Raw genomic sequence first — 57,671 nt, forward strand, 5'->3', positions numbered from 1 at the left:
GTGGCTGTCGTTATTGAAGCTTCTCATATGTGTATGATGATGCGTGGTGTTCAAAAACAAAACTCTATTACAACAACCTCAGGGTTTAGAGGGCAATTTGAAAAAATCGAAACTAGAAACGAATTTTTAAAGTTGATAGGCAAGTAGTCTTAGTGGCTGGATTTGGTATGCTTCTTGCGTATCTTATTATATTAATATTATTTAATGAACAAATACAAAAAATTAGTTTTTAGCATTGTTTTAGATGCCGTTGGATGCCTCTCATTTTTAATTCCTGGAATTGGTGAATTTTCAGATATTGTTTGGGCCCCTTTATCTGGTTACATTATGACTAGGCTATACAAAGGGAACGCTGGTAAAATTGCTGGAGTTATAGCTTTTACAGAAGAGGCTTTACCCGGTTTAGATGTGGTGCCAACATTTACACTTATGTGGTTATATACCCATGTTTTTAAAAAGAAAGAGGGTATTGATATTAGAGAGGTTTAAAAAGAGGGATTTGTATTGTTAATGTCGTACCGCTTTTAATTTTAGATATAATCATTAGTTTACCTTTAAGTTTCGCTATTCTGGATTCTATATTTAATAAGCCAATACCATTATTTTTATTTTTTTGTTTTGAATTAAAACCAATGCCATCGTCTATAATATCCAAATGCAGATTATTTGAATTTATAGAGAAATTAATAATAATTTTACTTGCCTTAGCATGTTTGATGACATTATGAATGGCTTCCTGAATGACTCGATATAAGTTTACCTTTATATAGTCATTAATATCTTCCCAAAAAACTTCACAGTTTTGAATAATCTCATATTCAAAAACATGTAGGCTACTCTGATTAAGCATATAGTCATTGAGAATGGAAACAAAATCTTTATCAGCATCTAATTGCGTGTTTTTTAATTCATGAGAAAGATCTCTTATCTCTCTTTCAATAGATTGAATTTCATTAATATAAAAACTATATTTTTTTTTGATCTGGTCTTCTTTATCCATGGATAAAAACTCTAAGCCCAATCGAGAGCCTGAGAGCTTATTTAAAATGCCATCATGTAACTCTTCAGAAATACGATGACGTTCCAGAAGTCGTCCTTCCTCAACTTTAGCCTGTTGTCTTAGCATTAAAGTATAAATCTCTTCATTGGCTTTTTGTTGTTCACCTTCAAAAAGTAATATTTTGTTTTTGGTAACTTGTACTCTTATAATAAGAATGAGAACAAAAATTAATATGATAATAAGTCCAATAATAACTATTAAGACATTTTGATTGGTTAAGCGTTTGGTTTCATCAATATAATTGTCTGTTTCGTATTGTATTCTGGCGAATTTGTTTCTAGAGGCACGTTCTACATTAAGAAGGCTATCATTAAGTTTTATATGTTCGTATAGATATTGTTTTCCTATTTCACCTTCCTCTATTTTTGAAAGCATTAATAAAGCTCTGGAAACTTCAGAATAATTTTTAATATCCTTACCAATTTTATACGACTTTTTAGAAAGTATAAGAGCCGAATCTTTTTTATTAATAACATGGTAAAACTCAGCCATATCATTGCCGCCAGCAGCGATTTCATATAAAGCATTTAAGCTGTCATTAATTTTATAAGCTTCGCTAAAAAGAGATTCAATATATCTTATATTGTTATTTTTGGCTAGAAATAGAGTGTATGCTTTATTATTAATTATTGCAGCATATGCTAACGGGTCTTTTTTTAATAAATTTTTGTCTTTGAGTAATTCCTCGTGAATTGATAAAGCTTTTTTATAATCCTTTTTTTTACTATATACTTCTGCCAAATTAATTTTAGCATATAAATAGTTTTCTTCCTTTTTAATATATCCATTAATTTCATAATCATCAGATAATTTATTATTAATCAATAAAGCTTTATCATAGTATTCAATTGATTTGTCATATGATTTTTGATTTTTAGAGTTGAGACCAATTATATTATATAAACTAGCTAAATGGTAATATTTTTTATTATTATCTGGAAGTGATTTTGATAGATTGATAGCTTTAATTAATGTTTTTTCACTACTTGTATAATCGCGTATATCGCTTTGAAGACAAGCTATATTATTTAGTTCCCAAATGGCACTACCCGTTTTATTTAACTTTTTGTATTGACTAAATGATTTATTATAATAATAAAAAGCACTATCTTTTTGCTTGCCTATTAGAGAATAGCAGTATGCCAGTTGAGAAGATGTATAAGCTATACTTACTGAATCATTTATTTTATGAGCAAGTTTTAAATTTTCACGATTTAGTTTTATAGAAATACCATAATTATTTTTCAATAAATTAACAAATGCTATTCTTTCGTTTGATAAAAGAATGGTTGAGTCTATCTTAGTTTTATAAGATAGGTCACTTGCCAGTTTTGCATATCTAAGCCTATTATCAAGTTCTATGGATTCATTTTTAGACAATTTTCGTAACCTTTGAATACTATCTAACATCACATCAAAATCATCGTTTTGTGCTCTTATACTAAACGTAGCGAGAAGACATGCTATAAAAAGGTAATATTTATTCAATATGAATATGTTTGTTAAAAAACATGCAAAGATAAGATTTTTTCTACATTGTAAAGTAACTTAGCTTCAAACTAATATTTCTTTCTATATTAAATATACCTTAGTTGAAAGGTTTTGCCAAGATTTGATATCATTACCACATTTGTCTTAATGTATTTATATACCATTTATGTTAGCAAAGTGGCAATAATAATAAACGCCCCGATTTTATTAAAATCGAGGCGTTTATTATTACTTAACCTTTATTATTTATTTAACAATAATAGGGAAGATAGCTTGTACATCTGTTTCTCCGCCTGCATTAGTTATATCACCATCGCTAACACCGCTAGCACTTTTATTAGGTTCATGGCGTAGTGTAATAGTAATCGTTCCCGAACCAGGAGTTGCCGAAGTTGTTAGTGTAAATTCTAACCCTAACGGGTTACTATTACTATCAAAATCAACATAAGTAAAGGTCGCTAGACTATTTGTAGCTTGAAAGAAAAATTGGTGTTCTTCATCCAACTCTTTAATTTCCTCAGTAATATCCTCAGCTGGAGATTCGGTTTCGTTTAATATTTCCATACTTCCATTATATGTAGTATCGGCAAGTAAATCTCCAGATACTGTAAACACAGGAGGATTAGGCCCGTCTTTGCCATCTAAATCTAGGCTTTTAAAAGTTATCGTAGTGCCTCCTCCAACAGGAACTAAGGTTGCTGTTAAAGTTGTGATGACCTCTTCCTGAATGACAACTTCAGGATTATCATCATCTGAACATCCAGTAAGTATAAAAGTTGATAATAAGATTAAAAATGCACTTTTTAAATTATTTTTTAATGTATTCATGTTTTATTTTTTAATAATTAAACTTTACTTGTAACATAATATTTCTTCCTAAATCATCGGCAAAATATCTTAATCGGTTAAGATATTCTCTGTAAGAAGTATTAAAAATGTTAGTAATATTTAAACCTATATTCAGGTTTGTTTGTTTTGATATATTTAGAGTTATATCACTCTGAAAATGCAATAAATGATAGGTTGGTGGCGGCGAACTAATATCCAATAAGACCTCACTATCTATTGTGGGGATATAAACATCAAAGTTGTTATCTGGAAACTCATTTTGTCTTAAAACTAATTCACTTTGTAATTCAGTATGAAGCTGTAACCATTTTTTATTTGAATAACCTAAAATATTAACTGTTTTGAATGATGGCATATCAATCAAAGCTTGTTTTTTTGTTAAATCTCTTCCTTTTATAAAGGAAGATTTATTATTAAACAACCAGTGTTCGTTGATCTTATAATTAGCAGTAACATCCAAACCCAATAACGAGGCATTCGTTTGATTATAACTCCAAACAGGAAATGCACCACGAATGGTTAACTCGGTTCCCGTTGGTTCTATAAAAATATAATCGCTAATATGATTGTAAAATGCTTCAAGGTTTATTGATAATGCATGTCTGTTATATGTATATGTTCCAGAAATTCTGTTTGATGTTTCTTGCTTCATCCGTAGATCACCCAACTCAATCCTAGCGGCAGAATGATGTAAGCCATCACTAAATAACTCTGAAGGATTTGGCGCTCTATTGGATAATCCATAGTTAAACATAAATGAATCATTATCATTAATTTTATAAGCTATTCCAGCTGAAGCTGATATGTTATGATAATCGAACACAGGATTGGTAAGCAATTGAGTTCCTAAATCATCAATAACAATATTACTGAAATCTGTATCATAATTTCGTTCTTCCCAACGACTTGTTAGGTAGAATTTTTTAGCGTCTATACGACTAAAATCATAACGAAGCCCAAAATTTAAATTGGTTTTGTCACTTAATCTAAAATCTGAAATAGCAAACGCCCCAGCATCATATTTATCGTAATCAGGAATCAAGCGCCTAACGCCGGTCTCAGGATTTGCAAAATTGTTTTGATACCCTACATTCAGTCCAAATTTATAAGTTCTATCGCTTTTAGAATCAACTTTTAAATTTGTTCTAATGGTGTGTGTTTTTAAAGTTAAGTCAATTGCAGGTTTATCTCTATCATCCCCAACTCGAATATCATACTCAAAACGTTGATTATTTTGAAAATCATATTGTACTTGTAAACGTCCAAACTTTTTAAACCGTTTATAAAAATCGGCTTTAATAATTTGATGTGTAACATCTTGTCGTGGTGCTTCGATAGTATAGCTAAAATCTTCAACCACTAATGGTTGTTGACTATTAATTGCATTTACCAAATCTTCAATGCTCCCAATATGTGATGATTTTAATATTGCTATATCATTATTCAAATAACTGTAATAGACATTGAAACCTCGTTCAAAGGTTTTATAACCCGATTTAACCGAAAACCCTTTTGAGTTTAATCCAGTATTAGTAAGGTTGTAATCTGGTGCTTCAAAATCACCAAAACGTTTCATAGTTGCCTGCGCACCGATATACCACCCTTTTTTGTAGGTTTTTGTTAATGAGGAATTCAAGCTAAAACCTCTACCATTAGTATGACCACTAATGATTGTTTTTCCGTAAAGCGAATCTTTTAAACTAATATTTGAAGGGTTCAAAATAATAACACCACCAATAGCATCTCCACCGTAAGCCAGAGCATCGGCTCCTTTAATGACATTAACACTTCCTGCAGTGTTTAGATCAATATTTGGAGCGTGTTCAATACCCCACTCTTGATCTTGCAAACGAACACCATTCGTCATCACTATTATTCTACTGCTGTGCAAACCATTAATAACAGGTTTTACAATTGAATTGCCTGTATTTATAGAAGATACACCACTAATTTGTCTTAATGCATCGCCTAAGCTAAAAGCACTAAAACGTTCAATAGCATCCGTTTTTAACAGTGTTTCTTGCGATGTTTTAGTTAATTTAATTGTTTTCCCCTCAACTTTAACTTCGTTGAGTTCTTCTATATGATGTTCTAAATTTATAACATAAAAAGAATCACCACTAATTTGAATGTCTAATCGTTTTGTTTCACAACCCAAATGCGATACTGAGACGATTAATTTTCCATCACAGAGGTTTGCGATAGAAAATTTCCCATCGATATCTGTAGTCGTATATTTGTCTAGTGTTTCAATGTAAATGGTAGCTGCTATAATAGGCGAACCATCATGAAAATCATGAACTTCTCCATAAAATCTGGAGTCACAGTTTTGACTATGAACTATGTTGATGAAACAACAAGCCACAATCAATATATAATATTTCATTATTATAAATATATTTAGTTTAAAGAAATGTACACTTTAAACTAAAACAGGTGGCCCTCGAAGAGAAAAAGATAATTGCCGATGATTATTAAGAAATTTGTATATTAATATTGGAATTTTAAAATAAGATGAAATATTTATAATATCATCATATTCAAATAAATGTAAATATTGGTTACTTAGTTTAAATTTATAAAACTCACAATCTAAATCTATTTCGTGTAAGTGTGTCTTTGCTTCCCCTAAACAAACTTCATGTTCATGGTGGGAGAAAACATGCGCAAATTTAACAACAGTAGGCACTAGAAGGGTAACAACCAACAGAAAGGTTATTATTTTAAATACCGTATGTTGTTTTATTTGATACACTAATCTAAAAAACGTTTTAAACCTATTCTACGAAGCATTTTCTTTTCGAAGTTCCAAAAAAACTTGTATTGTCCAAAAAGCCATCCAAAGAATACCAACATAAATTGGTACATGATGAATAATAAAAGAATTCGGATGGTCCAATATCCAAAACTTCCAAATACTTCAGTTGTAATGTTTAAGAAGCTTAAAATAGGCTTGCCTATATAGGAAGCTGTAGATCCAGTAACCGCAAATACAACCAAAATAATGATGATTTGCCAATTATGTTCAATGCCCCAACGTTCTTTTAATTTTTTCACAGCTAGAATTTAAGTGCAAAAGTAAATAAAAAGACTTTAAATTCTAGGAACAAATCCAGCTAATCGTTGGTTATATGTTAACTGAAAATAAATAAAGTAGTTATAGAGCTTATAATTAACTTCATATCCATAATCTATACCAGATTGATAATCGATCTGTAGTTCATATAGATTGGGATCAAAGCGCTGTGGTTGTAATACTCTTTGATTCCATTCTGTGACATAAATAAAATTTCTGTTTTGAAGATACTGTTGCGAATAAAAACCTTCAGGTCTAGCTGTTGTTAGTAACCAAGTATTAAAACCAGGTTCTATTATGATGATTTCGTATTCTAATTCGTCGTTAGCAATGGTTACAGTATCACTAACAGCCTCAGCAAGTTCTTTTTCGGATTTGTTTTTTTCAGATGCTATTGGTTTTACTGTATTACAGTTAAAAACAAATACAGATACTAATAATACTAATATGTAAATAACTTTTTTCATAGCTTTCAATGGATTTCTATTTATTAGTCAAAAGTGCTATATATTTTTATGCTACAAAAACCAGAATGAGTAAACTGATAGTCTCATTGAGGAACTAGTTCTTTTTAAATGCTTTTTCTCAACTAAATCTACAAAAAAACATGCTTTAAACGGTTGTTTTTGAGTTGTTTTAACAAAAAAAACGCCAAACTGTAATATTTAGCGTTTTGTGTTTTATTATGACTTTGTTATTTATTTCCCTCCAAAAAGCCCTCCTAGTAAGCCACCAAGACCACTTTTCTTTTTGTCTCCACCTAATACCATACCTGCCACATCATCTATAACACTTCCATCGCCATCGGCATCAAGTATAGATTCTAAGAAACTTTGTTCTTGTTTTTGAGAATTACCGCCAAGTAATCCTCCTAATAGGCTTTCAATACCACTGGAGTTGCTTACGTTTTGTTGTCTACTTTGTTTCCCTAAAACGCCCATTAATATTGGTGCAGCTACTTTTAATATTTGCGCTACAGATCCGGCATCCATACCTGATTTCTGACTTAGAGCATTTTCAACATTTTGTTGTTTGCCTCCTAATACGTGACCTAGTATTTTCCCGCCATCATCTAATACATTAGAATCTACGCCACCTCCAAATAAGCCGCCTAGGTTATCTAAAATACTTCCATCGTGTTTATTATTAAGTGCACTAAGCAGGCCTTCAGCTCCTTGAGGTGTAGCAGAATTACGTTTCATTGCCTGCATTAAAACAGGTAAAGCCATCGTTAAGACACTTCCTGTTTTGCTTTCGTCTTGTCCAGTTTGACCAGCCACACCACTAATAATTGTTTTTCCAAGGTCACTGTTTAATAAGTCTAAAATTCCTGCCATAATGTTTATTGTATTTATTTAATTAAGATTAGTTAGTCTAATTGATTGTTCAATGTACAAAAAAAGTCCTAACTATATGTTAGGACTCAATTATATTGTTTAGGTCACAAAATGTTACTAAATTATTTTAATATACCGATAATTTGTTCTGCTAATTCTGTACCAATTCTATCTTGTGCTTCGTTTGTTGCAGCACCGGTATGCGGTGTTAACGATAAAGCAGGATTCATTAGTAATTGCATTTCTGGTTTTGGTTCTTTTTCAAAAACATCTAAAGCAGCTCTTGCAATTTTTCCGCTAGTAATAGCTTCAACTAGGGCCACTTCATCAACCACACCACCACGGGCTGCGTTAACCAGAATAGCGCCATCTTTCATGATTTCTAATTCGGGTTTGCCAATAACGTAATCGTCTTGTGCCGGAACGTGTAATGTTAAGAAATCTGCTTGCTTTAAAACGTCTTCTTTAGAAATAGTTTTAATGTTGAAATTTAGTTTTTGACCATCAAAAAAGTCTAACTCTAAATTAGCTTCGTCCATAAAAGGGTCGAAAGCAATAACTTTCATACCAGCTCCAATAGCAACCTTTGCTGTCGCTTGACCAATACGTCCAAATCCTAAAACACCTAAAGTTTTTCCTTTTAACTCAGTTCCTTTTGCATAAGCTTTCTTTAGACCTTTAAAGTTAGAATCACCTTCTAAAGGCATGTCTCTATTTGAATTATGTAAAAAACGAGCCAGTCCAAACAAGTGACCAAATACTAATTCTGCAACCGAATGAGAAGATGCGGCAGGCGTATTAATAACACTACGACCTTGTTCTCTGGCATATTCCACATCAATATTATCCATACCAACACCACCACGACCAATAACTTTTAAGTTTGGACAGGCATCAATTAAGTCTTTACGTACAGTAGTTGCACTACGCACTAATAAAACAGTGATGTCTTTTTCGTTAATATAATTAATTAATTGTTCTTGTGCTACGGTTGTCGTGATGACTTCAAAACCACCTTTTTCCAATGCATCAATTCCGCTTTGAGAAATACCGTCGTTTGCTAATACTTTCATTTAATATAACTTTTTTCATTTCCGTGAAAACGGAAATCTTTTAATAATTAAGTTTCAATTTATAAGATTCCCACCTTCGTGGGAATGACAAACTATTTTTAAGCTTTACTTTCTAGTTCACTCATAACTTCAACCAATGCTTTTACGCTATCCAAAGGTAAGGCATTGTACATAGAAGCTCTATAACCACCAACACTTCTATGGCCATTTAAACCATTAATTCCAGCGTCTTTGAGCATGGTCTCAAAAGTTTCTTTTAAGTTTTCGTTTTCTAAAGTAAACGTAGCATTCATATCAGAACGATCTTCTTTAGCTGCAAATCCTTTAAATAATGGATTTAAATCAATTTCAGAATACATTAATCGTGCTTTCTTTTCGTTTTCTTTTTCAATGGCTGAAATACCTCCAAGGTTTTTTAACCACTCCAAAGTTAACATAGAAGTATATACTGCAAATACAGGAGGTGTATTAAACATACTACCTTTACTTATATGGGTTTTATAATCCATCATTGATGGAATTTTTCGAGATACTTTTCCAAGGATATCTTCTTTAATAACGACAAGAGTTGTTCCTGCTGGTCCCATATTTTTCTGTGCACCTGCATAGATTAAATCAAACTGAGAAAAATCTAATGAGCGAGAAAAAATATCACTACTCATATCGCAAACTAAAGGAATATCACATTTTGGAAATGTTTTCATTTGAGTTCCGAAAATAGTATTGTTTGATGTACAATGAAAATAATCGTAATCTGTAGGGATTTCGTAACCTTTAGGAATGTAGTTATAGTTAGCATCTTTTGAAGATCCTACTTCGTATATATCATCATAAATTTTTGCTTCTTTAAGGGCTTTATCTGACCAAGTACCAGAGTTTAAATATCCAGCTCTTTTTTCTAAAAGATTTAAAGCAACCATTAAAAATTGCGTGCTGGCACCACCTTGTAAAAACAATGCTTTGTAACCTTTGCCTTCTAACCCAAGTAATTCCAAAGCTAGTGCTCTGGCTTTTTCCATAATATCTACAAAAGCCTTACTTCTGTGTGAGATTTCAATTAAAGATAAACCGCTGTTATCTAAATCAACGACTGCCTCTGAAGCTTTGAGTAATACTTCTTGAGGTAAAATACATGGGCCTGCACTAAAGTTATGTTTTTTCATTTTCCTATCCCTAACCCTTTCCAAAGGAAAGGGAATTTTATGGGCGAATTTTTAGTTAATATTTATTTTTAACTCCAACCTTCCTTCCCTTTGGGAAGGATTGAGGATGGAATGAAATTTAAGATGCAAAGTTGCTAATTAATTGGGTATTTCCCGTTAAAAATTCAATAATTTTTTTATCGAATTGCTAATAAAAATTCAATAGAATCAACACTATCCGCATAATCCCAAAGTTGAGGTTTTTGAGTGGCTCCAAAAGAGATTTCGTTTTCTGTAAATCCATTAGAGACAATGCATTGAATTTGCTGTGTTTCTATATCTAATTTTTCTTTTAATTGTTTAGTTGAATCATAATATTCATAAAAAACGGTAGCGATTGGAGATGCATAACTTTTGTCTTCTTTTATCATTAAAAAACCATTTTCTAACATATCAAATTCGCTCATTAAATATACTGCTTTATTATAATCATAATTATTAGCATATTTTGCTTTATTAATAATAGGATGCCAATGGTACATAGCTTCGAAAAAGGCATCAAAATTGTAATTTTTTGGAACAAATAGCTTAGATACATTCCTACAACCTAAACCATAATATCTAAAAATGTCTTCAGAGAGTGCTTCCAGTTCTTCTTTAGATTCTTTTCCGTTTAGAACAGCTACCGAATTTCGGTTGTTTCTTATAATGGATGGCTTGCCTTTAAAATAATACTCAAAATAACGTGCTGTGTTGTTGCTTCCTGTTGCTATTACGGCATCAAAGCCTTCTATTTTATCCTCGGTAAACGTTATAGTTCCTTTAAATCCAGGCTCAACAAATTCTAAATACTTTGCTAAATAGGGTAATAAATGTTTATCGTTTGATGATTGTTTTACTAAAACATGATGTCCGGAAATTAGCACCGATAAAAAATCATGAAAGCCAACCAATGGTATATTACCAGCCATAATAATGGCGACTTGTTTAGCATTGGTATTGCTAATCTGATACGATTCTAACCATTTGTTTAGATTGTCTGTGGTTAAAGACTCTGTCCAACCTTCAATTGAAAAACAAATGTTTTCTTGAGTAAACCAACCATTGTTTTCTTCGGCTAATTTTAATTGATGCTTAAAACCATCAAAGAATAAATCGTTGTGTTCAACATTATCCTTTTTTAGAATCACTTCATTAGAAAATTGACTTAAAAAATCTCCTAATTTTACAAAAGCGTTAATTCTTTGTTGTAAATTCATTCTGTATTTGGTTATGAATGGTTTTGGCGTTATTTTTGCAACTGCAAATTTAAGCAAACTCAAGAGAAAAAATGCTATGGCTATTATAATAACAGATGAATGTATAAATTGTGGTGCTTGCGAACCTGAGTGCCCAAATACAGCAATATATGAAGGCGCTGATGATTGGCGTTATAAAGATGGTACCAGTTTAGAAGGTACTGTTGTATTAACTAATGGAAATGAAGTAGATGCTGACGAGGCTCAAGAACCAGTAAGTGATGAGATTTATTACATCGTTCCAGATAAATGTACAGAATGTAAAGGATTTCATGATGAACCCCAATGTGCTGCGGTTTGTCCTGTAGACTGTTGTGTGCCTGATGAAGATGTAGTAGAAACAGAAGAGGAGTTGTTAGCTAAACAACGCTTTATGCACCCGGAAGGATAATATAATCTATTTTAAATTATAAAATAAATCCTGAGCTGAAGCTTGGGATTTTTTTGTTGAGATTATATAAAGGATTATTTTTAACTTTAAAATAAAATAAGGATTACCTTGAAAGAAGCAGCGTTTATTGTTGATCATGATTTAGCTCCTTTTGTGAATTGTATTTATACAGATGAAAATTTTGATGTCAATGGACATACCAATATTCCCTTGTATGCTGATGGTTATCCAGGAATTATGTTTCAGCAAACAGAAAATGGCTTCTTTCTGCTTCCAAAAAATAAAAAATTATCAGAACTCTTCCTTTTTGGTCAAACGCTGGAACCAGTTTCTTTGGACATAAAAGGACCTTATAAATTTGTGATTATTCAGTTGTATCCTTTTGCTTCCAAATATTTATTAGATATAGATCCTAAGGTTTTGAATGATGATTGTTACGATTTGTTACAAATAGATTATATAGATGTTGAAAAATATAGGCAATTATTGATGCAAACGAATAGTCTGGATGAGCAAGTGAAGATTATTTCAAATTTAATGCGCGAGTTGATTAGAACTCATAAAGTTTCAGAAAACGATACCATTGAAAAAGCTATTTCTATAATTATTAATAATAGCGGTCAGATAAAAATAAAAGAACTATTAGATAAAATTTACATGACCGAACGCACATTCGAACGTAATTTTTTAGCCTATATAGGCTTAACACCTAAACAGTTTTCTAAAATAATTCAGTTTCAAAGCTCCATAAATAAATTAACACAATCCACTTATAATTCTTTGCTGGATGTTGGTTATGATAGTGGTTTTTCCGATCAGTCACATTTTATAAGAACCTTTAAGAGCTACACTGGGCAAACACCATCGTATTACCTTAATCATTTATCTAATAGGTGATTTTGTCGGTTTTATTCAATTTTTCGACGTCTCTATCAAATAATTTTGCTTCGTAATATTAAATAAAAACATTATGAAAGTAGTAATATTTGGTTCTACAGGAACTATAGGTAAACACCTTATTGAGCAATCTTTAGAAAAAGGACATCAGGTATTGGCTTTTTGTAGACATGCAGAAAAGCTAAACATATTCTCAAATCCAAATTTAAAAATAAAGGAAGGGGATGTGTTCAATATGGATGATGTAGCTTCGGCAGTAAAAAATCAAGATGCTGTTATAATAGCACTTGGTTCAGGGAAAAGCAGGAAAAGTATTGTGAGATCTCAAGGCACAAAAAATATAATTGCGGCTATGGAGAATCATGGTGTGAATCGATTAATCTGCCAAAGTACGTTAGGGACTTATGAAAGTAACGAGAACCTCAATTTCTTTTGGAAGTATATTATGTTTGGATGGTATTTAAAGCAGATTTTTTTAGATCACGAATTACAGGAACGTTATGTAAAGGATAGTGATTTAGATTGGACTATTGTAAGGCCTGGTGCTTTTATTGATGGCGAAAAAACAGAACTTTACCGACATGGTTTTGGGGCTAAAGCAAAATCATTAAAGCTTAAAATTTCCAGAGCAGATGTTGCTGATTTTGTTTTAAAGCAAATAGGAGACCCTCGTTATTTGCATAAAACACCAGGGGTATCTTACTAACAATAAAATAGTGTATAGCAAAAAAATCCTAAGTTTTTTACTTAGGATTTTTTTTAAATATGGCATATTAACGCAACTATTGATTAAAAATGGCATCTATATATTTAGTATGTATAGTTTATGGAAATAAATATATTCTTGTTTAGAGATGTTACTAAACAAAAATAATAGAAACTATGTATCACATAAAAAAATATAGATGAAAAAAAACATAAAGAAGATCGTTTTTCAAAAATTTGTTGTTATGATTTCATTAGGGCTGTTGGTGTCCTCATGCTCAAGCGATGATAATAGAGTTTCCATTGTTCCTGTAGATGACATATTTTACCTTCCAGTGGTCGTTCATGTTATAAATAAAGGAGAACCTGTTGGGGAAAACACAAATCTTTCTACAGAACGTATTAAAAGACAAATTGAAATACTAAATGAGGATTTTCGTAGAAAAGAAGGCACTAGGGGCTATAATGATCATCCTGATGGAGGGGATTCTAAGATAGAGTTTGTTTTAGCAAAACGAGATCCCGACGGAAAACCTTTTGATGGTATAAACAGGATAGATACAACAAAAGTAAGCGTGCCTATTTTGGGGTATAATCCAAATCACTATGCACAATATGCTTATTGGAACCCTAAAGATTATATTAACATTTGGACAACACCCTTACCAGAATCTACAGAATGTCTCGCATTGGGTTTTGCCACAGGGCCAGAAACAGATTTACCAGGAACAGAGCTTTTTTCATTGCCAGAACCTGAAGATGCAGAAGGGATCTTAGTTAATTGGTTGCATTTTGGGGAATCGGAGAGCTCATGTTATGCGCGATTTGGTAGAACCTTGACTCATGAAATGGGGCATTATTTAGGTGTATTGCATACATGGGGCGTTGGGGATTGTGAGAATAACGACTATTGCGATGATACCCCGGCTGTAGACAAACCGGTTTATAATACTGCTTTTATTGGGTGTGAAGGAGTCCCTGCCATGATTAACAATTATATGACTTGGTCTCATGATGAGACTATGAATATGTTTACCAACGATCAGATTGCCCGAATGCATTATGTTTTAGAGCATCACAAGGGACGAAAAGCTTTATTGTCTAGTCATGCACTTAAGCCTTAAATATATGAGTAAAGCGTTTAAAAATAATAGTATTCGTGGGCGTATAAACTCATGGGTTTTTAAAATGCTTTCCAGGTATATGAATATACTTTTCGAGAATTCAAAACGAACACTTTTTAAAAACCATTAGCTAAATTTTGATTTGTGCATAATAAATTTTTAATTTCGCTAGTAGGCGAATTAGAATCATTGAAATAGATTCTTATCCAAATCGTTGTACAATAAAATATTAACCTTTAGACTAAAAATGAAAATAATAGCTCCAATTTTATTAATGTTTTTATACATTAACCATAATCTTCCTTCTGATCCTATAAAAATCACTAATCCAAACCACAAAGATTTTTTAAATCTGAATGGTCATGTGAAATCAATTAAAACCAACATGTATGATATTGAAGAAGGTAAAGAGGAGCTGTATGAAAAAGAAATAATAACATTTAATATAAAAGGGTTTAAAATAGATGAATCTTCATATAATGCGGATGGCAGCATAGATTATACTATAAAATATGCATACGATGACCATAATAATTTAATTGAAAAGCGTCAATATAGTCCTGAGGATAATGATATTGAAACGGAAAAATATCTATACGATAAAAGTAATAATCTTATCGAAGAGAAAAATTACGAAAATGAGAAGCTTGACTCTAAAATAGTATATGAATACGATACTCATGGTAATAGAGTAAAGAAGACAAATTTTGATTCAAAAAACAGAAAAAGGAGTTATGAGTTATATCTGTATGATGCTAATGGGAATAGAGTAGGAGAGCAGCACTACAATTCTGGTAAGTTGAAGACTAAGGCAGTATATAAATTCGACAAGAATAATGATAAAGTTCAACAATTAAGATATAATTCTAAAAATGAACTAGAATTCAAGACATTCTATGCATATGATGATGCACATAAATTAATAGAAGTTAAAAGCTATTATGGAGTTCGTAATAATAATAAATTTGCGAAAAAAAATACATTTGTCTACAATAGTCAAGGAAAAAAATCGGAAGTTTTGAAATATAATGCTGATGATGTCGCTATAGAGCGAACTGATTTTAAATACAACGAAAACCAAGATATTACTTTTATTAACCGTTTTGGTAGTAATGGTTCACTACTAAAAAGTAATGAATCTAGTTATACATTAGACGAAAAAAATAATTGGACCAAATTAACAGATTATTTAAATAGAGAAAAGTACCGTGTTTGGGTTCGTGACATTGAGTACTTTGATGAATAGAAATTGAAGTCATTACAGGTATTCTTTATATTTTAAAGTTAAATACTTAGGCAACTGTTTGCTAAGAAAATGCGTCTTAATTAATAAATAGCAGTATCTATTTATTAACCGAGGTATAAATCATGGATTTAAAACAAAGCATTTCCCAAAAGCAAGCCAATACATCGACTACTATTACAAGACCTCCTAAATGGCGATTACACCTCATGCGAGTGTTGTTTCTTTTAAATGTGATCGGTTTGGCATTTGATAATTGGTCTGCAATTCTTTTCCCTAAAGAACAAATGGACACGCTAACAGGAGTTGCTATAAGCTTTTGGGCAGCCTTCTCTTTACTAAACATATTAGGAGTCAGGTTTCCTCTAAAATTAATCCCGATATTATTACTCCAATTATTATACAAAACCACTTGGATTATTGGAACCTATCTACCAGCCAAAAAGAATGAATTATTGAACGATGATCTGGAAGCGTTTTTATGGGTTTGTATAGCTGGCATTGTTTTAAATTTATTAATCATTCCATGGGGATATGTATATAGGTTCTACTTAAAAGGTTTTTTTGAATTGAAATAATATATTTTCGCTTATCATTAGATATAAAACATTGAAACGATTTCATATCAAGTCGTTGCCAAACATAATGCAATCACTTAAAAATATTATGATAATAAAATATATTTTAATAGTTCCTTTATTTATAACGTCTATTATATTCGGACAAGAAAAAAGACCTCAATTACCCAAGAAACCTTATCCATATCTTTCTGAAGAAATAACTTTCAAAAATTTTGAAGCAAATATATCTTTATCAGGAACCTTAACAATACCTAACTCAAATGAAAACAATAATTTTCCTACCGTTATTTTGATTTCAGGTAGTGGTCCTGACGAAAGAGATGCTGAATTATTTGGACATAAGCCTTTTCTTGTATTATCAGATTATCTTACTCGAAATGGAATTGCTGTCTTAAGATTTGATGAACGTGGAACTGGGGAATCAGAAGGGAATTTTAAAACAGCTACTTCTTTTGATTTTAAAACAGATGTTGAAAGCGCCATAAGCTATTTAAAGACAAGAAATGATATAAATGAAATAGGTTTAATTGGACATAGTGAAGGAGGTTTAATTGCTCCAATGGCTGCTTCTAATAAAGAAATTAAATTTATCATATTGTTGGCTGGTCCAGTATTACCTGCAAAAGAAATCTCTTTATTACAACATGAACTCATGTCTAGAGCTAATAAATTTACTGAAGAAGATATTGTGAAATCTTTAAATAGTCGTGCCGAAATTCTCGATTTAATTATTAACTATAATAATGAACTAGAGCCTTTAGCTCAATTAAAAAATAAAATAAAAAAATTATTAAATTCAGACACTACATTAGAAATACCAAATGGAATGGATAAACAAAAATTCATTAGGATTTTAACGAATCAATCTGTTAGTCCCTGGATGAGGTATATGCTTAAACATGATCCATATGAAACTTTAAAACAAGTTACTTGTCCTGTTTTAGTTTTAAATGGAAGTAAAGATTTACAGGTTCCATCTACACGAAATTTGGATACAGCTGAAAAGGCTTTAAGAGAAGGGTCTAATATTAACTTTACAATTCAAGAATTACCAAATTTGAATCACTTATTTCAAGAATGTACAACAGGATCACCAAATGAATATGCGGAAATTGAACAAACCTTATCCCCTGTCCTACTATCAATAATTAATAGTTGGATTAAAGGACTTAAACTATAGTTAATTTATTTTAAATTCTTAAAAGTTACGTTAGGCAACACTGCATAAAAAAATGCGGGTTTTGTTACTTAATTCAAAGGTTCTTGTTCCTTTATTATGTCCGCTTAAACTTATTTATTACTTTTAATTTGATAAGAAACAAAACTATAAATAAGTATAAGCTAAGTGCATGATTCGAAAATCCCTGATTTCCTAATCCCACACTTTTCTTATGCAAACCCTATAAGCGTAACCAAATCATTCCCCACTTCCAAACCGTTTCATTTCTTGCAAAGGCTCTAAGGTTTGTTCATTTTTCCAAGTCGTAGTATTAAACGCTTTAAGCAGGGTATATGGCACCACTTTTTCTTGTTTTATTGAAGCAAAGCCATCTACAGTAATGTTTCTAGTATCGGTGAAAAGTAATTCCTCTTTATTACGGTTATTACCTTCAATATTAAATTCAAGCCCCACTTTATTTTTAGTTCGGCTATTTTCAATTAGTTTTAAGCCTCGGCTCACATAAAAATAGGCCCCTTTTATTCTTTTAATATACTTGGGCTGATATTTGTTTTCGCTGTTCTTCTCATAGATATAAGTACCTTCACTCACATTTTCTATAAACTTGACGCCTAGAACGAGTTTTAAGTTTACTTTTCTACCATGACGAGAGCCATAATATTTATAATCTACTTTGGTAACCGCATAACTTTCTCCCGAAATAAATAGTTTTCCTGTAAATTTTGCTTTTCCTTTTCGTGGTTTGTAGCTAATAATATAAGTAAGATCTCCATTGTTGTAGCCCACATCTTCGAATGTATGGTCATACAATTTAGGGTTTATAACACCTTTTAAAAATGAGCTATTAGTAAACATGGCATTGTGCAATAAATAGCCCGTCTTACTTTTAAGATCGTACACATTGTATTCATTTTTCATCTTCTCTTTAAAGTCTTTATTTCTTAATGATAATGAATCATCTACTTTAAATAACCCCGATTTAACCTTATAGGTTTTCATGGTGTCTATATATTTTAAAGCCATGGTTTGTGCTTTTTCTTGCACGGATTCAATGGCAAAATCATTCTTATGATCAAAAAGCTTAGTGGCTTTATTAACAACTAGTTTGCAGCTATCTTGATCTAAACTTGATAATTCACCTTTAAAATCTGAAAAATGAATGATGTTACTCGATCTGATATGCCTGGAGAGCGAGTCCAAACTCTTATTCGCCTTTTTTATATTTTTAGATTTTACATGAGATGCTTTTTCAATATCAAAGTCTAAACTTTTAAATTTTGCATAATCTGTTGTTCTATAAAATACGTTGTATGTTTTCAGGTTAATGTCATAATTCTCATTTAGTTTTGCATTAACTTTAGCGATGATAGAATCTACATTAGGGCGTTTGTTGCTAATATAAACCTCATTGAGTTGATTAATAGCAGGTTCTAAAGGAATAATAAAGTTAAGAGCTTCCATGGCTGCAATACTAAGTACTTTATTTTCATATCCTAAACAAGAAATGGTAACAGTCTTATTTTTAACATCTTCAGGACTCAAACTAAAATAACCTTCTTCGTTAGAGATAACCCCACTAAATTCACTTGTTCTAATGTTAGCATAAGGTATAGGAATGTTATTTTTTTTGTCTATTAGTTTGGCTGTGATGTTTTGAGAATTCATACAAAAGCCAACAGATAAAAAAACAATAAGTAAGACTAATTTTTTCATAAGCAATGGTTTCATAAAATCAACGAATATATTAGGGTAATGTTACATTTTGAGTTGTATTATTATTCATAAATCGTTTATAAAAATAAGTATAAAAAATTAGGTTATTATATATTTAACAAATAGAACATTTCTATAAAAAGACAAGAACTACGCAAATTTTATAAGAATCTATAAAGGTATTAAGTGAAGCAAGAATATGAATCACTAAGTTTACACAGGTTTGAAATTTGCCGATAGACAGATATAGTTATAATTTTTATAAAATACTGTTAATTATAATATATCTTTGCACTCGCAAAAAATAGATTCCCGTCTTTGCGGGAAAGAAAAATAAATTTTCAATGAAAGCAGGAATTGTAGGATTGCCAAACGTAGGAAAGTCAACGTTATTTAATTGTTTATCGAATGCTAAAGCGCAAAGTGCAAACTTTCCTTTTTGTACCATAGAACCTAACATTGGTGTGGTTAATGTACCAGATCCAAGATTAGAAAAATTGGAAGCGTTGGTAGTCCCTGAACGTGTGCAACCAGCAACTGTTGAGATTGTAGATATTGCCGGATTGGTAAAAGGAGCTAGTAAGGGAGAAGGTTTAGGAAATCAGTTCTTAGCAAATATTAGAGAAACAGATGCTATTCTACATGTATTACGCTGTTTTGATAATGATAATATTGTACATGTTGATGGTCATGTAGATCCCATAAGAGATAAAGAAACTATCGATATGGAACTACAACTTAAAGATTTAGAGACTGCCGATAAAAAGCTTGATAAAGTAAAGCGTGCTGCTAAAACAGGAAATAAAGAGGCTCAAAAAGAAGAGGCTGTATTATTAACTATAAAGGCAGGTTTAGAGGCTGGGACATCTGTTCGTGCTTTAGAATTTAGTGAAGATGATTATGCTGATTTTGTAGTACCATCTCAATTCATTACAGATAAACCTGTGATGTATGTTTGTAATGTAGACGAAGGAGCTGCAGTTTCTGGTAATGCCTATGTTGAAAAGGTAAGAGAAGCCGTAAAGGATGAAAAAGCTGAGGTATTAGTTTTAGCTGTAGGAACAGAAGCCGATATTAATGAGTTGGATGATTATGAAGAGCGTCAAATGTTTTTACAAGATATAGGATTAGAAGAGCCTGGATCGGCTAAATTAATTCGTTCTGCATACAAGTTGCTAAATCAACAAACTTACTTTACAGCTGGAGTAAAAGAAGTACGTGCTTGGACTATAGATATTGGAGCCAGTGCACCACAAGCTGCGGGTGTTATACATACCGATTTTGAAAAAGGCTTTATTCGTGCCGAAGTTATTGGTTATGATGATTATGTGTCTTTTGGAAGTGAGGCCAAAGTAAAGGAAGCTGGAAAAATGCGTGTGGAAGGTAAAAATTATATTGTTAAAGATGGCGATGTGATGCATTTCTTGTTTAATGTTTAGGGTTTGTTTGGTTTAGAGGGTATAGACTATATACTTATAGTTATAACTATTATTTACTTGTTGTTAAATATTTTATGTAGCTAAGGATTGTTGCTGTTTTTTGAATAGTGTGTATATCTTTTTCCCGCAAAGGCGCAAAGGAAATGTGGATTGCTGTTTACCGAATACTGCAACTGTTTACTGAACACTGAGACTGCCAACTGAACATTGAACACTACTAACTTTATATTAATGATCATCCTTTTTCTCGCAAAGGCGCAAAGACACAAAGAAGATACGGATTGCTGTTTACTGAACATTGAGACTGCCAACTGAACATTGAACACTACTAATTTTATATTAATGATCATCCTTTTTCTCGCAAAGGCGCAAAGACACAAAGAAGATACGGCTTACTGCTAACTGAACACTGAGACTGTCAACTATGACTGCTAACTAGTAATAATCATTATTTACTTATTGTTAAATACCGTGTGTGGCTGTTTCCTGAATACAGTGAACGTTACTAACTTTATATTAATATATATCCTTTACTCGCAAAGGCACTAAGACGCAAAGAAAATAGCCTTACTGCTTACCGAACACTGCTTACTGAATACTGCAACTGTTTACTGAACTCTTAATATCACTTCTGAACATCGTAATTTTTCAGTATCTAAAATAAATACTAAAAAGCAGGCGACTACCTTCGTTCCATGCAAACAACAAGAAATTTTGTTTATGGTGTTTTTTTAGGAATTCTGGGTATTGTATTATTTTCCTCGAAAGCAGTTATGGTCAAACTAGCGTATCAATACAACGTAGATACGATTAGCCTTTTGCTACTTAGAATGCTGTTTTCCTTTCCTTTTTACATCATTATCGCCTTCTTATACCGAAATCAGAAAAAAGAGGTTGTAATAAAGAATAAGGATTATGTCTGGGTGGTCTTTTTTGGGTTTGTTGGGTATTATTTAGCCAGTTATTTTGATTTTGTAGGCCTTACCTATATAAAAGCAAGTTTAGAACGTATCATTTTGTTTTTGTATCCTACCATCGTACTTCTTTTGAACAGATTCATTTTAAAGCAACCAATCACCAAAATTCAAGCAGGTGCTATAGCCTTAACCTATTTAGGCATTGTTATAGCGTTTTGGGACGAGGTTGCCATTTCTGGAAATGACACCTATATAGGCGGTTTTTTTATTTTACTTAGTGCCATAACCTATGCGTGGTATTTAGTAGGGAGTGGCTGGCTAATTCCTAAATTTGGTGTTGTTAAGTTTACTGCATATGCCATGATCGTTTCATGTGCTTGTGTATTTATTCATTATAGCATTGTAAGCCAAGTAGACCTGTTTAGTTTTTCATGGGAAGTTTATTTTCTGGGGTTTTTAATTGCCATTTTTGCGACCGTGATTCCGTCATTTTTAGTATCAGCTTCTATTAAAATAATCAGTTCATCGAACTTTGCAATTGTAGCTGGTATTGGACCAATTTCTACCATTGTTTTGGCTTCAATTTTCTTAAATGAAGTCCTAACGTTATTGCAACTTTTTGGGGCTCTGACCGTTATAATAGGTATTTTGTTAGTGTCTTTAAAGAAACCAAAAATTAAAGAATAAGGTTCTCAACAAAAACAGTTTTATATTGTTAATTACTTTGTGTGACGGAGGTTTTATTTTTTACACCGTTGTCTTATATTAGCATTCTATCATTAAATTTAGCGCAGTTCTATGGCCGAACAATCCAATTATACCGAAGATAATATACGTTCACTCGACTGGAAAGAACATATCCGTATGCGTCCTGGGATGTATATTGGTAAACTTGGAGATGGGTCGTCTCCAGACGATGGTATTTATATCTTGCTAAAAGAGGTTTTGGATAACTCTATTGATGAGTATGTCATGGGTGCTGGAAAAACCATTGAAATATCTATTCAAGGGACAAAAGTTACGGTTCGTGATTATGGACGTGGGATTCCTTTAGGGAAAGTTGTTGATGTGGTTTCTAAAATGAATACAGGTGGTAAGTATGATTCTAAAGCTTTCAAAAAATCTGTAGGATTAAATGGGGTTGGTACTAAAGCAGTAAATGCATTATCATCATTTTTTAGAGTAGAATCTACACGTGATAATAAGTCAGCCTCGGCAGAATTTGAAAAAGGAAATCTGACTAATAAAGAGTTATTAGATACAACGACGCGAAGAAAAGGAACCAAAGTGTCCTTTATTCCGGATGATCTCATTTTCAAAAACTATAAGTATAGAAATGAGTACATTGTTAAGATGCTTAAAAACTATGTCTACCTAAACCCAGGATTGACCATCGTTTTTAATGGCGAAAAATATTATAGCGAAAACGGATTAAAAGATTTGTTAAGCGAAAATATTAACGACTCAGATAGAGCATATCCTATTATTCACTTACGAGGAGATGATATTGAAATAGCGTTAACGCATAGTAAAACACAGTATAGTGAAGAATACCATTCATTTGTAAACGGACAGAATACCACACAAGGAGGAACACACTTAACAGCATTTAGGGAAGCATTGGTAAAAACCATACGTGAATTTTATGGTAAAAATTATGATGCCTCCGATGTTAGAAAATCAGTAGTAAGTGCCATAGCTATTAAAGTTATGGAGCCTGTTTTTGAAAGTCAGACTAAAACAAAATTAGGTTCTACAGATATGGGAGGTGATTTACCTACGGTCAGAACGTATATAAATGATTTTGTAAAAACGAAACTAGATAATTTTTTACATAAAAATCAAGATACGGCAGAAGCCATTCAACGTAAAATATTACAAGCAGAAAGAGAACGTAAGGAGCTTTCTGGTATCCGAAAACTAGCAAAAGATCGTGCTAAAAAAGCAAGTCTTCATAATAAAAAATTAAGGGATTGTAGAGTTCACTTTGGAGATGCTAAAAATGCACGTAATTTAGAAACCACCCTTTTTATTACAGAGGGAGATTCAGCATCCGGAAGTATTACAAAATCTCGTGATGTTAATACCCAAGCCGTTTTTAGTTTAAAGGGAAAACCCTTAAACTGTTATGGATTAAGCAAGAAAATTGTTTATGAAAATGAGGAATTTAATCTGCTACAAGCTGCTTTAAATATAGAAGAATCCTTAGAAGATCTTCGTTATAATAATGTCGTTATTGCTACTGATGCCGATGTCGATGGGATGCATATACGGTTACTGTTAATCACATTTTTTCTTCAATTCTTTCCCGAAGTAATCAAAGAAGGACATTTGTATATATTACAAACTCCTTTATTTCGTGTGAGAAATAAAAAAGAAACCATTTATTGTTATTCAGAAGAAGAACGTATAAATGCTATTGAAAAATTAAAACCAAAACCAGAAATAACCCGATTTAAGGGATTAGGTGAAATTTCACCAGATGAATTTAAACATTTTATTGGTGATGATATTCGATTAGATCCCATCATGTTAGACGAAAATATGTCTGTTGAAGAATTGTTGTCTTTCTATATGGGTAAGAACACCCCAACACGGCAAGAATTTATTATTGATAATCTAAAAGTTGAGTTGGATTTAATTGAAGAAACAAAATAACTATGAATAAACTCGTATTTATTTAATAATATGTGAATTTCTCCTACTAAGAACCAATATAAAGCATGACCGAAGACGAAGACCCTAACGACGATTTAATTAACGAAAAAGAAGAGCCTCAAGAAACCATCACCCGAATTACGGGTATGTATAAAGATTGGTTCCTAGATTATGCATCTTATGTTATTTTAGAACGCGCTGTACCAGCTATAGAAGATGGTTTTAAACCAGTACAACGTCGTATCATGCATTCTATGAAAGATTTAGACGATGGACGTTACAACAAAGTAGCTAACATTGTTGGTCACACGATGCAATACCATCCGCATGGAGATGCGAGTATTGCAGACGCTATGGTGCAAATTGGTCAAAAAGATTTATTAATAGATACACAAGGAAACTGGGGGAATATTTTAACAGGAGACCGTGCTGCTGCATCACGTTATATTGAAGCCCGTATTTCTAAATTCGGACTAGATGTTGTATTTAATCCTAAAATAACCGAATGGCAAGCTAGTTATGATGGTAGGCGTAAAGAGCCAGTTAACTTACCAGTTATGTTTCCTTTACTATTGGCACAAGGCGGTGAAGGTATTGCGGTAGGATTGTCAACAAAAATATTACCACATAACTTTATTGAACTTATTGATGCCTCTATAAAGCATTTACAAGGGAAACGATTTACCATATTACCCGATTTTCCAACAGCAGGAATTGCAGATTTTTCTAATTACAATGATGGATTACGAGGGGGTAAGGCTAGAGTACGAGCAAAAATTTCACAGCTAGATAAAAATACGCTGGTTATCTCAGAAATTCCATATGGAACAACCACATCATCACTTATAGATTCTATTTTAAAAGCGAATGATAAAGGGAAGATAAGAGTTAAAAAAATAGAAGATAATACAGCGGCGGAAGTTGAAATCTTAGTGCATTTGCCTTCGGGATTATCACCAGATAAAACGATTGATGCACTCTATGCGTTTACTAGTTGTGAATCGTCTATTTCGCCATTAGGCTGTGTTATTGAAGACAATAAACCTTTATTTATTGGTGTTTCTGAAATGCTACGTCGCTCAACAGACAATACCGTTCAGCTTCTTAAAAGTGAGCTTGAAATTAAATTAGGAGAGTTTGAAGAACAATGGCATTTTGCAAGTTTAGAACGTATTTTTATTGAAAATAGAATTTATCGTGATATTGAAGAAGAAGAAACTTGGGAAGGTGTTATAAGTGCTATAGATAAGGGGTTACAACCGCATATAAAACATTTAAAGCGTGCTGTTACAGAAGAAGATATTGCCAGATTAACAGAGATTCGAATTAAACGTATCTCAAAATTTGATATTGATAAAGCACAACAAAAAATTGATGCTTTAGAGGATCAAATTGCTGAAGTAAAACATCATTTAGAACATCTTATTGATTACTCTATTGCATATTTTACAAGGCTTAAGAAAGAGTATGGAGAAGGTAGAGAGCGTAAAACAGAGATTCGTGCTTTTGATGATGTAGATGCTACTAAAGTCGTTATAAGAAACACAAAACTTTATGTAAATAGAGCAGAAGGTTTTATAGGGACTTCACTTAGACGTGATGAATATGTGGGTGATTGTAGTGATATAGATGATATTATAGTATTTACCAAAGAGGGTAAAATGATGATTACCAAGGTTGGAACAAAAACCTTTATTGGTAAAGATATTATACATGTTGCCGTCTTTAAAAAGAAGGACAAACGTACTATTTATAATATGATTTATCGTGATGGTAAAAACGGGCCGTCATACATTAAAAGGTTTGCTGTTACTGGTGTAACAAGAGATAAGGATTATGATTTAACCAATGCAAATAAAGGCTCTACAGTCCTTTACTTTTCAGCAAATCCAAATGGAGAGGCTGAGGTTATTACCATATTGTTAAGACAAGCAGGTAGCATTAAGAAATTAAAATGGGATATAGACTTTGCCGATATACTTATAAAAGGTAGAGTTTCCAAAGGTAATGTTGTTACTAAATATTCTATTAAACGTATTGAATTAAAAGAAAAAGGCGTTTCTACATTAAAGCCACGTAAAATATGGTTCGATGACACAGTACGACGTTTAAATGTTGATGGCAGAGGCGAGCTAATAGGGGAGTTTAGAGGTGAGGATAAATTACTTATTATCAATCAATCTGGAATAGTTAAAACGGTGACACCAGAAGTTACGATGCATTTTGATGATAATATGATTGTTATGGAAAAATGGATTCCTAAAAAACCTATATCTGCAATTTATTTTAATGGGGAAAAAGAAATCTATTATGTAAAACGTTTTCTAATTGAAAATGAGGGACGTGAGGAATCATTTATTTCAGAGCATCCTAATTCGCAATTAGAAATTGTATCTACAGATTGGAAACCTATAGCAGAAATTGTATTTGCTAAAGAGCGTGGAAAAGACAGAAAGGATAACTTAGAAGTAAATCTAGAAGAGTTTATTTCAATTAAAGGTATTAGCGCTTTAGGAAATCAGTTAACAAAAGATAAAGTAAATCAAGTTAATTTATTAGACCCATTGCCATATGAGGCTCCGGAAGAAGTTCATGCGGACGACTTGGAGGTTATTGGAGAAACGGAAATTACAGCAGAAAGTTCTGAAAGTGATACAGATATAAAATTATCTAAGGGTAATGATTCTGATGATGAAGGACAAAAAACGTTGTTTTAACTATTTGGTCATTAGTTTGTTATCATCCAGAGCAAAGCGAAGGATCTCATTGTTATACTAGACGAAATGTTGATTTGACCTGCATAACATTGCATATATAAACTACTATTAATAAGACGAAAAGGAAATCAACTCCGCTCGCATGTTATGTTTTTCTGAATAAATTGTATTAAGTCATGTCGACGTTAGGAGACATCACATCACACTTTTTGGTGCGAATTATTGGCGTGCTTTATGCGATTTCTCACTAAGTTCGAAATGACCCAGAATGAGAAATTAGGCTTATAGAGTCATCGAGATAATATGTTTTTCTCAATGACTTTGCTTACCTGCCCATCTGGCTGGAGAATTTTCAGCAATTGAAAATTAAGAAAACTTCCGTTCCATTGGTTTTGTCGTTTTTATAATTTTGTTTTGATTATGGGTTTTGTGATATAATTGTAATTTTCGTTGCTTTAAAAACATTAAAGGAATTTAAAAGAAAGACCTGTCGGGTTTTCAAAATCTGACAGGTCTTTTAGGGATTGACCAAAGCCACCACTTTTAATGGAGGGTATTTACTTTTGTTCTAAGTTCTAAACATACTATTCTATAGTAGAATTCGTTACCGCAATAGGCGTATCAGCATGCATAGAAATACTTGGGAAAGCAGGATACCAAGACCCTCCAATGTTATTTTGTATTACTGAATTGTCTATAATGATATTTCCAGAATGATCATTGCTGACAAAGAAAATAGAGGAGCCAAAAGAGTTGACTTCGTTTTCTTCAATTCGTGTACCAAATACTCTTAAAGTCATGGTATTTCCATCATTGTAAATAGCGCCACCGCTACCACCTCCTGGGGTTCCGGATTCAGCAGGATTTCCACCATTACCAATAGCTTTATTATGAGAAAAAAGGCTGTTTATAACTGTCCAAGACACACCAATACTACTTATGCCTCCACCATTGGATCCCACATTTCCATAGCCATCTGCACCACCAAAAGTAGTATTTACAATATATACAGGTTGATCATTGTATTGACTAAAAACCCGAATAGCACCGCCACCAACATCTGGTCCTTCACTTGCACATACATTATTAAAAAAACGTGAATTTACTACTTTAAATCGTCCGCCACGAACCCATATAGCACCACCGCCAGTATATTCGGTTTCAGATGTAGAATTCCCGTCTGCAAAGGTTATGTTCTGTATGGTAAGTCTTGGGTGATCTTGATTTTGGCAATGATCTGTTGTCCATACTTGCTCCGAGTCACAAGTATTCATATATAAAATACGAGTATTTCCATTGCCGCTTAAAGTAATTAATCCACCTCCATCAATAACAACATCAGGATTGGCATTGTTGAATACCTTAGCTGGTTTATCCATAACAATCGTGTGTGGGTTTGGTCCACAATCAAAAATGATTTTGCCTCCTTGAGCCACTGCATTTACAACCGCTTCGCAAGTACAACTTTCTGGGGTGCCATCACCAACAACAACGTCGGGATTAGAAACATCTTCTAAACCAGCTTCTACAGGAATTGATGAATTGCCATCAGGGTTCCCAGCTGCAGGACCGTTTTCTGGGTTTTCAAGAGGATTGTGGATAGCGTTTGAAGAATCATTATTCTCCTTAGAACAATTGGTGAAAGTGAAAACAAGAGTTATAATAAATATACTCTTGATGATTAGGTAGGTTAAGTGTTTCATCTGCTATATATATTAAAAACATATATACGTTAGTAAAGGTGTCTTTAGATGCCATTTCTACACATAAAAAGGCAGGAATCTATTTTAGTAACTTACTTGTTTCAATTAAAAAGATTCCTGCCTTTGCAGGAATGAATTATGCTTTTTTAGCTTTAGCTCGGTTTGCTTTAGCTTTTTTTAATTGCTTTTGTATTTTCTTTATTGCGGACTCTATTGATTTTTCAGGTTCTATAATATTATATAGTCCCCAGAATTTAGGATCAGAAAAACCAGAGGTTGCATCGGCTAAAATAGTTGTTGGACGCATCATTTTATTTCTTGGCTTTTCTATAACAGCATCCTTAATTCTCCAGTCTGTAATGGCCATTTCACTATTTAGCGTGTAAACATTGTTAAATAATTTTCTTTTCCAATTAACTTTAAACGTTAGTGAGATATTGCTATAGGCATAATGCCATTTACCGTTGTTAGTTCTGTAATTAACTCTATAGGTTGCTTGAGTTGGGTAAACAACAGCAGCTCCAGGTTTTTTGCGTACATACATTTCACTGGTTAATTTTCTATTTTCAACATTTAAGCTATAAACAGCATTTGTAAGTGCTAATGTTTTGGCCTCAATATAAAGCTTGCCATAGAATAAAGGAGCTGTAACCGTTGGCTTTTGTTTGAAATTAATAACGTAAACTAAATTTTCGTTTATTCGAGTAGATGAATCAAAGCTAAAATCATAAAGTGGGATATTTTCATTTGTAAAAATATACTCTGGATATTTTATAATATCAGTATACAAATTACTAAAAGGCCCTCCTTGTAATTTTACGGCTAAGGTGTCGAGCCTTGTATAATCTGTTTTCTTTCTTGATTTTATAAGCTCAATAGCATCTCTTTTATGGCTGTCGTATGGACGTTTATGTATTTGTACAACAGCTTCAGAGAGTGACGCATTTCTTTTTCTCTTCTTTATCGTTTCTCTATAAAAAGCTGTCATTAACGTATTGCTATTGTTGTATAGCAAACTTTTATTTTTGAGAGCAGCTTTTAAAAGTGATTCAGCATCTTTATATGTGTCAATTTCAACAGCTGTTAACTCAGTAAGAGCTGGGGTTAATGCTATTTCTAATTTATTATCTAAAGTCGAAATTTTAAATTCTTTTTTCTCATAGCCCAAATGAGAAACAACTAAGGTACCATCTAGAAAGTCTTGAGGTACTTTTAAAAGGAATTCACCATCTGTATTAGTCACAGTACTAATATTAGAATTAGCAATGATTATGTCTGAAAAAACCAAAACATCTTTAGTTTTTTGATCAATAACTTCTCCTTTAATCTCCTTTGCGAATTGCTTGTCTTGAGCATTTGTAGTAGAAAAGCAAAAGATAAAAAGAACAGTTAAAGCTTTTATTGTTAGGGGGATAGCTCTTTTCATAATTATGTTAGATTTAAAATAAAATATACAAAAAAAAATGTAGATTTAGGTTAATTAGTAGTTTTTTAACATTCTAAATATACATTTTATCGGTAATATCTTAAATTACTTAATGATTTTCTTACTTGATATACTCAAATTTGTTTAAAAAATACTTGAACCCATAACACCAAAAATATTTAATTTATTTCAGGTGAATTATCGGTTAATGTTTTCATAAAATCAATCAACGCTTGCTGCTCATCTTTCGTTAAGTTTAAAGGACCTGTTGGTAACGTTTGTAATTCTGCATGGACTCCTATGCCTGCGCCGCCACCTCTATTATAAAAATCGACGATTTCTTCTAATGTGTTATAAACACCATTATGCATATAAGGTTCTGTTTTTTCAATATTTCTTATGGTAGGTGTTTTAAAGAAATGTTTTCTTTCTGGTGTTTTGTAAGTATGGTATCTACCTAAATCTTTACTGATTGTAGCATTAATGGTATCATTTTTTTGAGGGACACCAATTAATTCCATTTCCGTTTCTTTATATTCAGGAGGAATGGTGCCATTAAAAATTGGCGCAAAATGACACGTTGCGCATTGTGCTTTTCCTGTAAATAAATTAAAACCTTTTATTTCATTAACAGTTAGTGTACTTTCTAAGTTATTAATATTTCTATCAAATTTAGAATTAAAGGTATTTAAAGTTCTTACATAAGATGCAATAGCGTGTCTAATATTAAAATCGTCTCTGTTATTGTTGTATAATGAATCTAGTAAAAATTTATACTTAGGTTTATTTCTTACTCTAACAATAATAGAGTCCATAGTCATATTAAATTCATTATGATTATTAACAACACCTACTATTTGACCTTCTAGACTTCCTGTACGAGCATCATGAAAATAAGACTGTTGATATGCTGCATACGTTAAAGTTGGAGAGTTTCTTGTTTGTCTGGCATCAAAAGTCTTTCTACCATCGGTAAATGCCTTTGCTTTTATATGGCAAGTTGCACAAGCCATATCGGAGTTTTTAGAAAGGCTTTTATCGTTGAATAATTTTTTGCCTAAAGTTATTTTTTTAGATAGGTTCGTTGTGTCACTTTTATAATCGGAGAAATAATCCATATTTAAAGTCTCGGTAGTAAAAAGAGACGTTACATTATTTGATAAGGCTAATCGAAAAGGAAATACAACTTTCCAATCCTCTTGCATACTAACTAAAAGTTTTAACTGTGAATGTGTATGTTCTTTGATAAAAGCATACCTGTCAAAACTATCAAAATCATAATATAAAGCTTGTTTTGCTTTTAAAATTGAGTTTAAAATGTCTTGGTATAATACTTTAGATTGGAACTTGGTTTCAGTTAGTTTAACAATATTTTCTAAGGTGTTATAGGCATGTTGACTTTCTAATAGCGATTGACTTAATACTGGAGAATCATACCCTGTTATACCTGTAGTGGCTATACGCACGATTTCATTTCGTAATAACCAAATAATGTGGTGGTCTTTAAAATCAATATAAGCATTCTTCTTTATTAATTTTAATCGGCTGTTAGTAATAGAAATGATTTCTTTTATTTTTAAAGTATCTATTACAGGTTCATGAATTAGTTCTTCAATAACCTGAAATCCAAATGGGTTTCTAATTTTTATATCTGTTGGATCTTCCTCATGAATTTGCAGAATATTTGGTGCATTTAAGGATTTATAGTTGTTCTGATCTACAAATGATAAAATAGGCTCCATAGATTTAAAATGTAATCTAGCCTCTTTATAAAGCTTAATGTTGTCGTCTGTGTTTCTTAGTAATGCTAAAGTATCAAGCGCATTAATGCAGTGACTTAACTCTGTGAGATATAGATTTTTAATTTGCTCACTTAAAGTTATAGATTTAATGTCTGTAACTTCTTTTTTACAAGCAACCGTAGTTAAAAGCAAAAGACATATACCAGAAGTATATGCCTTAGCTTTTATCTTAAATAAAATGTTATTCATAAAGTATATTATCTGTCTAAACCTGTAATGACGTGTAAAACAGAACCTTCTTTTCTAGAGTTGTGAGCAGAGTTTGCTTTAACATCTGTAAAAGCAGAACCATCAGCAGGTTCCCAACCATGATTTTGAGTAATTAATAAGAATGTATTCTTGCCGTTGTTTACAGTTTCGGTAACATCAATCATACCTGTAAGTTCCCATCTTTTTTCTGTTGTACCATATCCTTGAGTTGCAGCTGCATCTTGGTCACATTCTAAAACCGTTTTTAAATCTCCAGTAGATAAATTATATTGATATAATTTTGCATACCCAGTAATATCCGAATTTAAAGAAGCGTATCCATTAGGGTCTTCTTGAATGTAGGCATAGTTTTCAGTTACTAAAATATTATCGGGAGAATGGAATCCATCAGCTTTTCCATTTTCTTTGTCACCATCTAACACACAAGTTATTTTTGCAGCTCCTGTAGGATCTGTTTCATTTAATACTACTTTGTAAATTCTACCCAATAAAGAGCCTTTGCCAACTAAACCTGCTTTATTACGACCCGTTACAGCAAAATATATTTCTCTTTGGTTACTAGCAGAACCTCTTCTCCAGTCTATATCCTCTAATCTAGAGAACCCCATAACGTTTTTACTTTTACACTCAGCATCTAGTAAGCTAATTTCTGTTTCATTTAATTCAACAAAATCAGCATCATATTCTGTCCCCTCAACCATATCAACTTCAAAATTAATTCCGGCAGAAGTCACTCTTAATCCGTATAATTTTCCACTGCTAAAATTTCCTCGACTACCTACGTACATACCTAATTGACCAGATGGTACAGAGTCATCCGAATGGTCGTCTCCAATAAAAGCAACTGTTTTATCTGCATAAGCATCTTTACCGATTACAACAGCATTTTCAGTAGACCATTGGCCTAATTTAGGTAGCATAATAGCATTGCTAGCATTATCTGTAGATTTATAAGGGTTCGTAGCAAAAACGCCTTTTGAAGCACCTCCCCATTCTCCACCAGATAGGTACAATGGACCAAACCCATGCTCTTCTGGAGTTACTAAAGAACCAGAACATTGTGCCGTAAATGCAGTAGCAAAAGCGTTTAGAATATACTCTCCATGAGTTGGTTGTAAGTCTTTGTTTAATTTAATTCTAGCGATAGAATAATCTGCTTCTATATTATTAATTAAAGTAAAAGAACCGTCATTTTCAGCTAATAAACCAGCACCATCCGCCATAGAACCATATACGAAATCAGGAGTTCCTTCTATTTTATCTTCTGAAGATAAAATAGGGGTTACAGTAATTGAAGAAAAAGCGCCATCTACTTTTAATAAATTAGGCGTTTTGGAAGTTTCTAAAGGAGGAAATTCAGTTACAGTTAAGTCTTCCCCATCTTCACCATCTTTTCCGTCCACACCATCTATACCGTCTTTTCCATCTTTTCCGTCTTCAATATCACAGCTAGTTACTGTTAAACCAGTAGTCGTTATAACTACTGATAGTAAAAAAAGGTTTAATAATTTTTTCATTTTAATTAGAATATTTTTTGGTTATAATTTATTTTCAAAATTATCATTAGACCATTTAAAGTCTGTTAAGCCATTAATGTTGTTACATTAATTTTGGGTTATTCTAAGGTTAATAAAGTTACCTACTTATTAAGGATGCTAATACAGTGTTAATAATACCTGTAGTCTAGTACTTACTAAAGTCAAAGTTTGATAAATTCAATGCTTTACGGTGGACAAAAGAGGGACATCATCGGATTTTTTTTTTTAATAAGCCTGATACTTATACATTCGTTATAATCAACTAAATATTAATATGATAACCAACCTCTTTACCTCTCTTGTAGTCTTTTTCTCGTTTATACTAAATCATCGTGCTCAAACTTTAAGAAGGTTTAGAACAGTTCTTTTGAGTTCTAATACAGCAAAATCCCCCTATTTGTATTAGGTTTTACTGAAATCTAAATAGAAAACATATTCGCTATTATTTAAATCACGTTATTTTTTTATATGAAGAAACAATTACTAATTTCTCTCATTTTTTTAATCAGTTTATCCTGTTATAGTCAGCAACTATATATGGAGTATGGTTCTACGGTATCTTCTTTTGATTATGAAAACTCTCAAGGACAGCCATTAGATAATTTACTATCAAAATCTAAATCATATTTTGGTATGGGTTACAGACATCCTATTAATAATGCAAAAACTTTGTTCTTAACAGCCGGTGCTACCTATAGTAGTTATGGAGCAGTAGGGAGTGAGCCTAGTGTAGATAATTATTTTGCCTGGGATGTTAGTTACCTAGGTATAAAAGCAGGCGTTGATGCTAAATTATTTCAATTAAGAGACCTTACTTTTTTCTTAAATGGCTCGGTAGCTTCCGAGTTTTTAATACGGGGAAATCAAACCATAAATAATGATGTGTTTAATTTAGTAGGAGAAGACGAATTTAATAATAACATTCTTTTTTTTAGAGCAGGAGTTAGTATGCAATATCCCATTTCCAGTAGTACAGCAATTTTTGCAGGGTATACCTATGGAAAATCAATATTAATTAGTAGTGGTGAAAGTGAGGAAAAATTAAAATTGAACGCTCACCAGTTTGGAATCGGGTTTATTATTAACCTACCAACATGTTATTGCGATTTTTAGATAGTTTGTAATATGGACAAATGGTGGACATCCTATTTTAGTATTAGTATTTATTATAGTTTAGATAAAAAAGAAATCTGGAGAATTAAAATATGAATATAAAACTAACCCAAAAGCATGTCTTTTTTCTATTAGCAATTTGTTTTGTGCATTCAATTAAAGCACAGCAAAAAGCAGATAGCAATTCGTACAAAATTATAAGATCCAATTTAGGAGCAGGAGGCACATCAAAAACAATGTTTACTTCAAAAGGATCATATGTTGTCAGCCAAAGTATAGGTCAATCTAGCGTTATTGGAACGTATTCCAATAATGGCTATTACTTAAGACAAGGCTATCAACAACCATCAAGCAGCATAAAAGTTGTAAAAAAATCAAGTACTAATAATTTATCAGCAGTAGTTCATCCAAATCCTTTTGGGCAATCGGTTTTGATATCCTTTACCGAAAGTATGACCAAAACCATTTCTGTTTTAGTATATGATATAAGTGGAAAACTTATTTATTCCAGAGCATTCCCCCCATCAAAAGATCTCGATTTAGATCTAAGTCATATTTCTAACGGATCCTATCTTTTAAAAGCTATTTCCAACGGGAAATTGTTTAATGCAAAACTCATTAAAATATAATTATAAATAAAAATATTTCGCATCAAAACCAACCAGAACTATGAAACGTATTTTTACTCAATTATTATTTCTCCTTTTTATTTTAAACGTATCAGCGCAAACCGATGGTATTAGCTACCAAGCCGTTATTATTGGGCCAGATGTATTAGAATTGCCAGGAGTAGACTCTGAAGGGAATTATCTGCCAAGCACTACTGTAGCTATTCGTTTTGTGATTTTTGATTCTGGAAACGAGGTTGAGTTTGAGGAAGTTCAAGTAACGACTACAGATGAATTTGGAAGAATCAACCTAATAATAGGAGCTGTTGAACATGACAACTTCGAGAAAATCAATTGGGATGGTACTGCTAAAGATTTAGCAGTTGAAATAGATTTTGAAGGCGGCAATAATTTTGTGGATATGAGTAGAGAGGTACTTACGTTTGTACCTTATGCTTACCATAGGAATATTACAGCAACAGGAACACTAGATGTTGATGATGACACCTTTTTAAATAGAGAACTAACTGTTGATGGCCCAACAACCTTAAACAGTACATTATCTGTAAATGGAGGTAACGCTACAACATTAACGGGAGATTTAACGGTAGATGGTACAACAAACCTTAACGGTACATTAGATGTCAATAACCAAAATACAACTAATTTATCAGGCGCATTAAATGTGGGGGTAGCAACTGGTGGATTTGATGCTTTGGCACCTACATTACTTAACGGTACATTAGATGTTATTGGTAAAACTACAGTTGCCGATTTTGAAGCGACAGGTGAGGCTTCATTTGCTAATTTAGAGGCCAATACATTAAAAGTTAATGATACCACCAGACTATTTGGAATGCTGGAAGTTGATGCCATAAGACAAATAAAATTAAGATCGAGTGTTTCAACTGGAGATATTACTTATAATAATGCTACACCATCTAAAGTCACTGGGGATGACCCAGGTCTTAGTATTGACAATTACCCAGTATTAGTAGAAGGAAGTAATCAAGGTATTGCTATTAAAGTGATAGGTAATAGAAGAAATGGAAATAATTTCGTGTCTTTTTGGGATGATGGTACGGACATGATGTGGGGACGTATTGAAGGTGAAATAAAAAGTGAATATGAAAATAATGCAGACTATCTATTTGATCAAAGCTCATTAGAGTATGATATATACGAAGCTGAAATTGATCGTAATTTTGCTATAGCTGACGCCGCAATTGGCGCTTTACAAGTTATTAAAGCGGCTACAGATTTTAGAGGCTGCTTAGGTATAGGAGGTTGTTTAGCGTCTCCTGGACCAGCCGATATAGCATTTGCAGCTGCTGAAGTTATTTCTGACGGTATTCAGGTTGGTTATGCACAAGATGCTCTTAATCGTGCCAGAGGCTATAAAGTTACTTACGATCAAAACAAAGATGAATTTGTAGGCGTATCATATGCATCTGGAGCCGGGGATTATGCAGAGTATTTATTAAGAGAACATATAAATGAAGAAATGACTTATGGTGACATTGTTGGTGTTACAGGAGGCAAAATATCTAAAAATACGATCAATGCTGAACGTTTTATGGTTGTTTCTTATAAACCAATAGTTTTAGGTAATATGCCACAACCAAGTGAAGAAGCTAATTATGAGAAAGTTGCTTTTATGGGCCAAGTACCAGTTAAGGTGTTCGGAAAGGTAAATGTAGGAGATTATATTATTCCTAGTGGAAATAATGATGGCATAGGTAAAGCGGTTGCACCGTCTAAAATAGCAGCGAATCAAATTAAAGACATTGTTGGAACTGCTTGGACAAACAGCAATAATAGCTTAGGGTTTAATTTAGTAAATGTGGCCGTTGGATTAAACAGAAACGATAATAATATAATCGTTGAAAGGTTGGCGCAAAAAGTGGAGGCACAGGCAGTAGAAATTCAGGATTTAAAAAAACAAATAACAGCTATTCATGAGATGCTTTCAAACCCTGGAAACGCTAATGCTTTAGTTTCAAAAACATCACATGAACATCAATCACACACAGAGCATGAAACAAGTACGGATGATGACCATTATGATGATAGAAAGTACGAGATTATAGATACAGATGAAGGAGAGATTGTTTATTGGGAAGTGACTCGCGAAGATTTTGAGAAAGGTTTGAAAATGGCAGAAGAACAAATGCGTATAGATGGTGTTGATATTGAAAACAATTTTTTATGGAAAAAATTAAAGAACGACTCAGCCTATAAAGAACGATTGTTGACGCAATTGAAATCAAAATTAGATAACCAATTTCATTATCATAAGGGAGTTGATAAAAAAGGAGGTCACTAAGACTGAAAGAAGTTAACTATGAATACCAGTGTTTTAATCAATTAACTTTAATCTGTACTACATGTCATTTCACATAAACATCTTCCTTGATAATTTAATAGTAAAGAAACAATTTGTGTTTTCTTTTGTGATATTACTGTTTGGAATATCATTTTCGGTAGCACAAACCACAGCAATACCAAATGATAACTTTGAAGACTACCTCGAAACTCATGATGAAAATGGGGCGGTAGTAAATGTTGGAGATGCTACCAGTATGGGAGATGGGATTGCAGGCAATAATGCTGTTACTACTACAAGTATCTCAAATGTTTTATCTCTTAATGTTAGCAATTTAAATATATCTGACTTAACGGGAATTCAAGGTTTTGCAAGTTTAGAGACACTTATATGTAGTGGTAATAATTTGACGAGTATTGATGTTTCAAGTAATACGAATCTAAAATCTTTACTCTGTGGATCTAATCTCTTAACTGTATTGCAATTAGAGAACAATCCTGATTTAGAAACGCTTAATTGTTCTAATAATCAAATACAAAATTTAAACTTAGTAGATCCAGGGACTCAAACACCTTACAATCCATTATTGAAAAGCTTAACATGTTCAAGTAATCAGTTGACAAGTATAGATGTTAGTAAGCATAATGATCTTAACTTATTAAATGTTTCAAAGAATAGATTAACAGGCGAGTTAATTGTAAGTAATAATTTGGATCTAGAGAATTTGTTTTGCGCTTCAAACCAAGTTACAATCTTGAATCTTTCAGCAAACACTGTGTTAAAGAATCTTGATGTATCAAATAATTTAATTTCTAACTTAGATTTAAGCACTATAAATACTCGTGCTTGTCCAGACCCACAAACCAATCCGTTAACGATTTGTCAAGGCACAAGTAATATTAATGTTTCTAATAACCCATTAACTAATTTAAATATAGCAAATGGTTTTAACGATTTAATCTCAATATTTAATTCCGAGGATAACCCCGATTTATTCTGTATTCAAATAGATAGTGGTTTTTCTGTGCCAACAGGTTGGACAAAAGATGATTGGACGTACTTTGGAGACACTATTTGTACAGATGAGCTTACTTATGTTCCTGATGATAATTTTGAGACTTATTTAGAAACTCATGATGAAAATGGCGTTGTTGTTCCTCTAGGTGATGCAAATAGTATGGGAGATGGTGTCGCTGATAACAATTTTGTAACGACCACAAAAATTGAAAATGTTTTAGCACTTAATGTTCAGAGTAACAATATAGACGTGTTAACTGGTATTGAAGATTTTATAGCCTTACGAACTTTAGATTGTAGTAACAATCAATTACAGCATTTGGATGTTAGTAATAATGGTGATTTAACGGGACTTAATTGTTCTAATAATACACTACCAACATTAGACATTAGCAGTAATATTGGATTAATAACTTTAAATTGTTCAGGCAATACGCTTGCTAACTTAGAATTAAATACGAATACAGCTTTAGTAACTTTAAACTGTTCGAGTAACGTTTTGAGCAATTTAGATCTGAGTGCAAATACGTTATTAGACAATGTAGATTGCTCTTTCAATCAAATTGAAAATTTAAATGTAACCACTAACACGGCTTTAGTTTCTTTTTTATGTAATGATAATACCTTGTTAGCACTGAATGTTAAAAACGGAACGAATGTTAGTCGTCTCAATACTTTTAATGCAACAAATAATGTTGATCTAGTATGTATTGAAGTTGATAATGTGACATTTTCAGATAATAATTTAGGGTGGCAGAAAGATAATGGTACCGCAACTTATAATCTTAATTGCGGGACTTATGTACCAGATGATAATTTCGAAGATTATTTAGAAACTCATGATGCTAATGGAGCAATTGTTGCTCTTGGTGATGTAGCAAGCATGGGCGATGGTATCGCTAACAATAATTTTGTAACGACGAATAAAATAAGGACAGTGCTTGGTCTTGATGTTCAAAGACTGGGTATTTCTGACTTAACTGGAATTCAGGATTTTATCGATTTACAAGATTTAAACTGTTCTAATAATGCACTAACCACTTTAAATTTAAATACAAATACAGCATTACAAACATTAGATTGTTCTACCAATCAAATTGAAAACTTAAATGTTGTGCCTAATATAGCGTTGGAAACAGTTATATGTAATGGCAATAGGTTATTGACGTTAAACGTGAAAAATGGTACTAATAATGGTTTGCTTACCACCTTTAATGCGACCAATAACCCTAGTCTGTTTTGTATTAATGTTGATGATACAACCTATTCAGAAAATGAAGCAGGTTGGCAAAAAGATGATACTATAGCTACTTATAGCACGGATTGTGAATTAAATCGTTTTACAGCCATACCAGATGATTTTTTTGAACAGGCCTTAATTGATTTAGGTTTAGATTCTGGACCATTAGATAACCAGGTTTTAACAGCCAATATAGAACATGTATTAGTCTTAAATGTTAATAATAAACAAATTGAAGATTTAGAAGGTATAAAAGGGTTTTCATTATTACGAGAATTGGATTGTAGTAATAATTATTTAAATGATCTGGACGTCAGTGACATGGTGAATTTGGAAGCACTTTACTGTAGTTCAAATTATTTTTTAACTAATAATACAGCAAATACGAATGGACTTCTTAATACGACAGGAACCAGTAATCTAAGAAAATTATTCTGTGCAAGTAATAATTTAGGAGATTTAGATACCTCACTCAATGTAAATCTAGAAGCGTTAGATTGTGCAGATAATAATTTAGATGTTTTAAATGTTACAGGAAATTCATTATTAAAGGAACTTAATTGTTCAAATAATAATTTAACAGGTTTAGATATTAGTACTAACGTAACGTTAGAAGATGTTAATTGTGATAGTAATAAAATTTCCAATTTAAACACTGCAACTCTAAACAATACAACCCTTGTCAAAATAAGTTGTGCGAGTAACGATTTATCGACATTGTTGATTGGTAATTATGTTGCATTAGTAGATTTAAACTGTAGATCGAATTCTTTAACGCAACTTATTACAGGTGCTAATGTTGCTCTTGAGTTTTTGGATTTTACTGATAATCAAATATCAGATATCATACTAACCACGAATACTAATTTGGTACAACTTTTGGCTGCACAAAATGAATTAACACAACTAAATATAGGAACAAATACGCTTTTAGAGAGTTTAGACTGTAGTTATAACCAAATTAATCAACTTCTTGTTAATTCAGCACTTTCTTTGAGGTATTTATCATCTGCAAATAATCAACTTACCGATTTAGATTTAAGTAATAATTTAGATTTAATAGATGTAAATGTTAGTTCTAATAGTTTATCTGGTTTACAATTATCAAATAATCTAAACCAATTAAAATCTTTCAACTGTAGCAGTAATATGCTAGATGATGGCATCGATTTAAGTACTATGGGCACTGGCACGTGTCCTACAGCGACTCCTAATATACAGGCTATTTGTCCAACCAATATAACTATCAATGTATCAAACAACCAATTAGAGTTTTTGAATATTCAAAATGGGGTTAACAATCGTATTTTAAATTTTAATGCGACATTAAACGCCAACTTAAGTTGCATACAAGTAGATGATGTCAATGCAATTGGAGCAAGTTGGAAAAAAGATGCAACATCTGAATATAGCATGGATTGTCGTTTTGGTGAAACCTATGTGCCTGATGATAATTTTGAACAAGCTCTAATTACTTTAGGTTACGATGTAGGCCCTTTAAATGATTACGTACCAACAGCAAACATTGAAATACTTACAGTTTTAGATGTTAGCGGAAATAATATTTTGGATTTAACTGGAATTGAGGATTTTGAAGCACTTCTGAATTTAAATGTTTCAAATAATGCGCTTACAACTTTAGATTTAAGTAAACATGTAGATTTAACAACGCTTGATGTTTCAAATAATAGCTTATCAGATTTAGACTTGAGTGATAATACGGCTCTAATTACGATAAATTGTTCCGATAATTTGTTAACAACCTTAGATTTAACAGCAAATATTAATGTTACTAATTTAAATATAGCGAATAATAATTTTTCTGAATTTGTGCCAAGTAATATCCCTTCACTACAAATTTTTAATTGTGATTCTAACCAGATAATCGATCTGGATTTTACAATGAACACTGGTTTAACCAGTTTAAGTTGTGCATTAAATGAATTGGAAAGTTTGAATATTAAAAATGGTCAGAATCCAAGTCTTACAAATTTAAATGCTCAAAATAATGTGGATTTAACATGTATCCAAACGGATACTGGAGCAGTTCCAGGCGGTGTTACCTGGATAAAAGATGCTACAACTCAATATGCGATTAACTGTCGTTTTGGAGAAACCTATGTTCCTGATGATGCTTTTGAAACCGCTTTAATAAACTTTGGATATGATACAGGAGCTCTAGATGATTATGTACCAACGCGTACTATTAGTAATATCTCGTTTTTAGATATCAGTGAAAAAGGTATTTCAGATTTAACAGGAATTGAAGATTTTACAAGTCTTACAATATTAAATGTTGAAGAAAATGATATTGCAACTGTAGATTTAAATGCTAACGTGCTTTTGGTAAGCTTAAATGCGTCCAATAATGTACTTACTACAATCGATTTAATGGCGCTCACTGATTTGAGAGTATTAAATATTTCAAATAACGATTTGTCGCAAATTAACATAAATTCAAATCTAAGTTTAAGAGAATTGAACGTTTCCAGCAATGCGTTAACTGCCCTAGATGTAAACGTGTTAGTTGATTTAGAAAAGTTAAATTGTTCGTCTAATTTACTCGATGCGTTAAACGTTACTTCTAATACTAAACTTATAGAACTATTTTGTCAATCTAATTTATTTATTCAAGATAGGTTGAATCTTCAAAATGGGGCTAATGCTACTTTAAAACGATTCAGTGCTACAAATAACCCTGATCTCAGGTGTATTTTAGTTGATAATCCTTTCGAGGTCATTTCTAATGCAGGCGGCACTTATGATAATTGGTTTAAAGATATCTCAGCAAGTTATCAATCTATTTGCTCTGATGCGGATAATGATGGTATTGCAAATGTAGATGATCTTTGCCCCAATACACCATTTGGAGAACCTGTAGATTTATTTGGATGTCCATTTTTAAGTTTGCCAAATGATAACTTTACAGTTTTAATTACAGGAGAAACATGTTTAAATAATAACGACGGTAAAGTAAATATCACTACCAAAGAATTATATAATTACAAGGCTAATTTAACAAAAGATGGCTTTGATAGAGATTATAATTTCACGAATGAAATAGATATTAAAAATTTACTAGCAGGAATGTATAGGCTCTGTATAACCGTTGAAGAGTGGCCTAATTATTTAAGGTGTTATGATGTTATAATCAATCATCCAGAAAACTTAGAAGTAATAACAGGAAAAAGGAGTACCGGTAAAGAAGTCTCTTTTGAGATGTCAGGGAATTCGAGCTATAATGTAGATTTTAATGGGTTTAAGTATACCACTAACGATTCTAAAATTACGTTGCAATTAGAGGAAGGATCAAATAGTATCAAAATTTCAACAGACTTAAAATGCCAAGGGATCCATGAAGAAACTATTTTTATATCAGATAGCATGTTTGTATATCCAAATCCGTTTCAAAACGATGTTAATATTTATTTAGGAGATGCTGAGGAAAATATTGAAGTTAATATGTATTCATATCTGGGGCAGTTGGTATACTCTAAAAAAGTTGAAAATAGAAAAAGTAGACGTTTAAATATTGATACCAATAGATTCGCTTCAGGACTTTATACCGTATTTATTCAATCAAAAAAATCAGTATCCACTTTTAAAATTGTAAAAAAATGAGACCACTAGTTTATATACTCTGTTTAGCTTTTTTAACTTTAGGATGTAGTAAATCTTCTGATGATGGTGTCGATGAAGGACAAAACCCTGAAAACCCAGATGGTAATCCAAATCAAGGTGCTGAGTTAGCAGTTAATTTAGTATTCCCGCATAAAGATGGTCTGTGTAATTTAGGTACAGATATAACACCGACACAAAGCACTGTACTTTTTGAGTGGCAGGCAAGTGATATCGCTGAAAATTATACCATTGTTATTGAGGACTTAACAACAGGAACCATTATCCAAGCAGAAACCACTGAAGATAAAGTTCCAGTGACTATAAACCGAGCCACACCACATGCATGGTATGTAGAATCGAGTTCAGGGTCAAAATCAGAGAAAAGTGATACTTGGAAATTCTTTAACGCTGGGCCTGGTGTGCAAACCTATGCACCTTTTCCAGCAGTTCTTGATGCCCCGGCAATGGCATTATCTATAAGTACAGCAAGTGTTACGTTGCAATGGACGGGGAGTGATGTTGATGACGATATTGTAGGGTATGATGTGTATTTAGGAACAAGTAATAATCCAAGCATACACGCTAGTGATTTGACTGCTAATGAATTAAATGTATCGGTAACTTCTGGAACTGTTTACTATTGGAAAATTGTTACAAAAGATGAAGTCGGTAATGCTTCGGATTCTGATATATTTCAATTTAGAGTCTTGTAGTTGAAGTTTATTGCGACAATTTTAAATGAGGTGAAGGTATTAACTTAATTTTTAGATTTAGAAAAATGGAATAACTGTATATTTACATGATTATTTAATTTAACTATGCAGCAAGGCTATTTACCGTTTCGAAATACGGGATATTTTTCTTCTTTAATCTGTGATTATTTGGATGAAAATCCTAACTTAAAACAGTTTTACAATCACTTCCCGACTTTAGGGAATTTTAAAACACAAATTGATGATAGGGCAGCTTCTAACCTTAGTTCTGAGTCGCAACGTAGTACATTAGTTTCAGTATTAAAAAAACAATATAAAAATATTGAAACCTCGGAATGGTCACTTCAAAATATCGAAAGTTTACAATCTAAGGATACATTTACTATAACAACGGGGCACCAACTTAATTTATTTACAGGACCCTTATACTTTTTATATAAAATAGTTTCAGTCATAAATCTTTCAAAAGAATTAAAAGAAACATATCCAGAATATAATTTTGTACCCATTTATTGGATGGCTACAGAGGATCATGATTTTGATGAAATTAATTATTTCAATTTTAAAGGCAAGAAAGTACAGTGGAATAGAGAATCGCAAGGTGCCGTTGGAGAATTATCATTAGAAGGGTTAGAAGACGTATTTAATTTATATTCAAAAGAATTAGGGACTAGTAAAAATGCTGATTATTTAAGAAAACTATTTAGTAACGCCTATCTAAATCATACTAATTTAGCCGATGCCACACGATACTTAGCTAATGAGCTCTTTAAAGATCATGGTTTGGTTATTATAGATGCTAATGATACCGATTTAAAAAAGCAATTCATGCCTTTTATGGAAGATGAATTGTTGAATCAAACAGCTTTTAAATCTGTTTCAGAAACAAACAAGAACCTTTCTAAAGACTATAGTATTCAGGTTAATCCACGTGAAATTAATTTGTTTTATTTAAAAGAAAATTTACGAGAACGCATCGTTTTTGAAGATGATGTGTATAAAGTATTGAACACAGAAATTAATTGGAGCAAGAACGATATACAAAAAGAACTCTCTGAACACCCTGAACGATTCTCCCCTAATGTCATTATGCGTCCTTTGTATCAGGAAGTTATATTGCCTAACCTATGTTATACAGGTGGAGGTGGAGAATTGGCTTATTGGTTTCAATTAAAACAGTTTTTTAATACGGTTAATGTCCCGTTTCCAATATTGTTGTTGCGTAACTCTGTTTTAATTAAAACAGAGCAGCAAGCTGATAAATTAAAAAAACTAAATATTTCTAATGAAGATATCTTTTTAAAACGAGATACTTTTATTAATAAAAAAGTAAGAGAAATATCGAATATAAATATTGACTTTTCACCCCAAAAGATACATTTAGAAGCACAATTTAAGGAGTTATTCAAATTAGCTGAACAAACGGACAAATCTTTTGTAGGAGCCGTAAAAGCACAAGAAGTAAAACAACTAAAAGGCTTAGAAAATCTTGAAAAACGATTACTAAAGTCCCAAAAGAAAACGTTAGCAGATCAAGTTTTCAGAATCACCGAGTTACAAGAACAATTATTTCCTAATAAAAGTTTACAAGAACGAAATGCTAATTTCTCTGAGTTTTATTTAGAATATGGTGAACGACTCATTCCTAATCTTATCAAAAATCTTGAACCTTTAAAAGGTGAGTTTTTAATACTAAATCTTTAATACATGCACAAAATTGATATTGAATTGGTTGAAATGACAATGGATGTCATGAAGTATGCCATTGATAGACTTTCTGCGACACAAAGTAAAATAGGGAAGCCAAAAAGCGAAGCCAAACTTAGAGAGCTAGTAGGTGAAACTATTACTGAGAAAGGCATCGGAGGTGAATACGCTTTTAATTTGTGGAAAAAACATTTAATGAAAGCAGTCGTGCCAATAGACCACCCAAGACATTTAGCGTTTGTGCCTGCATCACCAACTAGAGCGTCCATCATGTTCGATTTGGTAACCTCTGCTTCTAGTATTCATGGGGCTTATTGGATGGAAGGTGCTGGTGGTATTTTCTGTGAAAATGAAGCCATGAAATGGATTGTATCTCTAACAGGTTTGCCAGAAGGCGCATTTGGTGTCTTTACAAGTGGTGGTACGGCAGCAAATCTTTCGGCTATGGTTACTGCTCGGGAATATTGGAGGAAAAATGATGCTTTTAAAGGAGAAAAAGGACTTATTATTACTTCTATAGGAGCGCATTCTTCCATTAAAGCGATGGCGAAGGTTATAGATGTGGATGTGTTGTTGGTAGATTCGGAAGATAGATTGCATGGAGAAGAATTACAGCATACTATTAAAGGCTTAACCAAACAACAACGTAAACGGTTATTTTCTGTGGTAGCAACAGGAGGAACAACCAATGCTGGTATTATTGATGATTTAGAAGGTATTGCCAATATTTGCGAAAAAGAGAATTTATGGTTTCATGTGGATGCGGCCTATGGAGGAGGAGCCTTAGCGGCTGACTCTGTTAGGCATTTGTTCAACGGTATCGAAAAAGCTGATAGTATTACCATAGATCCGCATAAATGGATGTTTTCTCCTTATGATTGCGGTGCTGTTATTTATAAAAACCCAGAATTAGCTAAGGAAGCACATTCGCAAGAAGGATCGTATCTCGATATTTTTAAAGATGAAGGCGCCAATGGTTTTAATCCAACCGATTACCAAATACAATTAACACGTCGTGTAAGAGGGTTGCCTTTATGGTTTTCATTAGCGACTCACGGAACAGACCGATATAAAGAAGCCGTAGAGCGAGGTATAGAACTGGCTCAAATAGCAGGTAGGATGATTACTGAAAATCCTCATGTAGAACTCGTTCGAGAGCCAAGCTTATCGTGTGTATTATATAGAAGAATAGGATGGAAGCCAGAAGATTACACGAATTGGACGTATGAAAATCATCGAAAAGGTTTTGCATTAGTAACGCCAACAAAATGGAAAAATGGAAATCGTTACGAGACTGTTTCAAGATTCTGTTTTATTAATCCAGATACCACAGGAAAAGACATTGAGATGATTTTGGATACTATGGCTTAAAAATTAGTAAAAGAAATGGCATTTTTACTTATAAAAAGACAAACCTTTCTTTTGATTTGTCTTTTTATAAGTGTCAGAATATAAAATGTTTTATGGAATCACTACAGAAACGGCATCTACTGTATTGGGGTTCACATTTGGAAATATGGTTTCCATAGTGTCTAAATCTTCATAACTATTAGAATAGAAATTATCACCATAAACACGAAACCAAAGCGTGTCGCCAGATTCATATCCGAGTGATCTAAAAAAAGCTATAGAAAATGTTAAGTTGGCTGGGTTTCCTGTAGTTCCAATTATAGGAGAAAATTCTGTGTAGTTTGTATTACTAACATCATTGGCTTTGCCATAAAAAAGACGCATACGTTTTACTAATAAGTCTTCAGTAGATGGTCTGTTAACAGTAAGTACTATAAAATTGCCATTTATTACTGCCGATATATTAGTAATTTCACTGTTAGATACCTGACCTAATTTAATAATGTTTCCAATAATGCTTATGTCATTGTTATTGTCTTTAAGTGAAACATCATATAGTTTATAGTCACCAAACCCTTCTTTCTCAAAAAGGAGTGTGTAATCTCCAAACGGTACATCTTTTAATACGAAAGACCCATCAGTATCAGATAAAGTACTTATTAAGGGTTCATAATCTTCAACAGTGATTTTCATTCCAGAATTATCAATATTATTTTGGTCATCGTCATAAAGTTCTACAATACCTACTATACTTCCTGCTAAGCTTTCAGTGGAACCATCGTCTTTGCTGCAAGAGATTATTATTAGAGATGTAAATAATAGTAATGTTTTTAAATAGTTTTGTGATTTCATGTTTTAGTTTTTTTTTATGATTATATTATTTGGGGTGTCATTAATAAGCTAGATTTAAGTTTTCACAAGCGGATAAATCAATATCTTTTTTATTCAGAGTTGAAGATGTAATCATACAACGACTGTTGTTACAATAGGAAATAATTAATCTAACTAAAATAGTGGGAATGCCAGTAGGTAAATCCATGTTTTCTTTTTCACCTCGCTTTACAACAAGATCATCGTTAGTGTTTAGTTTTTGTGACGTTTGCGACTGGTTTTATCTGCAGTAAAACCAGTACAAGACATTACAAGATTTTATTATCAAATTAATGGCCACGTAAATATAATGTATTGATATTGCTAATCTTAATTTTGTAGAGGACAAATGGTGGACACCTTTTTTGAAGTCCTATTTTAAAGGTTAAGCACTAAATCTTGTAAAGACCTGTCAGGTTTTCAAAACCTGACAGGTCTAACAATCAAAAATTTAAAACCCTTTTAAGGGGTGGCCAAAGCCATTACTTTTAGTGGTAGATATTTGCTGGGGATTAAATTTTTAAAATCAAGTCCTGTAAAGAATCTTCAGTAGAAATGTTTAATTTTTTTCTAAGTCTATAGCGTGCTTTTTTTATGCCTTCTTGGGAAATATTAAGAATGTTGGCAATTTCTTTAGAGGACAAATTCATTTTTAATAAAGACATTAAACGTAATTCGTTTGGTGTAAGCTCAGGGAATTTTTGCTTTACATTGCTATTGAAATCTTTATGTACTTCTTGAAAGTATCGACTAAAATTTTCCCAGTTGTTATCATCCTTCAAGTCGAAATTTATGGTTCTAATTAATTGATTGTATCCTTTTAGTCCGCTTTCTGAAGTTTTAAACGATTTGGCTTGTTGTTTTAAGCCTTCTAAGACTTCATTCTTTTTGGCAAGGTGCAAGGCGTGTGTTGTTAGTTCTTTCTTTTTAAACTCTAATTCAAGGTCTAATTTTTCTTTCTCAATTTTGCTATGTTTCAGCTTTTGCCGTACCGCATAAAACCCAATTAGAGACAACAAAAAACCGATGCCAAATAAAATTTTGTAAAGGTTATTTATTTCACCTTTCTGTTTCAAAAGATCTATTTCATTCTTTTGAAGTGTAATTTGCTGCTCTTTTTTTTCGGTTTCATGAATAGTACGCAACTCTTCAATTTGTTTTGATTTGGTTATATTAAAAACAGAGTCATTTATAGTGGCGAAATATTCATGGTCGGATAGTGCCTTTTTAAGATCATTTACATGTTTATTGGCTTTATATCTTAAATAATAAGCTTCGCTTAAATTTTCTTTTGATCCGGTTTTTGAAGAAATCATAATGGATTCATCTAGATTTTTAAAAGCTTCATTAAACCTTTTCGTTTCAATAGCAACTTGGGCAATATGGTTAAGGTCTTTGGCTATGGCATTTTTATAATCTAATGTTCTATGAATGTCTAAGCCTTGATTTAAAAAATCAATAGCCGTGCTATATTGTTTTAATCGGGCATACGTATTTCCTAAGTTAACAAGCGAGCTTCCTTCAATTTCTTTGTTTTTTATGTCGGTAGCCAACTTAAGAGCCGTTTCATAATATTGTTTTGCTAAGTCCAATTTTTGAAGTTTGACATAGGTGTCTCCTATATCGTTGGCTGCATAACTCTGGTATTGTAAATCTTTATAATCTTTATAAATGGAATAAGAATTTGTAGTATAATCTAGAGCTTTGTCATAATTTCCTAATAAATATTCAATATTGCCAAGTTGCAATAAAGCATCCCCTTTTCTTAACTTATCTTTTTTTTGTTCGAAGAAATTTAATGCCTTTAAAGTTTCGGTTAACGCTATATGATAGTTTCCAAGTTCTTTATGTATACCTCCTATAAGTTCGTATTCCGAACCAATAAGATTAAAGAGATTATGATTTGTACCTTCTATGCTATCTCTTTTTTTATAAATATTAATATTTTCATAAGCATAGCTTAAAGCTTTATCAAAATTCCCTAAGTTTTGCTCAAACGATGCCATAGAATGGTTAACAAATAATATACCTTTCATTGAATTCATTTGTTTAAATCCATTTAATGATTTTGTATAATAATGTCTGGCAGAATCCAATGCCCCACGATCTTTGTAGTAATCTGCAAAATGTAAATAACCCGATGCGATGCCTTTTTGGTAATTTAATTTTTTAGACAATTCATAGCTTCTTTTTGCATACTCAAAAGAAAGTTTAGAGTCCTTAAACATAAGTTCCTCATAAATAGTTCCCAGTATGGCAGCTTTAGTCTCATTTTCTGGTAACGTTTTAGATAATTTAATAAGACTATCAATTTTCTTATCATTTTGAGATATTAAAAAACAAGGAATAAGTACAAGGAACAAGCAAAGTGTGAGGCGCTTCATTTTTTAGGTTAGATTGTATTTTTGATAAAAATATATATTAAATAATTGAAAATCAAATAAATAGTTGTGATGGGGCTCTTTTGTTATCGAAAGAAGTGTTTTTATTACAAAACTGGGGAAGTGTAGAATCTTTAATGTAGTTATTCACAATAATTTGTTTAAAATTTAATTTAAAAAATTACCATTCCTAATTCGTCATTCTAAAATCAATTATTACTTTTGCGCATGCAACATGACAAGGTACTAATTTTAGACTTCGGATCGCAATATACTCAACTTATTGCCCGTCGAGTTAGAGAACTCAACATATACTCCGAAATACACCCATTTAATAAAATTCCAACCAATTTAGAAAGCTATAAAGCTATTATACTTTCTGGTAGCCCATACTCTGTAAGAGGCGAGGAAGCATTACACCCAGATTTATCTCAAATACGTGGTAAGAAACCACTTTTAGGAGTATGCTATGGCGCACAATATTTAGCACATTTTTCAGGTGGAAAAGTAGCACCTTCAAGCACCAGAGAATATGGTCGGGCCAATTTATCATCCATAAAACCAGAAGAGATCTTTTTTGAAAATGTTAGTGGAGGAAGTCAGGTTTGGATGAGTCATAGTGATACCATTAAAGAATTACCAACAGGTGGTGTTTTAATAGCTAGTACTCATGATGTAGAAAATGCAGCATACAGAATTGAAGGAGAACAAACGTATGCGATTCAATTTCACCCAGAAGTATATCACTCAACAGACGGAAAACAAATATTAGAAAACTTTTTAGTAAGTATAGCTGGTCTAAATCAAGATTGGACACCAGATTCTTTCGTTGAAGAAACTGTGGAAGCTATTCAGGAAAAAGTAGGGGACGGTAAAGTTGTACTAGGGCTTTCTGGAGGTGTAGATTCTACCGTGGCAGCAGTTTTGCTTAACAAGGCTATTGGTAAAAACTTGTATTGCATTTTTGTAAACAATGGGTTACTTCGTAAAAATGAATTTCAAAATGTTTTAAAGCAATACGAAGGCATGGGACTTAACGTAAAAGGTGTTGATGCCTCACAACGTTTTCTGGATGCTTTAGCGGGGATAGAAGACCCTGAGAAAAAACGTAAAGCTATAGGGAATGCGTTTATTGAAGTGTTTGATGATGAAGCTCATAAACTCGAAGACGTCAAATGGTTGGCACAAGGCACCATTTATCCAGATGTTATTGAAAGTGTATCTGTTAATGGAGGTCCTTCGGCAACGATAAAAAGTCATCATAATGTAGGAGGTTTACCAGACTTTATGAAACTTAAAATAGTTGAGCCGCTAAAGGCTATTTTTAAAGATGAAGTTAGAAGGGTAGGAGCTACTCTAGGAATTGATCCAGAATTATTGGGGCGTCATCCATTTCCAGGACCAGGCTTAGGAATTCGTATTTTAGGAGATATAACCGCAGAAAAAGTACGCATTTTACAAGAAGTAGATGCGATTTTTATAAATGGTTTAAAAGAATGGAATTTATACGACAGCGTATGGCAAGCAGGAGCTATGTTGCTTCCAGTTAATAGTGTTGGAGTGATGGGAGATGAGCGTACTTATGAAAAATGTGTCGCACTTAGAGCTGTAGAAAGTACAGATGGGATGACTGCCGATTGGGTAAATTTACCATATGAGTTTTTACAAAAAACATCAAATGATATAATAAATAAGGTAAAAGGCGTTAATAGAGTAGTTTATGATATTAGTTCGAAACCCCCAGCTACTATAGAGTGGGAATAGGTTTTTATATCATATTGAGCGTAAGTAAAATGCGACAAAGCGGTGTTTTTAATTGGATATTATAGTGTTTGTAAACTATATTTGGCCTTTGAAATCATCTTAATTAATAGCAATAACCGTATATAGAATAAGTAGGAACAGGTGTATTATTAGTCACTATATTGTAACTTTTATTTTTGGCATGTTATATGTATAATAAAAAAAGAAAAAGATAGTTTACTTTAAATAAAATCGCGAAACCGCCCCTTATACGCAATTTAAAAACAGATTACATGAATAAAATCTTTCTCATTTTATGCTTAACACTATTATTTAGTTTTAGTACAGCTCAAGCTCAAAATTATAGTACTCATAAAGTTAAGCAAGGAGAAACTATTGAAAGTATTGCAGAAAAATACTTAGTAAAGCCTTCCGATATTTATGGCTTAAATCCTGATGCCAAAAAAGAATTAAGGATTAATTCGGTATTAATCATTCCAAAGCCAAAAGCTATAGAGGAACCTAAAGTAACCGTTGTAAAGGAATTAGAAGGTTTTAAAAAGCATAGAACAAAGAAAAGGCAAACACTTTACAGCTTATCAAAACAGTATAATGTATCTGAGGAAGATATCAAAAAATATAATAAATTTTTATATGCGGAACCTTTGAGAAAAGGTGACAAACTTCAAATTCCGATTTTTAAAATCACAGAAGTTGAAGAAGTTAATGAACTAACTAAAACCTATACAGTACTTCCAAAAGAAGGAAAATGGCGCATTGCATATAAATTTGGAATAACTGTTAAAGAGCTTGAAGAACTTAATCCAGAAATGGGAGATGTTTTACAAGAAGGACAGATATTAAAGGTTCCAAATATAGGAGGTGAAGAAGAAAAGGTTGTAGATGAAAAGTATAGTTATTATAAAGTATTACCTAAAGAAGGCTTTTATAGGCTAAAGCTTAAATTAGGTTTAGAACAAGAAGAATTAGAAACTTTGAATCCCGTTTTAAAAGAAGGCGGATTAAAAGTAGGCATGATATTAAAAGTACCATATTCTAATTTGCCTGATGACATTACGCAACATGATGCCGTTAAGGTGAACTTAGTAGATAGTATTACCGACTTTAATGCTAAGCATATTGCAATCATGCTACCTTTTAGGTTAAACCATGTAGATTTTGATTCTGAATCTGATATTAAGAGAAGTGTAGAAAAAGACCCTTATTTGGATGCTTCATTAGATTTTCATTCGGGTGTTTTAATGGCAATGGATTCTTTAAAAACCTTGGGAGTATCTCTTAAAGTAGATGTATATGATACTAAATATCAGCTAAGTGAGGTAAAACGTATCATTGCTAAAAACAATTTTGAAAACATTGATGCAGTTATTGGTCCGTTAACTCCTGGTAATTTTGAAGAAGTAGCATCACAATTAAGAAAGTATAATACGCCAGTTGTATCTCCAATAGGAACTAACTTAAAATTGTATGATAATGTATTTCAATCTAGACCTTCTAATGATTTATTAAAAAAGAGAGTCGTAAACTTTGTGAAAGCTGATACTTTAGCTAGTAATATTATTGTTATTGCTGATACCCAAAATAAAGCTGTTTCTGATGATCTTAAACGAGAGTTTAATTTTGCAAAGCAAATACATTCTAGAAAAGATAAAGAAGGGGTCGATAAATATTTTGTAAGCAAAGGGGATATTCAAGATGAGCTGAAACCAGGAAAGAATATCGTGTTTTTGGAAACTCAAGATGCTGGGTTTGTTTCTAGTGTTGTTAGTATTCTTACAGCTTTAATTCAAAAAGAAAATATAGAGGAAAATAAGGAAGCTATAGAAATAGTATTAGTAACTACTAATATTAGCTCTGCTTTTAAAGGTGATGAGGTAGACAACACGCATTTGTCTAAATTACAATTTCATTTTGCTACGATGTCTAGAGCATATAATGAAAACGATAACAATGCCTTTGTAAAAAAATACAATCAAATTTATAATGTTACGCCAAATAATAGAGCGGTTAAGGGTTTCGATTTAACGATGGACGTTGTTTTGCGTTTAGTGTCTTCAGAAGATTTGTATATGTCTGTTAATGAGGCACCTCTCACGGAGTATGTTGAAAACAAGTTTGCTTATAAAAAGAAACTTTTTGGAGGTTATTATAACGATACAGTGTATCTGGTAAAGTATGACGATTTAGCAATTGTAGAGGTAAAACAGGAAGTCAAGCCAAAACCAGAGGTTATAGAGGAAGTGAAACAAGAGGTTAAATTAAATAAAGATAAAAAAGAAGTAAAACAATAAGCCAAATAGGCAAGGCGTTTTACATTAAAAGCTTCACCATTACGAAGTATTTACGACTTAATACAGTAGGTTAGGAGTAAGGATATTTTTAAAGATAGATATAATGAAACCTCGTTATGATGAATATAAATCTAACTAAACCCTGTCTGTGATTAGAATATTCTTTATTTTATGTTGTTTTATTTGTGTACAAGATGAGCCTGTAATGTCTTGGAACGAATCTTATAAATTATCTTGGACAGATTTTAAAGATACCCCCGACAAAAATACAAGTGCAGTAGCCATAACAGCGTCAGGAATAACATTTGGCTTTTCGGTAAATATGACAGATAATCGAGTTGTGGGCTTCACTTCAGATGTTCATGCCCATTTTTATCCAGAAAAATCATGGTATAAAAAAGAACAGGCAGATAATCATGTTTTAGGACATGAACAGCTACATTTCGATATTACCGAGTTGCATGCCCGTAAATTTAGATATCGAATAGATCAGGTTAAAGTATCAAATAGTGTTAGAAGTCAATTAAAAACGATTCATAACGCTATTAATAAAGAACTTTCCCAGATGCAAAACAGATATGATTCTGAAACCAATTATTCCAGAAATATGGAAGCTCAAACCAAATGGAAATTATATATTGTCGACGAATTAAAAAAGTTCTCTAAATATAAATCGGTAGATTAAATATATGCTCCCAGATAAACAATTCCTTATAGATTTAGCACACACTAAAATGCCCTTTGGTAAGTATAAAGATCGTTATTTAATTGATTTACCAGAATATTACGTTGTTTGGTACCATAATAAAGGATTTCCAAAAGGAAAGCTAGGAGATATGCTTACTCAGGTTTATGATTTAAAAATGAATGGGTTAGAAGATTTGATTCGGAATATTCAGAGGCAGTTCCCTAAATAAATAGAATTTTAAACATGTAAATGATGTAACTTCATATAAAAATCTAAACTCAATCTATCCATTCCCTAATTTTTAATTGTATGTCTCCAAACGTTTCTTGAGAAGGCATATGTTTTGAATTTTTTAAAAGATAGACCTCTTTTAAGTTGTTGAATAGTGATTTGCTTTTTTTAGCTATTTTTTTACCAGGAAAGTAAATATCATCCGATGCAGCAATGATGTAAACAGGCTTATTAAAATGTTCAACATGCTTTCTTTTAAGTAGGCTAGGTATTCTAGTATCAAGTTTTACACCATCCATCATTAGTTTTAGCATTTTATACATGAATTTGTCTTCCTCTGGGACAAAAGCATCCAAAAAAGTTTTAAGATGCTTCTCTTTTTTAGTGATTTTGTATCGTATCAAAGGAATTGTCAATTTGGTAATTGATTCCCATATATCACCTTTTACAATACCACTAGGAACAACAAAAATACATTTATCAACTCTTTCAGGTTTATAAGTTATTAACTTTTGAAGGATGAATGCACCGTATGAAATACCGATTATACTGCATGTATTTATATTTAATTTTTCAAGAACTTCATCAGCCCAAAGTGCAAAAGAAGCATCCTTTATGTTCATTTTAGTTTCTGCACTTTTTGTTGCCTGGCCTATGGTATCTATGGCATAAAGACAATAACTATTTCTTAATTCTTTTATGGCTTCTAATGTTACTGGAGCACCTGCATTATATCCGTGGAACAAAACGATCTTTTTACCATCTGTATTCCCTGTTTTAATAACTCTTGTTCTGCCAAATTGAGTGTCTACATCGATTTTTATATATTCAATATTTAAATGCTCTAATTTTTCTTCGTATAGTTTCATTAAAGCTTTTTTGACCTGTTTATTCTTGTATATAACTGACATCACTTAATTTATTTAATAAAATTGTTTTTCCTTTGTAAAATTAGTCCAAATGGACTAATTTTACAAATAATATGAAAACAAAAGGGAAAATAAAGAATAAAGCCAGAGAGTTATTTAATCAAAAAGGTTTTAAGAATGTTACTTTACGAGAGGTAGCAAAAAGTCTTGAAAAGAGCTATGGAAATATAACGTACCACTTTAAAACAAAAAATACCCTTGTTTTTGAACTATATGAAGATATGGTTGCAGAAACTAATGAAATTATGTTGTCATTTGATTTTCAAAATTTATTTCTTGGAATTTTAATAGCTCCTAGAAAAACATTTGAGATTTCGATGAAATATGTATTCTTCTATGTAGATTATGTAGAGATTCGAAGAAGTTATAAGGATATTTATTTGAAAGCAGAAAATGACAATGCATATAGAAAAGAGGGCTACATGAAGCTGTTGAAACTGTTACAAGCCCAAAAGATATTAAGGGAGGAGTTAACTCAGGATGATTTAAATTATTTAATGGATTTAAGCGGTGCTATGAGAACGTTCTTTTTTCTTAACCTTCACCCAGAAAACTTTGATGATAAAGCTCTAAAAGAGACATATGTAAAGTATATCAATCATTTAATTTTTCCATATCTTACTAAAAAAGGGATTGAAGAATATAAACTTCATTTAGAGTAATCAATCAATAGTTTTAAAAGGCTGTTAAATATGTGTTTTTTCTTTCAAATAAAAAATTCAATAAAAAGACATCATCTTTTTCAGCCTAAATCATTGTTAAAAACTCCTTTTAAATAACCCTAAACTAATTCTGAAATAACTATTTTAATTTTGTAAATTTGCCTGCGTTTATAAGCGCAATATGACACAAAGCACAAAATACATATTTGTAACCGGAGGGGTTACATCGTCTTTAGGAAAAGGCATTATAGCAGCATCTCTTGCTAAATTATTACAGGCCCAAGGATATCGGGTAACCATCCAAAAATTAGATCCATATATAAATGTAGATCCAGGAACATTAAACCCATACGAACATGGTGAATGTTATGTGACTGAAGATGGCGCTGAAACAGATTTAGATTTAGGCCATTATGAGCGTTTTTTAAATGTCCCTACCAGTCAGGCTAATAATGTAACAACAGGTAAAATTTACCAAAGTGTTATTCAAAAAGAACGCCGTGGTGAGTTTTTGGGAAAGACAGTACAAGTTGTTCCACATATTACCAATGAAATAAAACGCCGGGTACAAATTCTGGGTAAGTCGGGTG

At 32.2% G+C, this 57,671-nt stretch carries 43 protein-coding genes (2 of these 43 cut by a window edge); 26 read left to right on the plus strand and 17 right to left on the minus strand.

Annotation, left to right across the window (positions count from 1 at the left end):
- Positions 1-147: the end of a GTP cyclohydrolase I FolE gene (folE, locus tag Q4Q39_RS14455; protein WP_303283260.1), read on the plus strand. 441 nt of this gene lie to the left of the window's left edge; only the last 147 of its 588 coding nucleotides appear in the window; the start codon falls outside the window, past its left edge; its stop codon occupies positions 145-147.
- A gap of 57 nt (positions 148-204) precedes the next feature.
- Positions 205-489, plus strand: a complete 285-nt coding sequence (locus Q4Q39_RS14460) for a hypothetical protein (protein WP_303283261.1) — start codon at positions 205-207, stop codon at positions 487-489.
- On the opposite strand, the gene Q4Q39_RS14465 is transcribed toward Q4Q39_RS14460, so the two are convergent.
- The 9 genes from Q4Q39_RS14465 to Q4Q39_RS14505 form a co-directional block, all read right to left on the minus strand.
- Positions 476-2,548 carry a tetratricopeptide repeat-containing sensor histidine kinase gene (locus Q4Q39_RS14465; RefSeq protein WP_303283262.1) on the minus strand — a complete coding sequence of 691 codons (2,073 nt, stop codon included), beginning with the start codon at positions 2,546-2,548 and terminating at the stop codon, positions 476-478. The two genes, Q4Q39_RS14460 and Q4Q39_RS14465, sit on opposite strands and share 14 nt — an antisense overlap.
- 249 nt (positions 2,549-2,797) lie before the next feature.
- Positions 2,798-3,379, minus strand: a complete 582-nt coding sequence (locus Q4Q39_RS14470) for a type 1 periplasmic binding fold superfamily protein (RefSeq protein ID WP_303283263.1) — start codon at positions 3,377-3,379, stop codon at positions 2,798-2,800.
- Between the two features lie 10 nt (positions 3,380-3,389).
- Complete coding sequence (locus Q4Q39_RS14475; protein WP_303283264.1) at positions 3,390-5,786, minus strand: TonB-dependent receptor; 2,397 nt, start codon at positions 5,784-5,786, stop codon at positions 3,390-3,392.
- Positions 5,787-6,154: 368 nt separating this feature from the next.
- Entirely contained in the window at positions 6,155-6,457 is a 303-nt protein-coding gene (locus tag Q4Q39_RS14480; RefSeq protein WP_303283265.1) for a DUF6787 family protein, read from the minus strand.
- Between the two features lie 36 nt (positions 6,458-6,493).
- Positions 6,494-6,943, minus strand: a complete 450-nt coding sequence (locus tag Q4Q39_RS14485; protein ID WP_303283266.1) for a DUF6146 family protein — start codon at positions 6,941-6,943, stop codon at positions 6,494-6,496.
- 231 nt (positions 6,944-7,174) lie between these two features.
- Positions 7,175-7,813, minus strand: coding sequence for a DUF937 domain-containing protein (locus Q4Q39_RS14490; RefSeq protein ID WP_303283267.1), 639 nt, complete (start codon positions 7,811-7,813; stop codon positions 7,175-7,177).
- Between the two features lie 122 nt (positions 7,814-7,935).
- Positions 7,936-8,886, minus strand: coding sequence for a D-2-hydroxyacid dehydrogenase (locus Q4Q39_RS14495; RefSeq protein ID WP_303283268.1), 951 nt, complete (start codon positions 8,884-8,886; stop codon positions 7,936-7,938).
- Positions 8,887-8,984: 98 nt separating this feature from the next.
- Positions 8,985-10,049, minus strand: coding sequence for a 3-phosphoserine/phosphohydroxythreonine transaminase (gene serC / locus Q4Q39_RS14500; RefSeq protein WP_303283269.1), 1,065 nt, complete (start codon positions 10,047-10,049; stop codon positions 8,985-8,987).
- A gap of 176 nt (positions 10,050-10,225) precedes the next feature.
- Positions 10,226-11,287, minus strand: coding sequence for an acyl-CoA reductase (locus Q4Q39_RS14505; protein WP_303283270.1), 1,062 nt, complete (start codon positions 11,285-11,287; stop codon positions 10,226-10,228).
- 76 nt (positions 11,288-11,363) lie between these two features.
- On the opposite strand from Q4Q39_RS14505, the gene Q4Q39_RS14510 reads away from it, so the two are divergent.
- The 7 genes from Q4Q39_RS14510 (at position 11,364) to Q4Q39_RS14540 (ending at position 17,447) form a co-directional block, all read left to right on the plus strand.
- The gene (locus tag Q4Q39_RS14510) at positions 11,364-11,717 is read left to right on the plus strand and encodes a 4Fe-4S dicluster domain-containing protein (protein ID WP_169676376.1); all 354 of its coding nucleotides are present in this window, start codon (positions 11,364-11,366) and stop codon (positions 11,715-11,717) included.
- A gap of 108 nt (positions 11,718-11,825) precedes the next feature.
- On the plus strand, positions 11,826-12,614 hold the full coding sequence (locus Q4Q39_RS14515) for a helix-turn-helix domain-containing protein (RefSeq protein ID WP_303283271.1): 789 nt from the start codon (positions 11,826-11,828) through the stop codon (positions 12,612-12,614).
- Between the two features lie 73 nt (positions 12,615-12,687).
- Positions 12,688-13,320 carry an NAD(P)-dependent oxidoreductase gene (locus Q4Q39_RS14520; protein WP_303283272.1) on the plus strand — a complete coding sequence of 211 codons (633 nt, stop codon included), beginning with the start codon at positions 12,688-12,690 and terminating at the stop codon, positions 13,318-13,320.
- Between the two features lie 199 nt (positions 13,321-13,519).
- Positions 13,520-14,443: a M43 family zinc metalloprotease gene (locus Q4Q39_RS14525; protein ID WP_303283273.1), complete on the plus strand. Its 924-nt coding sequence runs from the start codon at positions 13,520-13,522 to the stop codon at positions 14,441-14,443.
- Positions 14,444-14,690: 247 nt separating this feature from the next.
- Positions 14,691-15,689 (plus strand): hypothetical protein, encoded by a 999-nt coding sequence (locus tag Q4Q39_RS14530; RefSeq protein WP_303283274.1) that lies wholly within the window; start codon positions 14,691-14,693, stop codon positions 15,687-15,689.
- A gap of 122 nt (positions 15,690-15,811) precedes the next feature.
- On the plus strand, positions 15,812-16,264 hold the full coding sequence (locus Q4Q39_RS14535; RefSeq protein ID WP_303283275.1) for a hypothetical protein: 453 nt from the start codon (positions 15,812-15,814) through the stop codon (positions 16,262-16,264).
- 88 nt (positions 16,265-16,352) lie between these two features.
- Positions 16,353-17,447 (plus strand): alpha/beta hydrolase family protein, encoded by a 1,095-nt coding sequence (locus Q4Q39_RS14540; RefSeq protein ID WP_303283276.1) that lies wholly within the window; start codon positions 16,353-16,355, stop codon positions 17,445-17,447.
- Between the two features lie 237 nt (positions 17,448-17,684).
- Here the strand turns inward: Q4Q39_RS14540 and Q4Q39_RS14545 are convergent, their stop codons facing one another.
- Positions 17,685-19,160, minus strand: coding sequence for a carboxypeptidase-like regulatory domain-containing protein (locus Q4Q39_RS14545; protein ID WP_303283277.1), 1,476 nt, complete (start codon positions 19,158-19,160; stop codon positions 17,685-17,687).
- A gap of 344 nt (positions 19,161-19,504) precedes the next feature.
- Between Q4Q39_RS14545 and ychF the strand changes: the two genes are divergently transcribed.
- From ychF to Q4Q39_RS14565, 4 genes are all read left to right on the plus strand, one after another.
- On the plus strand, positions 19,505-20,599 hold the full coding sequence (gene ychF, locus Q4Q39_RS14550) for a redox-regulated ATPase YchF (RefSeq protein WP_303283278.1): 1,095 nt from the start codon (positions 19,505-19,507) through the stop codon (positions 20,597-20,599).
- A 695-nt stretch (positions 20,600-21,294) separates the two neighbouring features.
- Complete coding sequence (locus tag Q4Q39_RS14555; protein WP_303283279.1) at positions 21,295-22,203, plus strand: DMT family transporter; 909 nt, start codon at positions 21,295-21,297, stop codon at positions 22,201-22,203.
- 111 nt (positions 22,204-22,314) lie between these two features.
- Positions 22,315-24,174: a DNA topoisomerase IV subunit B gene (locus Q4Q39_RS14560; protein WP_303283280.1), complete on the plus strand. Its 1,860-nt coding sequence runs from the start codon at positions 22,315-22,317 to the stop codon at positions 24,172-24,174.
- Positions 24,175-24,239: 65 nt separating this feature from the next.
- Positions 24,240-26,891, plus strand: a complete 2,652-nt coding sequence (locus Q4Q39_RS14565; protein ID WP_303283281.1) for a DNA gyrase/topoisomerase IV subunit A — start codon at positions 24,240-24,242, stop codon at positions 26,889-26,891.
- A gap of 584 nt (positions 26,892-27,475) precedes the next feature.
- Here the strand turns inward: Q4Q39_RS14565 and Q4Q39_RS14570 are convergent.
- The 4 genes from Q4Q39_RS14570 to Q4Q39_RS14585 all read right to left on the minus strand — a co-directional run bounded on the left by Q4Q39_RS14570 (position 27,476) and on the right by Q4Q39_RS14585 (position 33,549).
- Positions 27,476-28,594, minus strand: a complete 1,119-nt coding sequence (locus Q4Q39_RS14570) for a hypothetical protein (RefSeq protein ID WP_303283282.1) — start codon at positions 28,592-28,594, stop codon at positions 27,476-27,478.
- 136 nt (positions 28,595-28,730) lie between these two features.
- Positions 28,731-30,020 (minus strand): carboxypeptidase-like regulatory domain-containing protein, encoded by a 1,290-nt coding sequence (locus Q4Q39_RS14575; protein ID WP_303283283.1) that lies wholly within the window; start codon positions 30,018-30,020, stop codon positions 28,731-28,733.
- A gap of 179 nt (positions 30,021-30,199) precedes the next feature.
- Positions 30,200-32,011, minus strand: a complete 1,812-nt coding sequence (locus Q4Q39_RS14580; RefSeq protein WP_303283284.1) for a cytochrome-c peroxidase — start codon at positions 32,009-32,011, stop codon at positions 30,200-30,202.
- 8 nt (positions 32,012-32,019) lie between these two features.
- On the minus strand, positions 32,020-33,549 hold the full coding sequence (locus Q4Q39_RS14585) for a PhoX family protein (RefSeq protein ID WP_303283286.1): 1,530 nt from the start codon (positions 33,547-33,549) through the stop codon (positions 32,020-32,022).
- Positions 33,550-34,107: 558 nt separating this feature from the next.
- On the opposite strand from Q4Q39_RS14585, the gene Q4Q39_RS14590 reads away from it, so the two are divergent.
- From Q4Q39_RS14590 to Q4Q39_RS14620, 7 genes are all read left to right on the plus strand, one after another.
- A complete protein-coding gene (locus Q4Q39_RS14590; RefSeq protein WP_303283287.1) occupies positions 34,108-34,683 on the plus strand; it encodes a hypothetical protein in 576 nt (191 codons plus the stop codon).
- A gap of 92 nt (positions 34,684-34,775) precedes the next feature.
- Positions 34,776-35,312 (plus strand): T9SS type A sorting domain-containing protein, encoded by a 537-nt coding sequence (locus tag Q4Q39_RS14595; RefSeq protein WP_303283288.1) that lies wholly within the window; start codon positions 34,776-34,778, stop codon positions 35,310-35,312.
- 40 nt (positions 35,313-35,352) lie between these two features.
- A complete protein-coding gene (locus Q4Q39_RS14600; RefSeq protein WP_303283289.1) occupies positions 35,353-37,617 on the plus strand; it encodes a hypothetical protein in 2,265 nt (754 codons plus the stop codon).
- A 61-nt stretch (positions 37,618-37,678) separates the two neighbouring features.
- A complete protein-coding gene (locus tag Q4Q39_RS14605) occupies positions 37,679-43,495 on the plus strand; it encodes a T9SS type A sorting domain-containing protein (protein ID WP_303283291.1) in 5,817 nt (1,938 codons plus the stop codon).
- Positions 43,492-44,208: a hypothetical protein gene (locus Q4Q39_RS14610; protein WP_303283292.1), complete on the plus strand. Its 717-nt coding sequence runs from the start codon at positions 43,492-43,494 to the stop codon at positions 44,206-44,208. The genes Q4Q39_RS14605 and Q4Q39_RS14610 overlap by 4 nt, the downstream gene beginning before the upstream one ends.
- A gap of 105 nt (positions 44,209-44,313) precedes the next feature.
- A complete protein-coding gene (gene bshC / locus Q4Q39_RS14615; protein WP_303283293.1) occupies positions 44,314-45,912 on the plus strand; it encodes a bacillithiol biosynthesis cysteine-adding enzyme BshC in 1,599 nt (532 codons plus the stop codon).
- Positions 45,913-45,915: 3 nt separating this feature from the next.
- Entirely contained in the window at positions 45,916-47,286 is a 1,371-nt protein-coding gene (locus Q4Q39_RS14620; protein WP_303283294.1) for a pyridoxal phosphate-dependent decarboxylase family protein, read from the plus strand.
- Between the two features lie 90 nt (positions 47,287-47,376).
- Here the strand turns inward: Q4Q39_RS14620 and Q4Q39_RS14625 are convergent, their stop codons facing one another.
- Positions 47,377-48,117, minus strand: coding sequence for a carboxypeptidase-like regulatory domain-containing protein (locus tag Q4Q39_RS14625; protein ID WP_303283295.1), 741 nt, complete (start codon positions 48,115-48,117; stop codon positions 47,377-47,379).
- A gap of 530 nt (positions 48,118-48,647) precedes the next feature.
- A complete protein-coding gene (locus Q4Q39_RS14630; RefSeq protein WP_303283296.1) occupies positions 48,648-50,519 on the minus strand; it encodes a tetratricopeptide repeat protein in 1,872 nt (623 codons plus the stop codon).
- Between the two features lie 225 nt (positions 50,520-50,744).
- On the opposite strand from Q4Q39_RS14630, the gene guaA reads away from it, so the two are divergent.
- From guaA to Q4Q39_RS14650, 4 genes are all read left to right on the plus strand, one after another.
- Positions 50,745-52,280, plus strand: coding sequence for a glutamine-hydrolyzing GMP synthase (guaA, locus tag Q4Q39_RS14635; RefSeq protein ID WP_303283297.1), 1,536 nt, complete (start codon positions 50,745-50,747; stop codon positions 52,278-52,280).
- Positions 52,281-52,552: 272 nt separating this feature from the next.
- Positions 52,553-54,571 (plus strand): PBP1 and LysM peptidoglycan-binding domain-containing protein, encoded by a 2,019-nt coding sequence (locus Q4Q39_RS14640; RefSeq protein ID WP_303283298.1) that lies wholly within the window; start codon positions 52,553-52,555, stop codon positions 54,569-54,571.
- Between the two features lie 205 nt (positions 54,572-54,776).
- Positions 54,777-55,256, plus strand: coding sequence for a DUF922 domain-containing protein (locus Q4Q39_RS14645; RefSeq protein WP_303283299.1), 480 nt, complete (start codon positions 54,777-54,779; stop codon positions 55,254-55,256).
- A 4-nt stretch (positions 55,257-55,260) separates the two neighbouring features.
- Positions 55,261-55,488, plus strand: a complete 228-nt coding sequence (locus tag Q4Q39_RS14650) for a DUF3820 family protein (protein ID WP_303283300.1) — start codon at positions 55,261-55,263, stop codon at positions 55,486-55,488.
- 49 nt (positions 55,489-55,537) lie between these two features.
- On the opposite strand, the gene Q4Q39_RS14655 is transcribed toward Q4Q39_RS14650, so the two are convergent.
- Positions 55,538-56,359, minus strand: a complete 822-nt coding sequence (locus Q4Q39_RS14655) for an alpha/beta fold hydrolase (protein WP_303283301.1) — start codon at positions 56,357-56,359, stop codon at positions 55,538-55,540.
- A gap of 113 nt (positions 56,360-56,472) precedes the next feature.
- Between Q4Q39_RS14655 and Q4Q39_RS14660 the strand changes: the two genes are divergently transcribed.
- Both Q4Q39_RS14660 and pyrG read left to right on the plus strand, forming a co-directional pair.
- Positions 56,473-57,081, plus strand: coding sequence for a TetR/AcrR family transcriptional regulator (locus tag Q4Q39_RS14660; protein ID WP_303283302.1), 609 nt, complete (start codon positions 56,473-56,475; stop codon positions 57,079-57,081).
- 181 nt (positions 57,082-57,262) lie between these two features.
- A protein-coding gene (pyrG, locus tag Q4Q39_RS14665; protein WP_303283303.1) for a CTP synthase crosses the window boundary here: on the plus strand, positions 57,263-57,671 show its 5' portion. 1,232 nt of this gene lie beyond the right edge of the window; the window shows 409 of its 1,641 coding nt (coding positions 1-409); the start codon lies at positions 57,263-57,265; its stop codon lies beyond the right edge, outside the window.

Source organism: Flavivirga amylovorans (genome assembly GCF_030540875.1).
Classification (GTDB): domain Bacteria; phylum Bacteroidota; class Bacteroidia; order Flavobacteriales; family Flavobacteriaceae; genus Flavivirga; species Flavivirga amylovorans.

Coding starts and splice junctions, on each gene's coding strand:
- Q4Q39_RS14460 (WP_303283261.1), top strand. CDS start 205: ATGAACAAATACAAAAAATTAGTTTTTAGCATTGTTTTAGATGCCGTT.
- Q4Q39_RS14470 (WP_303283263.1), bottom strand. CDS start 3,379: ATGAATACATTAAAAAATAATTTAAAAAGTGCATTTTTAATCTTATTA.
- Q4Q39_RS14475 (WP_303283264.1), bottom strand. CDS start 5,786: ATGAAATATTATATATTGATTGTGGCTTGTTGTTTCATCAACATAGTT.
- Q4Q39_RS14485 (WP_303283266.1), bottom strand. CDS start 6,943: ATGAAAAAAGTTATTTACATATTAGTATTATTAGTATCTGTATTTGTT.
- Q4Q39_RS14490 (WP_303283267.1), bottom strand. CDS start 7,813: ATGGCAGGAATTTTAGACTTATTAAACAGTGACCTTGGAAAAACAATT.
- Q4Q39_RS14495 (WP_303283268.1), bottom strand. CDS start 8,886: ATGAAAGTATTAGCAAACGACGGTATTTCTCAAAGCGGAATTGATGCA.
- serC (WP_303283269.1), bottom strand. CDS start 10,049: ATGAAAAAACATAACTTTAGTGCAGGCCCATGTATTTTACCTCAAGAA.
- Q4Q39_RS14505 (WP_303283270.1), bottom strand. CDS start 11,287: ATGAATTTACAACAAAGAATTAACGCTTTTGTAAAATTAGGAGATTTT.
- Q4Q39_RS14510 (WP_169676376.1), top strand. CDS start 11,364: ATGGCTATTATAATAACAGATGAATGTATAAATTGTGGTGCTTGCGAA.
- Q4Q39_RS14520 (WP_303283272.1), top strand. CDS start 12,688: ATGAAAGTAGTAATATTTGGTTCTACAGGAACTATAGGTAAACACCTT.
- Q4Q39_RS14525 (WP_303283273.1), top strand. CDS start 13,520: ATGAAAAAAAACATAAAGAAGATCGTTTTTCAAAAATTTGTTGTTATG.
- Q4Q39_RS14530 (WP_303283274.1), top strand. CDS start 14,691: ATGAAAATAATAGCTCCAATTTTATTAATGTTTTTATACATTAACCAT.
- Q4Q39_RS14535 (WP_303283275.1), top strand. CDS start 15,812: ATGGATTTAAAACAAAGCATTTCCCAAAAGCAAGCCAATACATCGACT.
- Q4Q39_RS14540 (WP_303283276.1), top strand. CDS start 16,353: ATGATAATAAAATATATTTTAATAGTTCCTTTATTTATAACGTCTATT.
- Q4Q39_RS14545 (WP_303283277.1), bottom strand. CDS start 19,160: ATGAAAAAATTAGTCTTACTTATTGTTTTTTTATCTGTTGGCTTTTGT.
- ychF (WP_303283278.1), top strand. CDS start 19,505: ATGAAAGCAGGAATTGTAGGATTGCCAAACGTAGGAAAGTCAACGTTA.
- Q4Q39_RS14555 (WP_303283279.1), top strand. CDS start 21,295: ATGCAAACAACAAGAAATTTTGTTTATGGTGTTTTTTTAGGAATTCTG.
- Q4Q39_RS14560 (WP_303283280.1), top strand. CDS start 22,315: ATGGCCGAACAATCCAATTATACCGAAGATAATATACGTTCACTCGAC.
- Q4Q39_RS14565 (WP_303283281.1), top strand. CDS start 24,240: ATGACCGAAGACGAAGACCCTAACGACGATTTAATTAACGAAAAAGAA.
- Q4Q39_RS14570 (WP_303283282.1), bottom strand. CDS start 28,594: ATGAAACACTTAACCTACCTAATCATCAAGAGTATATTTATTATAACT.
- Q4Q39_RS14575 (WP_303283283.1), bottom strand. CDS start 30,020: ATGAAAAGAGCTATCCCCCTAACAATAAAAGCTTTAACTGTTCTTTTT.
- Q4Q39_RS14580 (WP_303283284.1), bottom strand. CDS start 32,011: ATGAATAACATTTTATTTAAGATAAAAGCTAAGGCATATACTTCTGGT.
- Q4Q39_RS14585 (WP_303283286.1), bottom strand. CDS start 33,549: ATGAAAAAATTATTAAACCTTTTTTTACTATCAGTAGTTATAACGACT.
- Q4Q39_RS14590 (WP_303283287.1), top strand. CDS start 34,108: ATGGAGTATGGTTCTACGGTATCTTCTTTTGATTATGAAAACTCTCAA.
- Q4Q39_RS14595 (WP_303283288.1), top strand. CDS start 34,776: ATGAATATAAAACTAACCCAAAAGCATGTCTTTTTTCTATTAGCAATT.
- Q4Q39_RS14600 (WP_303283289.1), top strand. CDS start 35,353: ATGAAACGTATTTTTACTCAATTATTATTTCTCCTTTTTATTTTAAAC.
- Q4Q39_RS14605 (WP_303283291.1), top strand. CDS start 37,679: ATGTCATTTCACATAAACATCTTCCTTGATAATTTAATAGTAAAGAAA.
- Q4Q39_RS14610 (WP_303283292.1), top strand. CDS start 43,492: ATGAGACCACTAGTTTATATACTCTGTTTAGCTTTTTTAACTTTAGGA.
- bshC (WP_303283293.1), top strand. CDS start 44,314: ATGCAGCAAGGCTATTTACCGTTTCGAAATACGGGATATTTTTCTTCT.
- Q4Q39_RS14620 (WP_303283294.1), top strand. CDS start 45,916: ATGCACAAAATTGATATTGAATTGGTTGAAATGACAATGGATGTCATG.
- Q4Q39_RS14625 (WP_303283295.1), bottom strand. CDS start 48,117: ATGAAATCACAAAACTATTTAAAAACATTACTATTATTTACATCTCTA.
- Q4Q39_RS14630 (WP_303283296.1), bottom strand. CDS start 50,519: ATGAAGCGCCTCACACTTTGCTTGTTCCTTGTACTTATTCCTTGTTTT.
- guaA (WP_303283297.1), top strand. CDS start 50,745: ATGCAACATGACAAGGTACTAATTTTAGACTTCGGATCGCAATATACT.
- Q4Q39_RS14640 (WP_303283298.1), top strand. CDS start 52,553: ATGAATAAAATCTTTCTCATTTTATGCTTAACACTATTATTTAGTTTT.
- Q4Q39_RS14645 (WP_303283299.1), top strand. CDS start 54,777: ATGTCTTGGAACGAATCTTATAAATTATCTTGGACAGATTTTAAAGAT.
- Q4Q39_RS14650 (WP_303283300.1), top strand. CDS start 55,261: ATGCTCCCAGATAAACAATTCCTTATAGATTTAGCACACACTAAAATG.
- Q4Q39_RS14655 (WP_303283301.1), bottom strand. CDS start 56,359: ATGAAACTATACGAAGAAAAATTAGAGCATTTAAATATTGAATATATA.
- Q4Q39_RS14660 (WP_303283302.1), top strand. CDS start 56,473: ATGAAAACAAAAGGGAAAATAAAGAATAAAGCCAGAGAGTTATTTAAT.